This is a genomic window from Sutcliffiella horikoshii, assembly GCF_002157855.1.
GTDB classification, from domain to species: domain Bacteria; phylum Bacillota; class Bacilli; order Bacillales; family Bacillaceae_I; genus Sutcliffiella_A; species Sutcliffiella_A horikoshii_C.
On sequence record NZ_CP020880.1, the window covers coordinates 3510963 to 3568633 of the forward strand.

Here is a 57671-nt window from a genome sequence, read left to right on the forward strand (position 1 = left end):
TTCTTGTGAGCTAAGTCCGGTCTCTTTTACAGAAGGAAAAGCATAAAACGCTCCTCCAGGATTATGACAGTCCAGCCCTATCTCGTTCAGTGAAGCCACAAAATAATTCCGTCTTCTGCGATAGCTTTTTTTCATTGCTTCAATATCTTGACGACCATTCTTTAGCGCTTCAATCGCACCATACTGTGCCATGGTAGAAGCGCACATCATGGCATACTGATGGATTTTGAGCATCGCTTCTATAATGTCCGTCGGGCCGGCTACAAAACCCAAGCGCCACCCCGTCATGGCAAATCCTTTTGAAAAACCAGAAATCAGGATGGTTCTTTCCTTCATTCCAGGAAGAGTCGCAAAGCTTGTAAACTTCTCGTCAAAACTTAGCTCTGCATAAATTTCATCCGACAAAACCAACAAGTCATGTTTTTCTACAAGACGACTCACTTGGATGAGTTCTTCCTTTGAGAGCATGGTACCTGTCGGGTTGTTTGGAAAACACAGAAGTATCGCTTTCGTTCTCTCTGTAATGGCGCTTTCCAATACATCAAAGTCGATGCTGAACCCTCTCTGTGCATCTGCTCCCACTTTAACAGCAGTACCACCAACCAGTTCAATAAGGGGAGCATAGGAAACGAAGCACGGTTCAATCACTATCACTTCATCACCTGGGTCCACAATTGCACGGATGGAGAGATCCAACGCCTGGCTTGCCCCCACTGTGACAATCACGTCGGTTTCCGGTCTATACTCTACTTCAAATTGCTCTACTAAGTAGCGGCTAATTTCTTTTCTTAATTCAAGCAACCCTGCATTTGCTGTATAAGATGTATGACCATTATGTAAAGAAGCAATGCAAGCTTCCCTCACTCCCCATGATGTGACGAAGTCCGGTTCGCCCACCCCTAAGGAAATCACACCTTCCATATTCGCAGCTAAATCAAAGAAACGGCGAATTCCAGAAGGCTGAAGCTGTTGTACATGTTGCGCTACTCTGTTTCTCATGGGGACACCACAATTCGGCGATCATCTTCTCCCTGATCAAAGATGGTTCCATCATGCTTATATTTCTTTAAAATAAAATGGGTGGTCGTAGAGATTACCGAGTCCAGTGTGGAAAGCTTTTCAGATACAAAATTTGCAACCTGAGAGAGAGATTTTCCTTCAATTACGACTGATAAGTCATACGCTCCCGACATTAAATATACAGATTTGACTTCAGGGAACCGATAAATATTTTTAGCTATCTCATCGAAACCTACTTCACGCTTTGGTGTCACCTTCACATCAATCATTGCGGTCACACCTTCAAAATTGTCGACTTTTCGCCAATCAATCACCGCCCCATATTCAACGATGATTCGCTTTTCTTCCAATCTTTGCAGCATATTTTCTGTTTCCACTTCGGTCAGTTCGACCATTTTGGAAAGTACATCTATATTCATTCTTCCGTTTTCTTCAATAATCTGCAGCAAGTCCAGTTCTTTTTCCGTTAATTGCATACGCTCATCCCAACTCCTTCATATAAACATTGACTCATTATAGCAAATATTCCACCTTAATGTATTACGATTATTTTACAGAACACATTCAAAAAAATACACAGGTTTGAAATAGCAAAGAGAGGATAAAATACCTATAACTATTCAAACTCAGGAGGGAAAGAGATGCAAACCAATCAATTTACGACCAGTATTGCAGGAATCAATGTGTTTTATGAATTTCACCATGACTCTAACTCTCCCTTAATTCATAAACCGACACTTGTCCTGATCCATGGGTTTCTTTCTTCCTCGTTCAGTTTTCGTCGCTTGATTCCACTGCTGACAAAAGAATATACCGTACTCGCCATTGACCTGCCGCCATTTGGTAAAAGTGGGAAATCCAAAAATTTTGTTTATTCTTATGAAAATATGGCGAAAGTGGTGATTGCCCTTCTCGAAAAGCTGGGAATAAGCCGAACAGTTTTAATAGGTCATTCAATGGGTGGACAGATTTCCTTAAATATCAGCAAGCAAAAACCCGAACTCGTAGAAAAAGTCGTCCTTTTGTGCAGTTCAGGTTATTTAAAAAGGATGAGCCGTTCCATCATTTACTCATCGCGGATTCCATATTTCTATGTTTGGTTGAAATATTGGCTGGCAAGACAAGGCCCTATCCAGAATTTATTGAACGTGGTATATGATCACTCATTAATTGATGATGAGATGATTGCAGGATACACGGAGCCTTTTTATGATGATCAAATATTCGTTGCCTTGACTAGGATGATCCGAGATCGTGAAGGTGATCTCGCTGCAGAGATTTTAAGGAAGATTGAAACACCGAGTCTTTTGATATGGGGGGAAGAAGATAAAGTTGTTCCTCTAGAGGTCGGAAAGAGACTCCATAGAGATTTGCCAAATTCCAGGTTGATTACCTATAAAAAAACGGGACATCTTCTACCTGAGGAAAAGCCGCAAGATGTGCATGATAACATTCTGGACTTTCTGCAAACTTCACCATAAAAAAAGGAGAAAAGCTCTCAATGGCTTTTCTCCTTTTTATGACGAAGCTACCTTTCAAGACAATTATGATTCCATGGCGTATTATAGAGAACAAGAATCTTCTTCATTTTTTATTACCATTAGTTCTTTTGCTTTGTCCATGCAATTGGATAAAGGAATAAACTGTTCAAAAGAGAATTCATAAATAGCTTGAATTTTCTTTGCTAATTTCTCTATATCATCAAGTTCATGTACAGCTTGAACTACATCCACACATTCCGTATCATAGGCATCAACACCATACCCAAGTGGATCCCATTGCAATAAGTTTTCCATTAACCTAACATTTACACTGGCTTTTATCACGATACTTTCACCTTACTTTCAAGAACATTTACTGCATATTATACCTTGTTTTCACCAAATTGTTTAGCAGACTTGATTCAAACGATTGGAGGCGGCGAACACTTATGAAATCCTATGACTTCAATGAAATTATTAATAGAAAAAATACTTCCAGCGTTAAATGGGATGAAACTGCCCGTGTTTTCGGAAGCAGTGATGTATTGCCGATGTGGGTGGCAGATATGGATTTCAAGGCACCCCAGGAAGTAACCAAAGCAATTATAGAGAAGGCAGAGCATGGAATCTACGGCTACACGGCCATTTCCACCTCCGTCCATGATGCCGTTACAAGCTGGTTTCAAAAACAACACGGCTGGGAGCTAAAACAAGAGTGGCTCACTTATATTTCAGGTGTGGTTCCAGCACTGAGCGCAACCATCCAAACCTTTTCAAATCCAGGTGACAAGATCATTGTTTTTTCCCCTGTCTATTACCCTTTTTATGACATGGTTACATATAATGATCGTAAACTGATTACTAGTCCGATGGAATATAGAAATGGCCGTTATTATATGGATCTTCAGGATTTTGAGGCGAAACTAGATGGCGATGTGAAACTCCTTTTATTATGTAACCCGCATAACCCAGGTGGAACAGTATGGACTCGGGAGGAATTAGAGCAACTTGGTAAAATCTGTGTAAAGCACAATATAATCATAGTCTCTGATGACATACATGCTGATCTTGTATTCAACAATTACACGTATTATCCTCTTGCATCAATTTCTGAGGACATTGCCATGCAGACCGTTACTTGTATTGCTCCGACCAAGACCTTTAACATGGCCGGATTACAGGCTGCCGCAATGATCACTTCCAACCAAGCTCTCCGTGAGAAACTGGAGTTTTTCTTGAAAAAGCAGGGCCATTTTTTATTGAACATGCTGGGTGTTTCAGCAATGGAAGCTGCATACAAGCATGGGGAGCAGTGGCTTGACGAAGTGTTGAGTTATATAGAAGACAACATGGATTACGCAGTGGAATATATTCAGAAAGAGATTCCTGGTGTTGAGGCAAGCAAGCCGGAAGGTACTTACCTGCTCTGGATTGATTGCAGGAAGTTGGGATTAGGAGAAGAAGAATTAAAGCGGCTCCTCCTTCATAAAGGAAAGCTAGCCCTTGAGTCCGGTAGCAAGTTCGGAAAAGAAGGAACCGGCTTCGTTCGGATGAATGTCGCCTGCACAAAAGCCACCCTACAAGAAGGCCTCCAAAGGTTAAAAACCGCTCTAAGGTAAGAGGATATAAAGATGAAGAATACCTAGCTGATGATTGGAGCAAAAGGCGAAGACTTCAGCGGGGAAGTAGCGACATTTGATGAGACCTCGCAACGAAGTGATGAGGCTCAAGGTCGCCCCGCGGAAAGCGAAGCCGTTTGCGGAAATTATCAGCGGTTTCACAGAAAAAATAAGGGTTATGCAGCACTCAGCTTGCATAACCCGATTACATATTGTATAAGTGCTCTGAACAATTCAACGAAACAACAGACAATCCCTCATCATTTTTCCTTATAATATGCATCCCTGTATCTCCTGTCGGAAACCTAATGTTTGTATGAACAGGTAATTGCAATAATGCTTTTAATAAATTGGATATGGTCCCCCCATGCGAAACAATAGCAATCCGCACAACAGCTGAACTTTCTGCTAAGATTTTGGATAAAGCCGTTTCAACTCTCATGCGAAATTCAATTTCAGATTCCCCGTTTTGAATTCTTTCATGAGGTTTTCTTCCACCCGGCGGCAATGGATACTTTGTTGCTGCCACTTCTCTAGGCAAGCCTGCCAAAACGCCATTGTTATATTCCATCAGACTTGGTTCCTTAATTAGCATGCAGCCCACTTCGTCGGCCAATATGGATGCCGTTTCTTGGGCTCTTTTTAATGTACTTGTCCATATGATATCTGGAGGACAATGCTCGTTTAAACGGCAAGCCAACCTTTTTGCCTGCATCCTGCCAAGTTCCGTTAAGGGATAGTCGGCTCTCCCTTCATGAACTTGGAGAATATCTGCTTCTGATTGTCCATGCCTTATTAATAGTATCTCCAAAGATGCAACCCCCTTTATCTATAAATTTAAAATTATCTCAAAACTATGAACTATGTCAATAAGATTACGAATATTTCTTTAACAATACAACGTAAACTTTCAAAGTTAATATGTAAATCATAAAAAAAGACACGCCTTGGTTAGGGTGTCTTTGAGTGAAGTTATTCTTTCTCAGCTTCGTCCACTGGTTCTTCTACCGCTTCATTTTTTTCAGCAACTTCTTTGGTGATGACACCGCATGCTATTCTCTCTCCAGAGTCACCTGCAGGCTGAGTCATGCCGTCATCAATGTTTTCTGTGATAATAATAGCTGTTCCATCCTTGCCAAACAAAGAGGTCTTTCCTTCTTCTAATGTCGCTTGAGGTGCCATTAATTCTGCGATGACCGTTCCGTCATCTTCCACGATGATATTTGGCAAGTCTCCTACATGTGCTCCTTCAGGATGCATTAAGCCATGCTGTTTGTCATCAGGGTTGAAGTGATTGCCTGCCGTTTTAAAATCTGGTGCATCGCATAAACCTGTTTCATGAATATGTACCGCATGCTCTCCGGGAGGAAGCCCCTCGAGATTCAATTCAATCTTCACACCATTTGGATCTTCCGAAACTTTTGCCACTCCAAGAGAGTCACCAGTACCATTAAATATCTCTACATCAAGTGCCGTAATCTTGCTCTCCATACAACCTGTTAGGATAAAGCATATTAGAAAAGTCAGGGGAAATATTTTAGCTCGCATAAACTAGTTGACCTCCAATTTGTCGTTTTCAAGAGTTTCCCCGAAATCGATTGGGAATATGTTTTTCTATAACAAAAAAGGCTCACTCACCAATTTTGGTGAATGAACCTCTACACTTTTTCAATCTTTAATAACTTTTTCCCTTCGTAACTGTTCCTCTAATGCCTCCGCCTTTTGGCTTTCTCTTTTGGATACTTTAATTATATATCGGAAAACGAATATGGCAGCAATAAAGAAAACAACAAAGGTTATCCCTGCAGGAATATATTCTGTTTTATCTTCTGGAAAATATAAGAATAGTTGTAACATAAAGAAATTAAACATCGTTACCACACGACCTTTCGCAGGTTATGAACCTATTCATTATATCAAAAGTTTCGGCAAGGAACCAACCTTGAGACACACTTCCTTATTTTACTACGGTCATCTTCTCAATCACGACATCTTCCACTGGTTTCTCATTTTCAGTTTCCACTGTAGCAATGGCGTCGAGCACTTTCATGCCTTCCACTACTTGTCCGAATACGGTATGTCTAAAGTCCAGTCCAGGTGTTCCGCCATTCTCTTCATATAATTCAATAACTTCTTCAGGATATCCCGCTTTAATCATGGATTCCATTGTTGCCTCATCTACCTCTTTCGCATGAACAATGAAAAATTGACTTCCGTTTGTATTCGCACCAGAGTTTGCCATGGAAAGAGCACCTCTGAAGTGCAGCATTTCTCGACTGAACTCGTCTTCAAACGGTTCACCCCAGATGCTCTCTCCCCCCATACCTGTACCTTCAGGATCTCCGCCTTGGATCATGAAATCTTCAATGACACGGTGAAAAGTCAATCCATCATAATAGCCGTCTTCTGCATGTGTAACAAAGTTCTCTACCGCTTTTGGAGCTGCATCAGGGTAAAGGTTTACCACCATTTTACCTTTTGTTGTTTCTATTTCTACAGTACGGATTGTCTCGCTGGAATTTGTGAACTGTTGGAACTCACCAACTTCCACTTCTTCGCCGGCTCCTTCATCTTCTGTTTCTTGTCCTGCATTTTCTTCAGACTGTTGTTCGTTTGTTGAATTATTGCTAGTTGCATTTTCATCATTTGTACTTGACCCACAACCTGTTACAATAAGAATTAGAGCAAGCAACATTATCATTGTCCATTTTTTCACGTGTTTCACACCCCATATTTTATTTACTTAACAAGATATTACTAAATATAACAAAAAAAATCATCATTTGAATACGAAAGGGGACTTATGATGGAGAAAATAGAGGTTGGCAGCATCGTAACCGGGATTTATAAAACAGGAAAATATATTGGGGAAGTAACAGATATTCGCCCTATGCACTATTTAGTTAAAGTAAAAGCAGTATTAAAACATCCACAACAAGGAGATCTACACGCACCTAAAGAAGCAGACGTTCCACTCTTTCATGAGCGTCGGGCACTGGCCTTCCATGAACAGACCAACATACCCAAAAACATGGTAAAGCCCTATGAAGGGGAAGTCCTTGATTACAAAGAATCTTTGAAAATAGCTCTCCATGCAGCCACTCAAGCACTCGAAAATGACGAGAGCCTTTGGGCGAAAAGAAGCATTGAAAACTTTTCCATCCTAATAAAAGATTATAAAATAACTTAACAAATTTAAAGCCAAATCACCTATATAAGGGATTTGGCTTTTTATAAAGCAAATTTGTTTATTATCTTGGAAAGGTCGATCCGGTCTCCAATCGTAGTAGGCTCCGGTTTTGCAAGATAACTTTTATCTTTTTCAACGAGTCGAAAGATATTAAATGTCGTCAGTGCATCATCAAGGGCCCGATGGTGTTTACCCGTTCCTTCTTTTCCATATTCTTGCACTGCCTTCCATAATCCTGTTTGATTTTGGTCACCAAAAAACTTTTTGTATTCCATGGATAGATCTACATGCTTGCACGTCAATGGAAATGGTACTCCGTGATACTCGCAGTTGTTTCTTAGTACCTTCATGTCCATATTCCCCCATGTTACGACCGTTCCCCTCTCTTGAACGTTATATGTGTTCAGAACATCAATCAGTTCTACAAAACTTGCTCCGTTCTGGACGTCCCTTTGAGAAATATTCAAGAAGGATTTGCATCTGTTTGTTAAGGTTGGAAAGGCGGATGGACGAATATAATTCGAGTATTGCTGGATGATCTTATCTTTTTCCACTGCAACAATTCCAGCTTCAATGATTTCGGGGAAGAATTTTTTTGGATAATTTCTATTTTCCGGCATGGTAAATTCAAAATCGATAAAAAGGTGTATCGGTGTACCTTTCATGATTCCCCTCCTCTTTAATTTTCAGAATTTTATTACTATATTATATCATGATGAATAACATTTTTAGCACGTAATTCACTCATTTTTCCAAAAATAAAGCTTGTTTTGTTGATTTTTCCTGTGAATGCGTTATTATTTAGTTATACGAAATATTTAAAAACCGAAATTTCAGAAGAAGGTGACGATCATTTCCATATCAGGACGAAACTTGTTCATCATGTGGATTGCGAACTTTTTCGTTGCTGCTAGTGCTACTATGATTCTCCCTTTCTTATCCTTATTCATTGAGACGTTCGGGAATTACTCTGATTCCTATGTACAGCGCTGGTCAGGGTTTATTTTTGGCATTACCTTTCTCACCGCGTTTTTCGTTTCACCGATTTGGGGGCGAATTGGGGATAAATATGGCTTTAAGCCGATCTTGTTATTAACAGGTACAGGTATTGCCACAAGTATCCTGTTGATGAGTGTAGTCGATTCCGTACATGGACTTTTCATTCTTCGGATGTTCATGGGATTGGCAACTGGATTCATTCCGACTTCTATGGCTTTAATCTCCTCTCAAGCACCAAAAGAGATTGCAGGGAAAACACTTGGAACCTTGCAGACGGGTACGGTTTCCGGAGGACTCCTCGGTCCATTGATTGGCGGTATGCTTGCGGATTCCTTCGGCTTTGCTTACACGTTTTTCCTTACATCCGCTCTAATCTATTTGGCTGTAATTCTAGTGGCATTTGGCATTAAAGAAAAGAAGAAAAGTTCTGCAAATCAAAAAGAAAAGAAATATTCTCGTAAAGAAGTACTGCAATACATCATACAAAAACCGCTCCTGCTTAAGATTATGTTCTTATCCATGTTCATCCAGGCGGCTAATTTCAGCATCCAGCCCTTACTCGCACTTTATGTGAATGAGTTGACAGGTGGTACCGCAACAAATATCGCCTTGCTTGCAGGGTTCGCATTCTCTGCTACAGGCTTTGGCAATTTGTTAGCGTCAAGGAACTGGGGAAAACTTGGGGATAACATCGGTCATGACAAAGTCATTGTCATCCTTATGCTCGCAAGCTCGATCCTCTTTATTCCTCAAGCACTTGCCACGTCGCTTTGGCAGCTTGTCTTGTTCCGCTTTTTATTTGGAATGGTAGTTGGCGGTTTGATTCCATGTATGACCGCTTATATTCGTAATGTAGCCCCTTTATCCATGCAGGGAGAAGTGCTTGGCTACAACGTCAGTTTCCGTTTCTTAGGGAATGTGATTGGACCGGTAATGGGTGGCATGATCGCCGGTTTTTACGAGATATCTACCGTATTTTATATCACCAGTTTTATCTTTTTATGCTCAGGAGTGATGTTACTCTATAGCATTCTTCATTCGGAAAGTGGGAAGAAAACGGCAGAATCATAATAAGGCTTTGTTTCATTGCCTCCCAATTTCCTGTATTCTACAAGTAGAAGGTAGTCAGGATATGGGAGGTTTTTTTTATGGAAGCCGTTACTTTGGAAAAATACCAAAATGAGCTAATTGATTTGTTTCGGTCAAACGGAAATGTATCGAACAAAAAGCCGATGGAAGATTATATGCGCAACCACTTTTCATTTTTAGGTATAAAATCACCTGAGCGAAAAGAGTTACTAAAAAGATTTTTTGTAGAACACGGAAAACCAGAACGGGAATGGATTAAGCCGCTTGCTACCTTTTTATATGCGCAGCCTGAACGGGAATTCCATTATGCAGCCCTTGCGATGATTGATGTTCATATTAAAAAGCTTGATGCAGAATGGCTCTCTTTTTTGGAAAAATTGATTACTACAAATTCATGGTGGGATACCGTGGATCATATTGCCCCACACCATGCAGGAGCCATTCTGTTGAGGGAGAAGGCAAGTATTAACGAGTATCCAGATAGGTGGATCAAGTCGGATAATTTCTGGCTGCAAAGATCCGCCATTCTATTTCAATTGAAGTATAAGGAAAAGACAGATGCGGAGAAGTTGTTTTCTTATATAGAGGCTGTTAGTGGCTCTAAGGAGTTTTTCGTTCAGAAGTCTATCGGCTGGGCGTTGAGGGAATATTCCAAGACCGCTCCGGATGAGGTATGGACGTTTATTAAGTCCACAGATTTGGCACCCCTTAGCCGGCGTGAGGGCTTGAAACATATGGAGAGGAAGAAGTCGAAAAGCTGAGCAAGAATACATTTTTTCTGACATTTACTTTCCTCCGTTAAGTTTAGATGCCTCTTATGGAATTTGGGGCTATCTGTGTAACCAAAGTGATTTTTGATTACCTCCAGTGTGAAAACTTATCGTGATGGGGTAACCAAAGTGTGCCTTTGATTACCCCTAGTATTATAATTTACCCTGGTGGGGTAACCATAGGGTGCCTTTGATTACCCCTGGTATTAAAAATTTCCCTGGTGGGGGAACCATAGCTTGCCTTTGATTACCCCTAGTGTGAAAATTTCACGTGATAAGGTAACCAAAGTGTGCTTAAAAATTCCTTGGCTTACCTTTTCTTCAAAATGGCCATTGTACAACGGGAAATGCAAATTAACGCGTCACTCTCATCTACAATCTTAATATCCCACACCATCGTGGATTTCCCTCTGTGCAACGGAGTACCTATTGCCGTAACCACCCCATCCTTTTTCCCTTTCAGGTGGTTGGCGTTGATCTCCAGCCCTACACAGATTTCTGTTTCCTGATCGATCAAATTAAAAGTCCCGATGCTTGCAATCGTTTCAGCCAAGGCCACGGAAGCTCCGCCATGCAACAACCCAAATGGTTGATGTGTACGACTGTCTACCGGCATAGTTGCCACTGCTCTTTCTTCCGACAGTTCCACAATCTCGATTCCTAGTAAGTCAATTAGTGTGTTTTCTAGTTCCACTCCTGGTTCCTCCTTTTGTTACTGCTTATCTCTTAATAATACTACTGCAAAAAGAAAATACACAGAGAATAATACAAAAATAGGAATAAGTGCAGACCAATCTAGCATGAATCTCCCCTCCTTTTATGAACCCTTTACTGCAGTTTTGTTGAGTCCTAGCTATCTATCGCATATAATGAATGTAAAATTTGAGAGTACTAGAGGTGAAATTAGTTGAAAAAAGAAATCCCTCTACAAGACGTGTCCCTAGAAAAAATGTTTGAAAAATATGAAGCAAAATACAAAGCGGTAGCAGACAAAAAGCGACTGCACATTATGAACATTTTATGTCGCCATGGAGCTATGTGTGTATGCGATATGGTTCCGCTGATCGGGATGCCCCAATCTAAACTTTCCTATCATTTAAAGATTTTGTTGGATGCGGAAATCATTATCAAAGAAGCACGAGGAACTTGGAGTTATTACTCATTGAACCAAAATGAAGTAGACAACCTACTATCCGAGGAATTATGTTGCATTTTCCGCTAATGTGTTAAAAACAGACCGCCATCTTCCAACCCGGAAGACGAAACGGTCTGTTTTTTTAGTATATATACTCTAGATTAACGGACGCACTAATGGTGATTTCTTGTGGTTCAATAGGTGTGCTCGCTTTTTCCTGAACCGCAAAAGAGGCATAACGCGGGCCTGCAAAGACCGACTGTGTGACTTCTTCCACCTTGATTGGTACCGGAGAAAGGCAAACTTGTAGAGTTACAGCCATTGCATGTGCCTTTTTCGCCCCATCCACAACAGCTAGCTGCAGGACATGACGATATATTTCGTTATAATTAGAGACTTCAAAGGATACACTCTCCGAAATATTCGCTCCATTTTCAAAAGCGACATCCAGGACGGTACCTGTTTTTGTTATATCTTTGACTTTAATTCGGAAAATATGGCGTACTTCATAAGTAGAAAGGACAGACTTACCTGACGAATCAGTTTCATATCGCGGAAAAGAAGTATAAGAGGAAGTTTCAATGTCTTCTTGAGGAATGCCTGCTGCTATTAAGGCTTGAATCATAGAGTTTGCTATCAATCTATTTTCTTCTTGGGCACGTTGTACATTCGGATTGGTGGTTAGCACTCCCAATTGAAGATACGCAATATCCGGTTGCACTTCCTTTTTCGCGTTTCCCTGAACAAGCATCGTTCGTTGCAAAATAACCACCCTCCCCCTCCTCATTTATTTCTATTCTATGAGGGGACTTGCACATATATACATCAACGATATTTCTGGAAAATGAAAGTGGGATCGCTTTGCTTTTTATACAAGTCATAGGCAAAATACAGGGAGATAAAAACAGACGCGGCAGCCATCAGCTCCAATTTATATATAACGAAAAGTTGAGCATGATCCCACACTATCCTTCCCATAAAAAAGAATGTCGTCACCCAAACAATTGCCGAGGTATAGGCTGCTATGGCAAACTGATAGTATGGTAGTTTCATAAATCCCGCCAAAAAAGGAACGACATTTCTCACTCCAGGCAGGAAATAGGAAATGCATAATGCAAAGACATGATATTTATTCAAAAGTTCTTCACCCTTTGCAAAGGAAGCTTCAATTCTATCGTGTTTCTCAAGCTTTGAATATACCCCTTTCCCCAAAAACCGTCCTAGAAAGTAACAAGTAGTAAGACTCGCTATCACGCCTAAGTAAATAGTAAATAATGCAGGTGATGTCTCAAGGATTCCCTTTTGCGCGACAATCCCAACAGAGCTCACAAACACTTCATTAGGTACCGGGATACCGAACATACCTAACCATAGCCATAAAAATAATCCTATATATCCATAGTCCTTAATAATTTCTAAGATAAAGGTCAGATCCATGTGATCCCTTCTCTCTGCACGAAGCAAAAATTTGTTATTGCTTCCATATGCCAAACAAACACGATCATTACCTTCTCGCTGTATAGTATTTATTCCTTTTATACTTATTAAGTAAACTATCAAACTCTTTACCAATTAATGCTAGCGAAGTGGAGGCCATTTCCATGAAAAATAAGACTGTCATCATTACAGGTGCTTCTGGAGGTTTCGGAAGAACCTTTACCAAAACTTTTCTAAATAGGGGATATCATGTTGTTGCCACGATCAGGGATGAAGCAAAAAAGTCCGTGCTATTAGAAGGATTGACTCCCAAGGAAGCGGAAGATATGAGTTTTGCTTTATTGGATGTGGCAGATGAAGAATCCGTGAATAATTTCGGTCGCTTTGTTCAGGGTCTAGAATGTGTGGATGTGCTCATCAATAACGCTGGATTTGCTGTGGCTGGTTTTGCTGAAGAGTTAAGCATGAAGGAGTATCAGTTCCAATTGGAAACCAACCTTTTGGGAGTAATGAGGGTAACGAATCATGTGCTTCCGAAAATGCGAAAGCAAGGCAAGGGCAGAATTATCAATATTAGCTCCATCAGCGGGTTAATCGGTTTCCCCGGCCTTTCCCCTTATGTTTCCTCTAAATATGCCTTAGAAGGGTACAGTGAGAGTCTCAGGCTGGAGTTAAAGGAATTTGGTGTGGATGTGGTCCTTGTTGAACCTGGCTCCTTTCAAACAAATATATGGTCATCCGGCACCCATATGTCCTCCAAAGCTGGAAGCTCCCATTCCCCATACTTTGAGTTGTTTACTGGGATGAATAAAAGGCTTCAAAAAGATCGGGAGACATATGGCGACCCTGTTGAAGTTGCTAAACTGGTGTTGAAGGTAGCTGACAAGAAGAAAACTCCCACCCTCCGCTATACTGTTGGAAAGGGTGTAAGGCTCTCTTTACTTGCCAAGCGGCTTTTGCCTTGGAGAGTATGGGAAAAGATTGTGTTAAGCCAAATCAGGAATAAAGACTAAATAGCAAGGTGACAACTCTCCAATCCCATTTAAATTACATATAGTACTGTACTGATGAAATAATGGAGGGTTTGTCATGCATTACTATCTACGCCCTTTCCACCGGCCTGTCTATTATCCGCGAAATGTTTATTTTCCAGTATATGCGCATTCACTGCCAAGAACATATTTCCGAGTTTACCCTGAAGTGGATCCAACCGTTTTTACTGAATCTGCAGAATCCATGCAGCAATTGATGAAAGAGGCCAGCATCATTTTACAAAAACTTTCTGATTCTAAAGAGTTCGCTTCTGAAGTAATGAAGGCTGCACAGCAAGGAAATAAAGAAAAGGTTTCCCAGCTTTTACTGTCTACAGGGGTGCATTCTGGAGTCAAGGTGGATTTTAATCCCGATGGAATTAATTTAAATATGACGTCGGAAATAGAAGGAAAAGATTGCTGCCATCTAACCATCAGTTTGAGATGGGGATGACAAAAAGGATTACAGGGTGGCCTGTAATCCTTTTTGTTGTTATTGATTATTCAGTTGCGGCATCTGTACCTTCAAGCTGCTCTAGGAATGCTCTAGCGCCTTTTGCTTCAAGCGTTACTTCCCTAAAGTCGATGTGATGTTTTTTCTTAGAAACACCTTCCATGTTACCTAACAAGAACTTAAGGCCAAGTTGCGCATCTTCTGGCTGTTCCCACTCGAATTGATAGTTTTGTGGTTTTGGACCGATCTTCACTATATTCTCAAAAAACCTGTGATAGTATGGTGATCCATTATCCACTACCAGCTCAATATTTCTAGGATGATTTGATCTAGTTTCTACTTGGAGTTCATATGTTCTGCCACCTGAAAGCTCAAGATTCTCTTGGAAAAACATGATATCCCAAGGGTTTGCACCAAGGTTATCTATAGTAACAGTGGCATGTTCATCCTTCGCTTTCACGCTCGCTTTGGATGAATTGTCATCATGATCTCCTTGCACATGCAGATTCCAGTTTTCAATACTATTTGTAAGATCTCCATTTTTAAGGGGGAACAACTTCTCTCTTTCCCCAGCAACTTCCACTTTTACATTATCGATGACTACCTGGTGCTCTTCATCTGGAATTTCGTTACCTGCTACGTTTCCGAGCAGATATTTTAGACCAAGCTGCTTATCCTCATTAAGCTCTACCTCAAAAGTGTGGGTAGTTGGCTCTGGCGTAAGAGAAATCACCTCTGACAAAGAGCGGCTATACGAACTGTCCTCTAATACCACTTCCACATTTCGTTCCAAGCTGGAAGAAGCATCAAAGGAAACAAGATACGTGTTTCCACCCTTCATCTGCAGGCCTTCTTGCATGAAAATGACATCCCATGGATTCCATCCTACATTTTTAATCGTTGTTACCGCTTTTCCATCTTCCACCTCAAAGCTAGCATCAGAAGGTCCATCATAAACTCCTTGGACATGGTTATTCCAATGTACAAGGCCAAAATTGAACTTCCCGTTTTTTAGTGGGAAAATATCTTCAAAAGTTAATGCATCTTGACGCAGTTTCTTCGCAAACATAGATACATTATCCAATGTTATGGATCCTGCATTTCCACCTAATAGAAATACTAGTTTGGCTTCTGAGTCATCTGCATTTTCCGGTTGAAACGTAAACGTTTTGTTCTCTCCCGTTGTAGAAAGGGCAATCGTCTCCCAGCCGGAATAATTAACACTGCCATCTTTACTTACAACAGCAACCTGAATGTCTTTCTCTTCAACAGCACTAGCATCAAAGGAAAGGGTATACTCATTGTTACTCTTTATGGAAATACCTTTTTGAACAAGTTGAACGGAATCTGTTGCTCCATTTTCTTGTACTTCCACCTTCAATGCTCTTGTATCTTCTTCAACAAAAGCTTGTGCATTTGCTCCGTCTGTTATAAAATCCCAATATGTCATCCGATCCATTCGACCCTGGTCAAAGGTCCCATTATAAATATGGTTACCATTACGTAGCGGTGGCTTCGCTGCGTCTTCGTTGTATGGATCGATGGCATCTATTTCTTCCACTTTCACATTTCCAATCCAAACAGAACTATTATTCAATCCCATATTAAATTCCAAACGGGCTTTGGCATCTGACTCCGCTTGCATTTGGTACGTATATTCATAGCTTTGTAGTTCAGGAGTTAAGGCTACCTCATAATTTGGTGAATAGAGGGACCAGCCACGTTCTGCTCCACCGCTTACTTTTAAATTCATATTCCTGTCAGAAGCAGCTTTCGCATCAAAGCTAATTTTGTACGTTCTACCTACTCCTGCTGGTATATTTTGGATCAACTGAATGGAATGCGGCTGTGAACCGGCTTGACTTATATCAACCTTTGCCAACCCCTCTTCCGCTGAAGCGCTTCCATTTCCTCCAAAATCATATAAATGAACAAAGTTCCATCCTTCTTCATCGAAAGCTTCTGTTCCGTCCTTGATTTCGGTAAATCCATTTTCAAAAGTAGTATCATAGATATAGTTACCATTCACAGGTTCTTTTGTTCCTTCCGGTAACTCCTCTTTTTCAAAAACAGGCTCTACAGGTTCACGGTACTGATCTTCGGGCAGTTCATACACTTTTACATAATCCACTTCCATCTGTCCCGGAAACTCGGTGGAATCATCTGGACCTCCACCATACCAGCCTCCAATAGCCAGGTTAAGAATTAAATAAAACTCCTGGTCAAAAGGTGCAGGATAGGCGTATTTTGTGCCATTTTCTGTATTAAAGCTTGTCCAGTTATTCAGCGTTTGAAAAAGTTCTCCATTTACATACCATCTAATTTCTCCAGGTTCCCACTCTACGGAGTAGACATTGTAATCTGTGATGTCCGAACCTTCACCAAAATGATAATCATCTGCGGTATACGTATTGTTTGGCCACTGGCTGCCATAATGAATGGCTCCGCCTACTTTATTCAAGTCGCCTCCAGCTGCCTCCATAATGTCAATCTCACCAGATGCAGCCCAGCCGCCGTACTTGTCTTCTTCTGGCATCATCCAGAAAGCAGGCCAATATCCTTGTCCGGCTGGTAGTTTGATTTTCGCTTCAAACTTTCCATACTTTTGATTGAATTTCCCCTTTGTATGAATTTTTCCGGAAGTGTAGTTGTATGTTCCATGCTCATCCGAAGCCGCTTCTTTTTTCCCAGTAAGGACAAGCTTTCCATCCTCAATTGTCACATTATCTTCCTTATAATACTGAAGCTCTTCATTTCCCCAGCCAGGAACATAGCTGCCATCTGGCTGAACAAAGCCATTTCCAGTATCATAGGACCATTTGGAAGAATCCAAATCGGTACCTTCAAAATTATCTTCCCAAACTAACTGCCAATCTTTTTCTCCATCTGCCATTGTTTGATCTCCCTCTCCTTTCCCTACAGCATCATTGGAATAGACGTGAGAGTACCCCGTTGTCAGTAAGCATGCTGCCAACATGACCGTGAATCCTTTTTTTAACACATTTCTTCCTCCTCATCCTTTTGTTATTTTCTTCCTTAGAGTTAGCCCATCACCTCCTCAAAGTAATTAATTGAATACAACGGTCGTAATAGATCTTGCAGGAATAGCTAAGTCCATTCCTTCCCCTTCAAGCTCTATCGACGTTTCTTTATTTGCTTCTGTTTCATTTAAAAGAACAACTGCAATACTCTCATCTTCATTTCTGAAAGCGACAAGTGAAACATCTGCAAGCTCTGTTTCATGAGCGATTCTCTTCGCACCCGGTTTGATGAACTTACTAAAGTGTCCAATATAATAGTAAGAACTGTTAAAATGGACCTCGTCTTTTTCTGTATCCGCTATGATTGGCGCGTCGCAATAGTTACCTACATGGTTTGGTCCGCCTTGTATATCAAGCACAAGGTTCCAATCAATGAACCCTTCCAGCCAGTTGTTCATATCCCCGATGATGTTTCTTGCATAGCGTTCTCCCGTATGCCATGCACCAAGCTTTACTCCACCTTCAATGCAGCCTTCTGTGAACAATAAATGCTTGTCTGGAAAGGCCTCATGGACTTTGGAGAGATTCTCAAACTCCTCTGAAACATACCAGTGGTTTCCTGTTCCCCATACATATTTAGCTGCTTCCGGATCAGATAACACGATTGTCGCCCTCTCCACGATCACATCACGGTTGTGATCCCAAATGATGATTTTTTTATCGCCAAGACCGTTCTTTTCCATGATTGGACCTAAGAAATTTTTTACAAAATCTCGTTCTTCCTCTGCTGTATAAATGCAAGAATCCCACACCTGTGTCGCTTCCGGTTCGTTTTGTACCGAAATCCCCCAGATCGGAATTCCTTCTGCTTCCATTGCCTTGATATACTTCACATAATAATTGGCCCATGCTTCTCTGTACTTTTCTATTAGTTTGCCACCATGATTCATCTCACCGTTTGTTTTCATCCATGCAGGCGGACTCCAAGGTGATGCAAGAATTGTCAATGTTTCATTCGCTTCTGACTCTGCTGCTTTGATAAATGGAAGAACATATTTTTGCTCTCGTTCGATGTTGAAGGAGTCCAAGTTCACATCCCCATCTTCCACGTATGTATAGTTACCCAGCGCAAAATCACTGCTGTGGATTGCTGTGCGGCCAAGGTTATACCCAAGACCTGTTTTTTTATTAAAATAGGCGCTAATGATGGCATCTTTGTTTGCTTCTGACAGCTGTGACCAGTTAAAAGCAGCCGCTTCTGTAAAAGCTCCGCCAAAACCAAGCCATTCTTGATGTTGTTTTTCTGGAAAAAGCTTTAAAGAGACAACTTTGTCACTTTTACGTTTCCATTCGATGTTGTTTACTCGTTCCCACGGTCTTCCTGTCTCTTTCTTCGTTTGAAATACTGTTATATTTCGCATAAAATGACCTCCATTTTTTGAGTTCGTGCCGAAACGGTGCAAGTTGATGCCTAAATCGCATGAGTTCGTGCCGAAACGGGGCAAGTTGATGCCTAAATCGCATGAGTTCTGGATGTAGTATAAAAAGTGGACACACCTATTGGCGTCATGATTTAATCATAATCAACAATAAAAAGGACGTGTTAATCATGGCAAAATACAAATCCTACTCCCCAGAATTCAAGGAATTTGTAGTGAAACAAATTGAATTAGACGGACATAAAATAGTCGATGTGAGCCAAAACCTAGATATTCCTTATGATACCCTACAAAAATGGTTAAAGAAGTACCGGGATCAGAAGAAAGCAGAAGAAAAAAATGCTCAAAATCAACTACTAACAGCTACAGAATACAGAGAAATGTTTGAAGCAGAAAGAAAAAGTAAACTTGAATTAGAAGAAGAGTTAACGATCTTAAAAAAGGCCATGCACATCTTCACGCAAGAAAAGAAGTAAGGTTTGCGTTTATTCATTCCCATCGGGATGAACACACTGTAGTGATGATGTGCAGAGCCCTTGGTGTGACTACATCTGGATACTATTTGTATGTGAAACGGTTAGAACGAGAAGAAACGGAACGAGAACAGTGGAGAAGGCAACTTGATGACCGTATCCGTTTTCATTTTTATGACAATCTAGAGACGTATGGAAGTGTGAGAATACATCAAAAGTTAGTAGACTATGACGATTTTAATGTATCAGCTAGTACAGTAGCCAAGCGAATGAAGGTACTAGGACTGTATGCCACTCCGCCTAAGAGTTTCATTGCCACTACAGATTCTGATCACTCTAACCGAACGTTTAAAAACAACTTGAAACAAGCGTTTAACCCAGAGGCCCCAAATATGGTTTGGGTCACTGATATCACGTATATTTCTACCATGGAAGGTTTCATCTATTTCAATCCAATTCTAGACTTATTTGGACGAAAAGTTATTAGTTATTCAATGTGCGACCGAATGGATCGTAGTTTACCTCTTCGAGCGTTAAAGGAGGCAATAAAATTAAGGGAACCGAAAAAAGGTTGGATCCACCATTCAGATAGAGGGTCGCAGTACTGTTCCAAAGATTACATCGACGTCCTAGAAGATGCCAAAGCAAAGATCAGTATGAGTAGGAAAGCCACTCCATACGACAATGCTTGTGCGGAATCATTCTTTGCCTCCATGAAAAAAGAATACTTGAATAAATTTCGTTTCACCACAAAAGCAGAGGCTATGGCAGCTGTGCAATTTTATGTGGAGTTTTACAACAGAAAAAGAATCCATTCAACCCTAGAATACGCCACACCAAATGAGTACGAAATGGCGTATGAAATGGCACAACAAAAGGATGCCAATTTGGGTCGTAAAACCTCTGCATAAAGAAACAATGTGAACTTTATTGTTTGTTTATGTAGAGGCGTGCAAGCGTAGTGGAACACGGAGCGCGGAAGGAAAAAAGTACGCCAATTCAAGGCATATAAGTGTCCATTTTCTTGACAGAAGTCCAGTTCGTGCCGAAACGGACCAAGTTGATGCCAAAACGCCCCGAGTTCGTGCCAAAACCAATTTCCCTTTCAAAAAAACCACTCAATCCTGAGTGGCTCTTTTTGTAGATTTAATGATAAAAGATACCTAGTTAATCGCAGTGAAAGGCGCGCAGACGCCCGCGGGAGGGAGGGACAAGTGAGACCCCGCAACGGAGTGAGGAGGCTCCCGGACCGCCCGCAGGCAAGCGAAGCGCCTGGAACGGAGATTAACAGTTAAATGTAACTATATACTTCTTGAACTAATAATCTCCTGGTATCTCTTCGCACTATCTTTCAAGATTCTTTCTTGCGTTTCAAAATCCACATATACCATGCCGAATCGCTTGTCATAACCAAACGCCCATTCGAAGTTATCAAATAAAGACCACAAGAAGTACCCTGCGATATTCATGCCTTCTTCATTCAACTCAGCAACAGCTGTAATATGCTTCTCCACATAATCTTTACGCTCATGGTCATGTACACAACCGTCCACGACTACATCGTCATAAGCCGCACCATTTTCTGTGATGTAGATTGGTAGATCGGTATAGTTCTCACGAAGTCCTCTGATCAATTCCTTGAACTCCTGTGGGGAAATATCCCAACCCATTCCCGTTTTCGGATAATCAGAATATGCACCTTTGTTTAGCATCGGAGAACTTGGATCAAACTCGACCAGTGATCTTGCGTAATAGTTGATTCCAAAGAAATCACATGGAGTTGAAATCGATTCCAAGTCTCCTTCTTGAATGAAATCAAAGTTATGAATCAATTTGGAAAACAGGTTGATCATATCCATTGGATAAGAACCTTTGAAGATTGGATCAAGGAACCATCGGTTAGCATATCCATCAGAATTATTCCTTGCAATTTGGTCATTGATTGAATCTGTTGGAGCATAAGAAGGCGCTAGATTTAGTGTAATTCCGATTGGTGTAGAAGATCCGATTTTATCTTTTAACAATTTAACCGCTTCACCATGTGAAAGTAGAATATGGTGTGCTGCTTTTACGCCTTCTTCAAGGTTTGTATGTCCAGGAGCATGATGTCCAAGGTGGTAGCTCAAGAAGCTTGCACACCATGGTTCATTGTGTGTGATCCAAGAGTAAACTAAGTTATCTAACTCTTCATAACACTTCTCTGCAAACTCAAGGAACCATGAAACGGACTCGCGGTTAACCCATCCGCCTTGCTCATGAGCCCACATTGGAAGATCCCAGTGGTATAACGTAACCATTGGCTTGATGCCTGCATCGAGCAGCCCGTGAATTAACTTTTTATAAAAGTCCATTCCTTCTTGGTTATACACGCCTTGTTGTGGGAAAATTCTCGGCCAAGCGATAGATAGTCGGTAAGAATCCACACCAAGACTTTTGATAATATTGATATCTTCTTCATAACGGTGGTAATGGTCACACGCAACATCTCCTGTGTCTCCGTTCCACACTTTCCCTGGTGTTCTTGAAAAAGTATCCCAGATGGAAGGAGTTCGACCTCCTTCATCGTGTGCACCTTCTATTTGGTAGGAGGATGTTGCTGTTCCAAAAATGAAATCCTTTGAAAAATTTAACATGCCGTTCACCTCTTCTATTAATCTAGTTGCTTATTTTTACCTATTCTTTTACAGAACCTGCTGAAATACTGCTAATGATGTATTTGGATAGGAACAAGAAGATGATCATGATTGGTACAACAGATATCGCGATGCCTAAATACATAGAACCCAGATTTTCTGCTACCTTTGATCCTCTTAAGAACCCCATCATGACTGGTAACGTGTACTTTTCCGGACTGAAAAGCACTACCAATGGAACAATGTAGTTATTCCAAGATCCGATAAAGGTGAAGATACCCATTGTAGCTACTGCCGGCATCATGATAGGTAAGCCTATCGTATGGAAAATTCTTATTTCACTTGCTCCATCCATTCTTGCAGCTTCCAATAGAGTAGGATGCAGGGTGGAGACAAGAAATTGTCGTAGGAAGAAAACAACGAATGGACTTGCTATAGCCGGAATGATTAATGGGATATAACTGTCCAATGTACCTAATGTTTTGTTTAAGTCATAGAATCCGATTAGACCTAGTTGGCCAGGTACCATCATCAAAATTAAAACGGATACGAATAGAAAGTTTTTACCTTTGAAGTTATAGATTGCAAACCCATATGCCGTCAGAGCGGAAAAGTATGAGCTTAATACTGTTACACAAATTGCGATAAATACACTGTTTCCGAATCCTTGCCAAATATTAACGAAACTTATCAATCTTTCATAGTTTTCCATGATTGCGCTACCTGGTAAAAGGGTGAACCCTTTTTGCAGAATTTCCGAATTTGATCTCGTAGCGTTGATAATCATCATATAAAATGGGATAAAGCTAATAATCGCAAGCAATATTAAAAGCCCGTAGAGGATGCTCTTTACAAAAGTCCTTTTATTCACACTAACTCACTCCTAATCCATGCTTTTGCGGTACATAGCTTTAAATGTTGCAAACGAGAAGATTAACGTAATCAAGAATAATCCGTATGCGACCGCTGCGGCGTATCCATAGTTGTTAAATTTAAATGCCTGGTTGTACATATATAAAACCATTGTGTTTAAAGATCCTTGCGGTGCACCCATACCGTCTGTTAATAACATCGGCAATTCGAAAATCTGCAATCCGCCAATTAAAGAAGTGATCATGATATATAACATAATTGGTTTTAACAATGGCAATGTAATATGGAACAATGTTTTCCAACGGTTCGCTCCATCAATAAGTGCCGCTTCATAGTAATCCTTTGAAATACCTGAAATACCTGCCATTAAAACGATAAATGTATGTCCAAACCACATCCAAGCTCCGATAAGAGCAACAGACCATTTCGCTGTAGTAGGATCGTTAAGCCAGTTGATTGGCTGAGATATGATTCCTAAATCCATTAATAAATGATTCAATGTTCCATGATGCCAACCTAGTAAAATACCAAACAATAAAGCTACAGATGCGATAGTTATTAAGTTTGGAAGATACAGTACTGCTCGGAAAAAGCCTAGTCCTTTCATTTTCATGCGAATATCTGAGAACAAAATGGCAAGCCCCAATGCTATAAGCATTTGAAAGAAGAAGTTTACTCCCCAAATGTACCAAGTGTTAAAGAATGCTTGTAAAAAGTAGCTGTCAGTAAGTAGTCTTGTATAGTTAGCCAATCCAATAACTTCAGGAACACCCATACCGGAATAGTTTGTGAAACTATAATAGAAGGTTAATAGTATTGGATAGATGCTAAATATCCCAAAGACGATGAAAAATGGTAGGATGAACAGATAGCCATAATGATCTTTTTTCTTCAAATCAATCGCCTTCTTTCTTATAACTCTGTTAATAAAAGAGATGATGTGTTATATAAATAACCTAGCTGTGGATTGGAGCACATGGCGTAGACTCCGGCGGGAGATAGCGGTAGGTTGAGACCCCGCAACGAAGTGAGGAGGCTCAAGCACACGCCCCGTGGAAAGCGAAGCCAAGTGCGCAAATCCACAGCGGCAGTTAACAGAGCTTACTTTAAATGATGGGTGGGAGCTAAGTTTTCAGCTCCCACCACATCCTTTGTTGCATTATTCAGGTGTCTTAATATCCGGATATGCATTTTTCACTAAACGATAGAACTCTTCAATTGCCTCTTCTTTCGTCTTCGTTCCTTCTACATACTCCCCAACCATAGATCCAAAGAATCCGTCGATCTGTTGGTCATATCTTGTTACAGTACCTGGGTTGATGTTTGCAGCTTCTTCTAAGAAGAACGTATAGTTATTTTGTCCGCCTAAGAATGGCTCTTCGAATTCACCCTTGATTTTTTCTGTAACAGGTAAGTAGGAAAGCACATCTCCTGTTTCTGTTGCCCAATCAGTTAAGAACTCTTCATCATGAGTCATCATTTGAACGAACTTCCACGCTAGGTCTTTATTTTCAGAACCTTTATAGATTCCTAACCAAGTTCCGCCCCAGAAGTATGGGTTCGGACCGTTTGTTACTGCCCAGTCTCCAACAGTTTCTTCTGTATTTGTTTTTAGAACACTGTGAAGACCCCAAGTTGGTAGTGCATAAGCAAACACTTCTGTTTGATCAGAACTTTCCTCGTCTACTTCTTCCCAACCTGCATTGTAGTTGATTGGCTCATCCATTGCAGCAAACCACGCTGGAGACCATTCTGGTGCAAATGCAGTTAAATCTTTATCACGTAATTCTTTCGCATAGTCGAAGTAGTTAATTCTTCCTTCTGTAAGAACAAGCTCGTTATTTTCGTTTACCCATGGTTGTGGATCTTGACCTTGTGCAAACCAACGTACAGCTCCTTCATCAGGGAATAGACGATATCCAGCGGATTTCAATTCTTCTCCGACTTCAAACAAACCGTCCATTGAACTCATTCTTTCGCCGATCTCAGCAGGATCATCAGTACCTAACACTTCTTTAGCAATACTTCTTCTATAGAAGATACCGCCTGGTGTTGTTTGCCAAGATACAGCCTTAATTTTTCCTTCAGAGTCTTTCCCAAGGTCGAATACATATGGAACATAGTCATCTTCCCACTCTTGTACGTTGTATGGCTCTTGAGAAAGATCTTCCCAATAATCTTGCTCTACCCAGTCTTTAATGAATGCAAGTTCCCCAGTAAATACGTCAGGAGCTCCCTGGCCACTTTCTAATACCGGACGTAAGCGCGTTGGATAATCTTCAATTGGAATAATTGTCAGATCAACCGTTACACCATTTTCTTCTTTAAATACATTAATTGGTTCTTGTAGCTCGTCCGTAAAGGACCATACAGTTAAATCAGCTTTCTTTGAAGAAGAACTGTTGCTGCAGGCAGCCAAAAGGCTGAATGTCATTACAGCAGTAATAAGAATTAAAAGCTTCTTTTTCACAAAAATACCCCCCTGTTTTTGTTGTAAAGATTTACTAAAGCGCTTTCGATTTTGCGAATATAATACTAAAGCGCTTTCGTATTATGGATAAAAAGAAGACTTCTTTAGTCCCCTCTTCACTCATCAGTTTTAAGTGCCTTACACGATTCCCTTATGATAAGCTCTACTGGGATCGTTACGGCTTTGTTGAGCTTTGTTTTGTCATTGATCTGATCTAGTAACAGATCGGCTGCAGTGGAACCAAGTTGATCCATATTCTGTTTGACTGTGGTTAATGGCGGTGCTATATGTTGGGCAATATCAATATCATCATACCCGATGACTGAAATATCATCTGGTACAGATAATCCCTTTGCTTTAATTGCTCTAATTGCACCAAATGCCATATTATCTCCTGCAGCATATACTGCCGTTGGAGGATCATCTAGTGATAACAATTCTTGCATCGCTTGCTCTCCACTTTCCATGGAGAAGAATCCACCATTCACAATGTAAGATTTGGGAATATCTAAGTTATGCTTTTTAAGCGCTTTTATAAAACCTTTTAATCTTTCCGTACCTGCGTACGTTTCTTGATGTCCATAAATATGTGCAATCTTTCTGTGGCCAAGCGAATATAGGTGGTCAACAGCCAACACACTTCCATAGCTATTATCACTATATACAACACTTGACTTGGAGCTATGCATATCAATGATTACGGTAGGTAATGGAGACTCCATCAGTTTCTTCACTTCCGGATCATCGGATATGGAACAAACCACCACTACTCCGTCCACTCCTCTATGTCGGAAATGGTCCAGATAGCTTTTTTTCTCATTGATGATGTTTCTTGAAACAAAAAGCATGTCATAGCCAAACTGCTCTGCTCTTTGCTTAAAACTTTCAATCACGGCATTGAAAAAGGGATGTTTAATACCAACACCTAAGTTTTCCATGAAAACCACACCGATCGTCCAAGATTTTTTGGTCATCAAGGAGCGGGCATGGGAATTGGGGTAATACCCCATTTCATCTACAGCTTCTAGTATCTTCTTTTTGGTTTTCTCACTTACATCTGTATAATTGTTTAATACTTTAGATACAGTTGTAATGGAAAAGCCAGTCTTTTTCGCAATATCATAAATAGTTGTCATTGTTTTCCCTCTCTCGAACCGAAAGCGCTTTCGAAAGTAATTATAAAATAGAATGTAAACGCCGTCAATGACTTTTTACAAAGAAATTTCAGAAATATTGCAGAATGTTGCAGGTAAATATCCCCTTCTCCAAATTTCCTCCCAGACTTTAAACCTTTTCCCATCTATTTCGTTATAATTAGTGAAGAGTTAAGTTAAATAGAAAGTAGGATTCACCATGATCGAAATTCGCAATCTATCAAAAACATATAAACAACAAAAAGTTCTATCTTCCATTAACATGCGAATCTCTACAGGAATATTCGGTTTGTTAGGTCCTAACGGCGCAGGAAAGTCAACACTGATGCGAATCATGGCCACCTTAATGAAACCAACTGGTGGTGACATTCACATCGACTCGCTTTCCATCCTTTCACATCCCGAAAAAGTCCGGAGATTGATAGGATACCTGCCACAGCACTTCCATGTCTATCCACAAATGTCCCCAAAGGAAATATTGGATTTTGTTGGAGTGATGAAAGGCGTCACTAACAAGAAAGAACGCAGGGAGCAGATAGAACACTGGTTACACGAGGTGAACCTCACTTCCAAAGCCAATGAAAAGATTAAAAATTTTTCCCATGGAATGAAGCAACGTGTCGGCATTGCCCAAGCGTTTATGGGAAACCCGAAATTAGTTATTTTAGATGAGCCTACTGTAGGATTAGATCCAGAAGAGAAGCTGCGATTTAGAAATCTTTTATCCAAAGAAGGCCTTAACAAAAGTATCCTTCTCTCTACACACGTTGTCACAGATATTGAAAGCAGTTGCTATGAGATAGCGGTATTGAAGAAAGGCGAGCTTCTATTAGATGCTACGGTTGAAGAGTTGAAAGAGTTAGCTTGCGGCAAAGTGTGGGAAGGAACGGTTCCATCAGGTTATTTAGACAATATGGCAGAAGATACCATTCTATGTTCAGAACATCGAGGCAACACTGTTCATGCACGGGTCCTGGCAGATGAAAAGCCTTTTACCGGAGCAACGATGCTAGAGCCGAGTTTAGAGGATGGTTATCTCGCCTTGTTAGGAGGGCCTTCCTCATGAGATTTTTAAAACAATTGCAACTAGAGAACCGTTTTCTACTTAAGAATTGGTTCTTCCTTTTGGCTCCACTTGTGTATGGAGTTAGTATGAGCTTATGGATGTCCAATCAAACCCAAGACGCTGCAAGCATTATCGGTCAATATACATCCGGCTTCTTTAAAGCTAATAATGAGTTTCTTGCTATCGGCCATACCCTTTCCCTTGGAGTATTATTTTTAGCAAGTGTCCTTTCGATTCGGAGAGAAAAGCAGACAGTCTTATTAGATTGGACGAATTCCCTACCGAATTCCTTTTTATCCATTATTCTAGCAAAATTTCTATCCCTTTTTATTTATAGCAGTCTCTTTACTTTAGTTTATTTCATGATCTTTGTGTGGCAAGGTTCTTTCTTTGGCAAGAATATCTCTTATTTGCTAGAACATGGCTTGTCATTCTCTATTCAAAGCCAATTGTCTTACGTCGTCACTATTTCGTTAGGGATGGTATTAGCGGTTTTGATCACCAACCGGATTGTTTATATCATTGTATTTTGCGCATGGATGTTTGGCACTTTCTTTATGGAAGGATTTATTATTCAACGATATCAATTGTATTTTTTAAAGACGTTTCATCTAAACCAGTTTTTCATGGACGTCTCTCATTCTGAAGATTGGGGATATCGTATTTCTAGAAAAGAAACCTTGTATTCCCAGCTATTTGTGATGTTCTTCAGCCTTTTTCTATTGGCAATTACGATCATGAAGTCATCCACCAATCGAATCTCATCTTTTGAAAAAAGAAAATGGACTTTCTTTGGGATAGTAACCGCTCTTACGATTGCTTCGTTTTTTCCTTACAGCTATTTATGGGCAAACCGCTTAGAGCATTATAGCTATTTAAAAGCAGGAACGGTGAAGCAGTTTGATTCTGAGAATGAAACTCTCATGGATACAGTAGGAGATTTTTATAACGTTGATCGTTATTCCATTAAGTTGGAGCGGACCGAAAAAAATGCATTTCACGTTAAGGCAGAATTGATTATTCCTAATCTAAAAGAAGACACTCCATTAAATTTTAGTCTGTATCCCTCTTTTGAAGTGGAATCGGTATCTTGGAACGGGGTGAAAACTGACTTTAAAAAGGAGCATCACCTCATCACGATCCCCAATTTAGGTCAACAAGGATCAAATCGGTTGGAAGTAGAATATACCGGCAGCCTAAATGAATGGGGACATGTTTACGGAAGGGAAAGGAATTTCGCCTTTTTTATAAAGGAAGATATGTACATCCCCTCCTATATAGGTTGGTACCCTTTACCGGGGGATTATCCTATTTATACTATTACTGATATAGATATGGAGAATTATATTCATACGATCGGATTTAACCGGCATATGGAACTGCATCAAGAACTTCCCACTTCTGATTTTCAGGTGGAATTGACTAACTTTGATCAACACGTGTTCAGTACTGCCCATTCTAGTAAAAAAACTGCTGACGGGGTGCAAATTTTCACCAGCGAGAATGCTAAAGGTCTAACACTTTTATCAAATAAAGGACTTGTAGAAAACACGGGAAATCTCCCTTTTTCCGTTATTGCTCATAAGGAAAACAATGAGATACTTCAACAAAAGCTTGGCGATATGGCAGAAATAAAAGATTATTATCAAAGCTGGTTAGGTGAGGAATTTCAAACAGACATGAAGCTTGTCTATATCCCTTCACTTGACTATGTAGGGACAGAAACATATTACAGCAACCATTTTGACGAAGCCCTCTTCTTTGATGATAGTGTTCAAACTTACGTACAGATTGATGATGGTGAAGTTATTAATAACACGATGATTGATTTGAAAACCAGGTTAACCTCCTTTTGGCTGTTCGGCCACGAATCTCTAATGCATTATTACGAGATTTCGCAAGACTCCGCGATAGAGGGGCTTATAGAGACATACCTACTTGTTTTATATAAAGATTATTATGACTTCCAATGGAATGATTTCGAGCAATTCAATGGCACAAATTTCCATTATCTTTCCACTGTTTCTCATATTAACTGGATGAGCTCATCCGCTGATATGACTACCATAGAAAAATTTGATGAACTAATGAAATCATACAAGCTTCAATACAATAATCAGATTGTTTTGATGGTCGCAAAGGAATGGGAGAAGGGGAATGAAGAAAAAATCAAAAAAATACTTAAAGAAATTTATCTAGATATAAAGACCAATAATAAAGATTCCTTCACCTATGAAGAGTGGATGACCTATTGGAATCGTACGTTTGAAAGCGGGGGAATGCGGTGATAAGCGATGAAAGGCTCCTTGAACAGATGGCTGAGGGTGACCAGGCGGCATTCGAAGCATTTGTTCACAGGTATCATGTACCGATACATCAATATACAGAAAGACTGTTGAAGGATTCAAAAAAAGCAGAGGATGTTGTTCAAGAAACATTCATCCGCCTACTAAAACAATTAAAGTCAAAACAAATACCAACATATCCGAAGGCCTGGCTCTACCGAGTCGCATCTAACATTTGCAAGGACTACTGGAGAAGTGCTCAATATCGTTCAGAAGATACGGCAAAAGAAGAAATGCCGGTCACGGTGGATCAACAAGCTTCTGTCATTGAAATTTACGAACGACAGGAAACCAGAAAAGAAATGTTAGCTTCCTTAAAAAATTTGTCAGAGTCACAACAACAAATCGTTACATTAAGATTTTATCAGGATATGAAATTAAAGGAAATTGCAGACATTCTAGATCTACCTTTAGGAACAGTTAAATCCAATTTGTTTCATGCTTTAAAGAAACTTAAAGGGGTATTATCAAAAGAAGTGGAAAAGGAGGCGGCGAATAATGAAGGAACAACACAATCAAGACCAAGAGCTGTATCAACTAGAAGATGAAATGAAAGATATGTTTTCTTCCTATGTTGTTAAATCGCCATCCAGTCAGGATACAAAAGCACTTCTGGCAGCCTTGCAACCTACATTCAATGAAATTGCCAGTTCGCCTGAAGAAGAATTTAGACAAGAATCTATTCAACCACCAAGCTTTCTTTCTCAGTTAAAAGCACAAATCTCATTTTATCAGTGGCACTTTTGGGTAACCAGTACGCTCATTTTTGTCATGCTGACGTTATTTTCATCCAATGTTTATGTAACAGAAGCAACACAGTTTTATCAGTTTGCCATTCCTTTATCGATGTTAGTAGGTGTATTCTATACGTACCAAACATGGAATAAACAAATGCGTATAATTGAGAGCATTACACCTTTTCCCCCTGCATTATTATTGTTAAGTCGGATGGTAATCATATTAGCTATGAATATTCTTATGGGGATTATAGGCTCCTTTTACCTGAGCTTTAAGGTTCAACACTTTGAGTTGCTTCCCTTTTTGTTAGATTGGATTGCGCCCGCCATGTTGATTTATGGAATGATCGCATATGTAATGATGCGAAAAGGAGTAAAATTCGGTCTTGGGTTTGGTATAGCAGCATGGATCGTTCTTATGGTTGCTGGCGCTATCTATCAGACACATGGCTATGCACTAATCCAGTTTTCACACAGCCAAGTCGCAGGTATACAGACTTTCTTGGTTACGCTAGGCCTGTTCCTTCTATTTTTAGCTTACAAAAAAAGCCTGAAACTGCAAACCATGTTTCGTTAATTGAGGCGATGATAAATGATAAGATTAAATAATCTTTACTGGAAATATAAACACTTTACCTTAGAAATCGATGAATTAACCCTTCAACCTGGAATAACGATTCTTGTAGGTAACAACGGGTCTGGAAAGTCTACCCTTCTGCATCTCCTGGCAACCGCAACTAGAGCGCCGCGGGGGACAATTTATTATCATGATGATACCATGGATACAGACCTTCCTTTAGTTAGAAGTAAAATTGGGTTTGTGCCGACAGGAGTGGAACTCTATCCTGATTTCACTCCTGTGAAATTATTGATGTATATGGCACAACTTAAAGGTTTGGGCAAAGATTTTTCTATACGCCAAATCGAGGAACTGTTGCGTGTTTTTCATCTCGAAGATGTTAAAAAGGAAAAAATCAAAAAACTATCCCAAGGAATGCAACAACGACTGGCCCTTGCACAGGCTTTTCTAGGGAAACCTAGCTACATTTTTTTAGATGAACCTCTTAATTTTCTCGATATCCATGAGAGGAAAAGTTTATTAAATTATGTGGCAAAACTTGCCCCCCACTGTGTCATAATTGTAGCCACACATGAATTAAATGAATGGGGGCCTGTGTGCAATAGAGTCCTATGGATGTATCAAGGAAGAGTAATCTATTCTGGGAGCAAACTAATGTGGAAACAGCATCTCCCCTTAAAAGTTTGGACGGGTGAGCTACAGGATCACTTATACGAAAACTTTTCATCCCAGCACCTTATTGTTTATGCAGGACGAGTTAAAGATAAACTGTCCATCAGATGTGCAAGCAACATAAAACCTGTATTTGGTTTTGTAGAAGCACAACCAACCATGGAAGATGCTTTCTTTATTAGAAAATACACAAAAGAAGCTAAAGAAAGATAGCTTCTTTTTTTCTTTACATTCTGTTAAATGCCGCTGTTACACAAGTTTCACATATTCCCAATATCTTTGTAACAGTGTGGTATTGTATAATAATATTGGGGAAATATTTTCTTTGTGAAACCAGCCTTTTTAAAGGAGTATTAGAGAATGATAAATTTTTTCAAAAAACTTGATTGGTTACTGTTAACAGCTATCGTGTTGTTATGTATATACGGTTTAATTATGATTTACAGTGCCGGGATGTTGCTGGGCTATGAACTTCATGAGGACTACGCTTATTTCTTTGATCGCCAGAAAACTTGGCTTTATTTAGGAATACCCGTTTTTATAGCTGCTATCATCACTCCTTATAAGCTATACGACAGATTGACTCCTCTATTAGTCGCATTATCAATTCTCTCATTATTACTTGTATTAGTACCGTTTATCGGAAATGAAGTGAATGGCGCTAGAAGTTGGTTTCAATTAGGCAGTATCAGTGTGCAACCCGCTGAAATTGCAAAATTGGTCATGATCATCTATTTCGCAAGGGTCTATGCTAGAAAACAGCCTTACATCCATCAATTTGGAAAAGGAGTTGCCCCTCCTCTGGCTGTTCTTATATTGATATTATTTTTAATCATACTTCAGCCAGATGTTGGGACCGGCTCTATGATTACCATCGCCTGCGGAGCTATCCTTATTTGTTCAGGAGCTAGATGGAAGCATATTCTATTACTTGGCTCTGTTGCAGCTTTAGCGATTTTTATTCTTGCAAAGACTGCCAGCTACCGTTGGGCAAGGATTACATCGTTTGTTGATCCTTTCGGAGATGCCTCAGATACAGGCTTTCAGCTCGTAGAATCGTTCATTGCCATTGGAAATGGCGGACTTTTGGGAAGAGGATTGGCGCAAGGAGTACATAAACTTGGCTATCTGCCAGAAGCACACACAGATTTTATCCTTGCCGTTATTTCGGAGGAACTTGGGATTTTCGGGATTCTGACACTGTTCTTACTTTACGGAATTGTACTAGTAAGAGGCGTTAGAGTCGGGGTTTCCCTAAAAGATCCATTTGGCAAATTACTTGCTTTCGGAATCACTTTCCAAATCAGCAGTCAGGTGTTCATTAATGCTGGAGCAGTAAGTGGATTAGTTCCGATTACCGGTATCACACTTCCTTTCATCAGTTATGGAGGGTCTTCCCTGCTTATCACTATTTTTGCAGCAGGCATTCTAGTTCACCTATCGAAACATGCAACCATTGCGAGAGAAGCTAGAGAGGAGACAGAAACTACATGGGGACAGAAAGTAACAAGCTAGAGTATAGTCGGATCGATTATACTTTGTTATTTCTGCTGTTTTTACTATTTATTATCAGTTTAGTAGCTGTTTATAGTGCATCGGGTCAGTACTTCGTCAATGACCCGTATTATTTCGTGAAACGGCAGATTATTTGGTACATAATCGGGGTAGGAATTATGTTTTCCATCATGTTCTTTGACTACGAACTATTGGAAAACCTAGCCTTACCCTTTTATTTTTTAGGTCTTAGTCTTTTAGTTGCCGTTCATTTATTTGGGACTGTAAGAAATGGATCACAACGTTGGATCAACCTCGGGGGTTTTATGTTACAACCTTCAGAGTTCATGAAGATATTCCTGCTAATTGTGCTTGCAGGAGTCATCTACAAATGGGCCAAAGAGAAACATGAATTGGATACGAAGACCCCTATCAGTGTCGTAGTGAAAATTATGATTTATTCTCTTCCACCTTTTGGTTTGATTCTTCTACAGCCTGACTTAGGAACAGCCCTAGTAATTGGAGCGATCATGGTAACCATGATATTCATAAGCGGGACTTCTTGGAGAATTCTTACGTTACTGGCAGGAACCATCATCGCTGGGTTGGCGACACTGGTTTATTTGCATAACAATCATATTGAATTATTTTCAAAGTTTATCAAACCTCACCAGCTTGAACGGATTTACGGTTGGCTGAGTCGGGAGGAATATGCCTCCTCCTATGGTTTTCAGCTAACGGAAGCTTTGAAAGGAATAGGTTCCGGCCAAGTGTCCGGACGAGGTTTATTAGAGGGCGTTCAGTCACAGAGTGGCCGGATACCAGAGGTTCAGACAGACTTCATATTCGCCCTTATTGGAGAGGAATTCGGGTTTATTGGAGCAACTCTTGTAATTTCTATTTATTTCATCATGAGCTACCGTTTGATTATCATCGCCATAAGCTGTGATAACCCTTATGGCACCTACTTGGTGACAGGGGTCATCGGCCTGCTGGCATTTCAAATTTTCCAAAACATTGCCATGACCATCGGATTAATGCCAATTACCGGCCTTGCCCTACCGTTTATGAGTTACGGCGGAAGTGCCTTGTTAACAAATATGATAGCCATGGGAATAGTCATGAGTGTCAAATACAGAACAAAAAGGTTTATGTTTAACTAATAAAAAACATCTCATCTTTCATTAGATGAGGTGTTTTTACATTTCCCTGACCCATTGAACAAGCTTTAAAGATAAATGCGTTGCATCCTCTGAACTATTAAATGCAGACTGAAACTCCATCTCCAGCCTCCTCGTCAAACTCGTATTATTTTCCTCATAAGGAATAATAGTGGACCATTTAATAGAGGGAATAGCGACCAATGTCTGCTCCTCTTTTTTATTCTCATGTATATACACACTAACAGTATCCATTTCTAAGTTTGCTTTTCTTATCTTCATAGGTAAACCTCCTCCTAATCTTATAGTTCATATTCTAACGAGACTTACATAAATAATCAATTAACCGCTTCATTTGTTAACTTGAAAAAGAATGATGTTGACAACTATTAAACTTTTAGATTATTATTTTATTGTCAACTACATACAACAAAGGGGTTTACATTATGAAACGTTCACTTTCAACATTGGATATTACCTATGCTGCCATGTTTGTTGCCTTGATGGCAATTGGCGCCAACATCGTATCTTGGATGCCATTTCTTCAAGTTGGTGGTGTTCCACTATCCATGCAGCCATTTTTCTGTGTTTTAGCTGGAATTTTATTAGGCTCAAGACTTGGAGCCCTTTCCATGATCGTGTATCTACTAGTAGGTATTGCAGGCGCACCGGTTTTTGCTCAGTTTAGTTCAGGGTTTGCAACAATTATTGGTCCGACCGGAGGATTTCTATTATCCTATGTGGTTGCCGCTTTTGCAGCTGGACTGATTGTAGAAAAGAAAGCTCAGCCGAAGCTTGGCACATTTATGTTTGCCTCTTTCATTGGCATCATTCTTATCTATTTCATCGGAACCAATTATATGTTTGTAATTCTTAACTATGTTTTAGAAATAAGCACACCTTATATTGCGGCATGGACAACAATGGCTCTTTTCGCTTTAAAAGACGTTGTGTTTACAATTCTTTGCGCATTGCTTGCTGCTAGATTATACTTTGTCGTAAACAAAACAACCAAAGCACCTTACACACGTAAAGTCGCTTAATAAGACAAACCGGGCAAAGCCGCCCGGTTTTATTTATAGTAAAAACTTTAGTGATTAGTTATTCTCCGCTGTTACTTTCCGCAAATAGCTTCGCTTTCCGCGGGACGGCGCTTGAGCCTCCTCACTTCGTTGCGGGGTCTCAACCTACCGTTACTCCCCCGCTGGAGTCTTCGCTATTTGCTCCAATCCACAGCTAGAAATTACGTTGAAATTTTCTGTTTTCAGACAACTTGAAAAGGTGATTTTTCATTACCTTAGTTAATTGAAGTAACCCAGTTGATTGCAGTGAAAGGCGCGCAGACGCCCGCGGGAGGAAGGGACAGGTGAGACCCCGGAAGGCGCAGCCTGAGGAGGCTCACGGACCGCCCGCAGGCAAGCGAAGCGCCTGGAACGGAAATCAACCGTACTATATACTTTCTTATTCTTTGACAAAAAGCCAGGCTGCAAAACGCGCAGCCTGGCTTTTTTGTGTGGTTTATAAGATTACCGCAGCAATACAGCCGAAAATAATTAGTGGGATATTGTAGTGTAGGAAAGTAGGTACACATGTATCCCAAATGTGATTATGCTGACCATCTGCATTCAAACCTGAAGTCGGTCCAAGCGTACTGTCAGAAGCAGGTGACCCAGCATCCCCTAGAGCAGCCGCCGTACCAACAATAGCGATGGTCGCCATCGCACTGAACCCAAGCTCCGCACATAACGGTACAAATATCGCCGCAATAATAGGAATGGTGGAAAAAGAAGACCCGATTCCCATTGTGATGAGTAGTCCGACTATCAACATGGCGAATGCTGCAAGCAACTGATTAGATCCAATCCACTCTGCAGAAGAAGCAACCAATGTTTCAATATGACCAGTCTCTCTTAAGACGCTAGCAAACCCAGACGCTGCAATCATAACAAATCCGATAAATGCCATCATACGCATACCTGAAGTAAGGATAACATCAGTTTCATTGGATTTCATTACTCCGCCTGCATACAGGATGATAATACCTACAAGTGAACCATAAATCATTCCTTGTACATTCAACACCTCGCTTAGGTAGACTTGCGTGGCAAGCGAGATAACCACAGCCACTAGAGCAATGATGATAGATTTCTTTGTATATGTCTCTGTTTCTTGGTCTCCTATAGTTTTTTGTTCGTACGTTCTCGGCATTCTATAGCTGAAGAAAACCGCAATTAGTAGTCCCACTATCATTCCAGAAACCGGAATTACCATTGCAGTTGGGATAGAGGATAAGCTGATATCCAAACCGCTTTCTTTCATATTCGTTCTTAAAATGTCATGAAAAATCCCACCAAATCCTACAGGTAACAGAATGTATGGCGCCGTTAGACCGAATGTGATGATGGTCGCTGTCAGCCTTCTGTCAATATTCAGTTCATTAAGTATCTTAAGTAATGGCGGAATTAAGATCGGAATGAACGCAATGTGAACAGGAACCACATTTTGTGACATGATTGAAACTGTTAAAAGGATAAGTAAAATAAGTACTTTGGACAATGCTTTTTTGCGTGTATCTTCTTTTGTTCCAACTAGCTTAATAGCACTTTCTACAAGTGCATCGGGAAGTCCTGTTTTGGAAAGTGCCACTGCAAAAGCACCCAAGAGGGCATAACTTAAGGCGACCGCCGCATTTCCTCCCAGACCTTCTGTAAAAGTATTGATCGTGGTTTCAACGCCTAAACCTCCAACCATTCCACCGATAAAAGCACCTGAAACCAGCGCAAGTACAACATTTATTCTAAGTAAACTTAAGGTAAGCATAACCAGTACGGCTATGAGAACTGCATTCATAATAAAGACTTCCTTTCTTTCTGTATATCATGTTGTTTTACTTTAGTTAATTAAATCATTAGAGAATTAGAGTAAAAAAGCATAAAGATAAATTAACATAGATTTAGAACGACTGTCAACGGAAAAGTAAGGAAGAAGTTGCTTGGTTATGCTCCGCTGTTGATTTCCGCAAATGGCTTCGCTTTCCTAGGGGCTGACGAGAGCCTCCTCGGCAAGCCTGCGGGGTCTCCACCTAGCGCTATCTCCCTCAGGAGTCTTCGCCTTTTGCTCCAATCAACAGCTAGAGATTACGAGAACGAAACGTTAGTGCTTATTCAGTTAACTCAGGTAAAATACCTCTTCATAAACCCTTAGGTATATGATGTCATCATGTTGATTGCAGTGGAAGGCGCGCAGACGCCCGCGGGAGGAAGGGACAGGTGAGACCCCGCAACGGAGGAGGCCACTGAAAAACTATAATTATTTTTGAATGAAAAACATTCAGAAATGAGATTCACAAAAAAAGGGGCAACTTTTTCTCCGAAAAGGATAAAAAGTTGCCCTATAAACGTTGTACTTTACTATTTTTCATTTATTAGTTTTAGTATTCTCTTTAGGTTGACAGCGAATATCGCTGTGGCACCTTGTACCTCCATACCTAATAGACCCGCGGAGGAGGCTGTATCATACCCGTGTCTATGCTTTAGTTCACTGTTTTTCGCTTCAATCTTATATCTGGATTTCGCCTTTTCTTTAAAACCTTCGGTATTTTGAAATTCCTCCTGCTCTTTATGTTCTGTTGATTTTATAGTAATAGAGTATGTTCTACTTTTTGCACCTTCTGTATAACAACCTTCTTTGAAAGGACAGACCTTACACTTTTCGATATCAAAGTAATAGGTTTCACGTCGGTTTTTCGCCACATTTTTCTTGCCTTGTCGTCTTAACTTAAATGCCAGGTGTCCCGCCCTACATACATACATGCCTGCATCCTTATTAAACTCAAATTCATCCTCTTTTGTACGAGTCCCTTGAATAACAGGATTTAATTTAGAGATGAGTGCTATATTATTCTCTTTTGTGTAGGAGATATTATTTTTTTCTGAGTAAGCGGTATCTCCAATGGCTGTATCAACTTCCATCCCAGCTTTTACGGTTTTCTCAATTAATTCAGGAAGGTATTTCCCATCACTTTTTTCACCTGTTGTAATAACTGCAGCTGTAATAATACGTTCTTCACTTATTGCGATATGAGTTTTAAATCCGAAAAAAGAGGAGTCAGCAGTTTTATGTCCCTTGCGAGCATCTGGATCATTGGAATAACTTATTTGTTCTGTGTAATCTTCCACAACTTCTTTCAGTATATTTAACTTCTCCCTAACTGCTGGTATAGAAGCAACTTGCGGGATTTCATCTACCGTATCAATCACTTTACGGCAATAAGCTAATTCCTCTTCGACATCATTAGATGTCGTCTTCTGTGGTAACTTTGATTTTAACGATTCGTCTATCTGGTAAATAGCTCTTCTCACATTTTTTGATTTTTCTTGTAGAAATTCAGTCGCGGACTTTTGATTGTATCGAGCTTTTGAATGGGTGGCATCTATTATTATGGTATTGGTTTTTATGATTCCTTTTTCTAATGCAATCTCAACTGTCTTCTCTATAAGCATATCTAATAATCCCACGTCTTTAAGACGGAGCTTTCGAAATTTCGTTAATGAACTTGAATCAATGACACGATCTTCTGGAGCCATCTCGAGAAAATACTTAAATGACATATCGTATTGGGATCGATCAACAACATCAACATCTGACAAATCATAAATAGATTTTAACAACAAGTATTTGAACATACGAATAGGCGGGATAGCGTTACGACCATTATCCAAACAGTATTTTGTTTTTAGTTCATCAAGAATAAAAGAGAAATCTACTAGTTCATTTATTTGACGAAGCATATTATTTTTGGGGACTACGATATCATATATCGCTGAGAATGGGCTAAGGTTAAAGGACTCTTGATTAGAAATCATTTGGATACCACCTAAAACTTTTTATAAAAATATTATAAAACAAAAAAGCAGAAGAAAGTTGTAATTTAAACATTCTTCTGCTTAATTAAGTACGAATTGTACATTCAATTTTTATCTTTTGAATGGAGCAAATGGCGTAGACTCCAGCGGGGGAAGAAGCGACATTGTTGAGACCCCGCAACGAAGTGAGAAGGCTCAAGGTCGCCCCGCGGAAAGCGAAGCCATTTGCGGAAATCAAAAGCGGTGTCTTAACAATATCTAAAATTAAGAACTTTTTCAGTGGCCTCCAACGGAGTGAGGAGGCTCACGGACCGCCCGCAGGCAAGCGAAGCGCCTGGAACGGAAATCAACTGGATTTTATACTTTTAATCCATAAAAAAATACGCATCCTAAAGTAGGATGCGCATTAAATATACTCTGTATAAACGATTAATTTTCTTCTGTTTGTCCAAAACGTTCTACTAATGTTACGAGGGTTCGAACCATCGCTCCGGTTCCACCGCTTGGTCCCAGATCATGAGCAGACTTGGAAGTGGCTGTACCAGCAATATCCAAGTGTACCCATGGTGTACCCTCTGCAAATTCTCCGATGAACGCTCCTGCAAAAATGGCGTGGCCGTCACGACCAGGCGAGTTGTTCAAATCGGCTACTTTGCTGCTGCGAACTCTTTCTTTCGCATGATCAAAAATCGGAAGGCGCCACATTTCTTCTCCCGCTTCATGCGATGCTTCAAGTACTTGTTCAAACCATGCTTCGTCATTTGTCATCGCGCCTGTGGTGTGATGACCTAATGCAATAATGACTCCTCCTGTAAGAGTTGCCACGTCAACAAGATAGTTAGCTCCATGCTGTTTTGCATAGGTAACCGCATCCGCTAAAACAAGACGCCCTTCCGCATCTGTGTTTAATATCTCGATCGTTTTTCCGCTCATGGATGTAATCACATCATCCGGTTTAAAGGCTTCTCCGCTAATCATATTGTCTGTAGAAGCAATAACTGCAAGAACATTCTGCTCCGGCTTCAGCTCACCAATCGCTTCCATCGCTCCAAGCACAGTTGCCGCTCCACCCATATCTGTTTTCATGCCGACAATGCCGTCTTTCGGTTTGATGGAGTACCCCCCAGTATCAAACGTGATTCCTTTTCCAACTAAACCAATAACATCTGTCCACTCTTCTTTTCCTTGATACTTCAACACGATCATCTTCGGAGGTTCCACGGACCCTTTGTTAACAGCTAACAAAGCACCCATACCAAGCTTCTCCATCTCTTCTTTTTCAAGAATTTCAAGTTCAAAGCCATACTTTTCTGCTAGTCCTGCAGCATGGTTTGCTAGATCTGTGGCGGTCAGCATATTCCCTGGCAGGTTAACAAGAGTACGAGCAGTATTTGTACCTTTTGCAAACACAAACCCTACATGTGCACTTGCTCCCACTTCTTCTTTATCATAATCTGTCAGTAGAACAACCTGCTCCACGTTCACTTCAGGTTCATTTGATTTTTGCTTAAATCCATCGTACTTATAAGTGGATAAAGGAAGGGACTCACCTAAAGCATGAGCAGCGTCCAGCACATCCACATCCTCCGTTACAAAAGTATCCAGCGCTACTACAACACTGTTAAGCTTAGATTCTTGTAGAGTTTTACCCACTTTACCAAACACTTTGCGTAATTCAACGAAAGTAAGTTTCTCTTCACGGCCTGTCCCCACTACAAAGATTCTTTTGTAGGAAGTTTTGCCAAATGTATGTATTCTTGCTAACTTTCCTTTTTTTGCAGATATGTCTCCGTCTTTTAATAATTGCGTCAGATGTCCTTCCAATTGGGAGTCTAGTTCTCCCAACAATCCATCCAATTTGCTATGTTTCTCAGAAAGGCCTACTACCAACGCCTCCTGTTGATTTGGAAAATCAGCTTCATTATGTACGACAAACATATTCGAACACCTCCATATTATTGTAAGTTTATTATACCGAACTTAAGGAAATAAGGGTATAGTAATAGTAACAACTGTAGAGAAAGGGCGATACTATCAAATGGAGTTATTTTCTAATTTTCCTCTATGGGCTGCACTTGCAGCAATCGGATTTGCACAATTTGTAAAGGTTCCTATTCAATACATTGCTTCAAGAAGGATTGATTGGACCTTGATCACAAGTACAGGTGGTATGCCAAGCTCACACTCTGCTGCGGTTACGGCATTAGCTACAGGCGTGGCCTTTGAAACTGGCTTGGATTCTCCTATATTTGCCGTTGCTGCCGTCTTTGCCATCATCGTGATGTTTGATGCAACCGGGGTGAGAAGACACGCGGGCGAGCAAGCAATTGTGTTAAACAAACTAGTGGGTGATTTCAACCGTTTTGTGGAAGAGACCAAGAAATGGCCGAAAATGAATGAGCAAGAAAAAGTGAAAGATTTGAAAGAACTACTTGGCCATAAACCGATCGAAGTGTTTTTTGGGGCAATTACAGGGATTTTGCTGACCATCGTTTTGCATTACATTATACACGGCTTGTAAAGGAGGGGATGTGGATGAGACTGGTATCCATCTGTCCGAGCAATACGGAGTTGCTTCACTATCTTGGATTGACAAGCAAACTAGTGGGAGTGGACGATTTCTCCGATTGGCCAAAAGAAGTTCTAGACCTTCCAAAGCTTGGACCAGATTTGACTATCAATATGGACAAACTTGAAGCGTTAGAACCTGACTTGGTTTTAGCCAGCCTAAGTGTCCCTGGAATGGAGAAGAACATTGAAGAGTTGGAAAAGCGCTCCATTCCTCATGTTGTACTAAATCCGCAATCACTCGAGGATATCGCAGGTGACTTGTTGACGGTAGGAGAATATACAAATCTTTCATCCAAGGCAAATGAGGTTGCTTCCTCTATGATGGAAATAATCCATACTTACAGACAGTGCGCAACAACATGTGAAAATAAACCCTCTTTGTATTGGGAATGGTGGCCAAAACCCATTTTCACTCCCGGCAAGATCAATTGGCTGACGGAAATAAGTGATTTGGCAGGGGCAGTCAATATCTTTTCCGATAAAGAGGTGGCAAGTTACCAGACGGAATGGGCAGAAGTGGTGGAAAAGAACCCTGATGCTATTTGTATGATTTGGGTTGGGGTAAAGGAGTCAAAAATGAACCCTAAGCATGTGATGAAACGGGAAAACGCCGAGAACGTCCACGCTGTTCGAAACTCCGAAATACATGTATTAGAGGAGAGTCTCTATTGCAGGCCTTCTCCGAGGCTTATCTTAGGATTACAAAAACTTGCAGCCCTTCTCCACCCTTCTAGCTACCCTGCATACAAGGGAGAAGACCCTTTACTGAAATAACAAAAAGCCGTATCTTCAGAAAACATTCTGAAGGTACGGCTTTTATGCTATTGTCCGCTGCCTCTATATTGCTGACGGAACACCTGCATGCTTTCTTCTTCGTTTAATTGTATTAATTCTTCCTCGGTCAATGTGCCATCGCCTTTTTTGATTATGTAAACATCGATGGTCTGCTTGCCCCAATCATTAAACACTTCATCCACTGTATCGTAGTAGAGATCAATTTTATTTCCTTTAATCGCACCGCCGATATCAGCCACCACTCCATAACCATAACCAGGTATAAATAGAATTGTCCCTATTGGAAAGACATTGATATCTGCTGCAATCGTCGAGTATAGATCCCTTTTAACTTTAAGACCTGAGTATGTAATCCCATAGCTTGGATCTCCTGGATTTTTACCTGTTGATTCATAGCCTGCTGTATATCCCGTAGCGTGGACCGTATGTGTCTCGTACTGTTCCCAGTTTAGATCCTCTAGCGTCTTTGGCTTATCTATCGCCTCTTCTGCTGAAACTAAGGTAGGTGTCGCAGAAAGGAAGTTCAATTGTTTGATGTCTAGTCCAATTTTTTTAAAGAAGCCTTCTTTTTCTTCTTCTTGATTACCTTGTCCATTAGTGGCATATATTTTATTTTCTTTTAGCCAGTTGTGAATGGTTGATGCCTCAACACCTGATATGGATTGGAAGGTTACAGACAAAGCAAGTACAAATAATAACCCAATAACCGCCCTCCGACAAATTGTTTTCGCTAATTTCATGTGATTCACTCACACTCCTCTCACAAGATATTCCTTCCCTGTTTTTAAGAAAAGTATTCCTTTTTTGTGAGAAAAGCTAGTAATCACCTATTTTTACCAAAAATAAATACTAGATTAGTGGAGTGTTTAGAGGCATTAAGTATTTAAATAAAAACGGACTAAAAGCGCCCGTTCCTTCTTTTGCATAAAACATTAGTTAGTGGTTAGTAACCGCTGTTCCTTTCCGCAAATGGCTTCGCTTTCCTATGGGCGGTGCTTGAGCCTCCTCACAACGCTTCAGGGTCTCAAGCTACCGCTATCTCCCTCAGGAGTCTTCGCCTTTTACTCCAATCCACAGCTAGAAGTTACTTGAACGAAGGGTTACTTCATTTTCAGTTAACTCGGTTAGGTCCTTTCATAAACCCTTAGGTAAATGAAGTTATCTCGTTGATTGTAGTGGAAGGCGCGCAGACGCCCGCGGGAGGAAGGGACAGGTGAGACCCCACAGGCTGCAAGCCGAGGAGGCTCACGGACCGCCCGCAGGCAAGCGAAGTGCCTGTAACGGAAATCAACCGCATTAGATATTTTCATATTCAAAAAATAAGAACCGGCTGAAAGTGCCGATTCTTAAGGTGATGTTAAAACATTTGATATCCATTTTTTCGAAGCATTTTAATAACGATACCAGAAGTTATTGCTCCAGCTAAACCACTCACCAAAATAGTGATATCTGCAACCTGCAAGGAAGCAACCTCTGAGCCGAGTTTTGAAAAAGCACTGGCAGGCTCCCTGAAATAATCGATCAATCTCATATCATCCTGAGCGATGATCCAAACACATACGATTGGATAAATGATGGCCATTATCCAAGACATGCGCAATAACATATTTAAAAGGAATCCAATTCCAAAGAAAAGCACAAAAAATAAGACGACAGATATAAGTAAAATTGGTATATTCAATACCAAGCACCTCCATTACACATCTTTCCTTAGTGTACTGAAAGCGTTGATACGAGTCAATTATTTTTGGCAATCAAACAAAAACACAATCGCAATTGTCCTAAATACGCCATAAATGGCCTATCGTAGAACTAGCGCGATTGTGTGGAAAACACCTTAAGCCTTAAGCTATTTATTTTCTTCCGCTTCCTCCACAGCAGGAACAAGTTTCTGATCCGCCTAGCAGTAGTTGAAAATACCCTTTACCTGAGCAATACGGGCAATCCTTCTTCTCTGTTTGCAGTTGATTTTTCATTCCCTATCCCTCCAGATGATTTTTCTAAAAACAGAATTTAATTTAATTTTCTGATAATATACCATCTCTTTAAGGAAAAAGGAAAGGGACAAAAACGACCGAAAAATACGATGTAAGCGAATACATCTTATCCAATCTTTCTGTTTCTTACTTTATCTTAAATTTACAGAATTATTAGAAAAATAACTTGTACGCACTATAGTTGAAAACGTGTCCGGGATTCATGGCATTCGTTTCTTTTAACATAGAAAGGTTTGTAAGCTTGGAGCAATAGTGTATAAGTAACGAAGAATCTGGATCACTCTCCAATTCCTCAAGCGATTTAAACGCTGCGTCAGATAGTTCGCTTTCTTGATAGACAACTTCGCTATTTAAGGGCGTACATAAAAACAGGAGCATATTATCGCTAATCGTTTCCTTAATCACTCCAGATCTGACTCCAACCAGACCTTCTACTTTTACGCTGATGCCTGTTTCCTCTAATATTTCTCGAGCAACCGCCTCATCTACGGTTTCGTTTGCTTCCACAAATCCTGCAGGAAAGGACCACTTTCCCTTCAGTCCTCCATAGCGTTTTTTCACGACAAGCCATTTTCCGTCATCCGCTACCACAATCCCAGCAACCGCGAGCCAGACATTCTCTCTTTTCCCCATCTTATCGTCCCCCTGTTTCTATCCAATACTGTAATGGTATCAGGAAAAAAGGCAAAAAGAAAAGCTGCACGTTATAAAAATGTGCAGCTCTCAAGATATAGCTTATAATACGTTGAATTTACCTTTTTTCATTACTAGTCCAGCTCCACCAATCATGTAAAGAGCACGGTTATCAACCATTTTCTTCATGAAGGAAGCTTTGGAACCCCAGATTTTGCGACCAAATACTACACCGATTGCATCGTCTTCGCCTAAAGAACAAACTGTTCCTTTTAGGTCTGGAGTGAAAGTTTGTAATTCGCCTTGGCCACGAACCAATACTGCCAAGTTTTTCGCACATACTTCCCCTTGCTGCATCGCGATTTGAGCAGTTGGAGGGTATGGGCGGTTGATTTCTTCGTTGATGATAAGAGAGCAATCCCCAACGATGAATACATCTTCATGTCCAGGAGCGCGCAAGTAAGGATCTACTTTCACACGGCCACGCATGTTTTCGAAACCGGAATCTTCCACCAAGTGGTTTCCACGTACACCAGCAGCCCAAACAACTGTACCAGCTTTGATTTCTTCCACTTCTTCGTCTTTAGCAACGATGATTCCTTCTTCAGTAGCTTCTTTGATCGCTGTGCCAATTTTGAACTCAACGCCTTTACGCTCAAGCGTGTTTACAGCGTATTCTACTAGTTCTGGATCAAATCCAGGAAGTACAGTCGGTGCTGCTTCTACACACACGATGCGTACTTTTTCTTTAGGAATATCAAACTCTTGGCAAAGTTCAGGAACACGGTTAACTAATTCTCCAAGGAACTCGATACCAGTGAATCCAGCTCCACCAACTACGATTGTTAAACGATCGTCGCGACGGTGTGCTTCTGTGTTGTAAGTAGCAAATTGATATTCGATATGCTCACGGATTTTACGAGCAACATTTAAGTTTGCGATCGTGAACGCATGCTCTTTTAACCCTTTGATTCCAAAAGTCTCTGCTTCATAACCAAGACCAACAACAAGGTAGTCATACGCAATTTCTCCGCCTTTAGTCAATGCAACAGTTTTCGCTTCACGGTTGATGCCTGTTACTGTATCGTGTAAGAAATGAATCTTGCTGCGATCAATAACATCAGAAATTTTGTAACGAGTGCGATCAGCTGGCAATGTTCCTGCTGATGCTTCGTGTAACCATGTTGACTCGTAATGGTAATCGTTTTTGTTTACCAACGTAATATCGGCTTCATTGACACCGATCATTTTTTGAAGACGAACAGCCGTTACAAGTCCACCGTAACCTGCACCTAGAATAACTATACTTGGCTTTTTCAAATGAATCACACCTTTTATATTGAAATTTTTTATAAAATAAATATGAAGACATGGAACAAATCCCACTGTACCTATTCTTACTATCCACTATTAAGATAAAATTTATTAGAAATAAATGATTGTGAAATACTTCACGAATATGGACGGCAAAAAAGTGCGAAATTTGTCACAAAGAAACTTAACCTACCTAACATCATATTCTTTTTCCGTCATTTTTTCAAGACAAAATCGTAGTTTAAAAAGCTTTAAAATATTCGGAAAAAACAAGTAATTTCGTACATAAATACCTGAATTTCTATCTATTTTCAGTATATGTTCCCCTTTTTCCTAGGTTGAAAACAGAAATTGTGAGAAAATTATGCTATGATAAAGAAAGAAAGTTAACAATTGTTTAGGGGGATAGATTAAGATGAGCGAAGAACAAAAAGTATTTGACATCACCATCATCGGTGGAGGGCCAACTGGCTTATTCACTGCTTTCTACGGAGGTATGAGGCAGGCTAGCGTCAAAATCATTGAAAGTCTTCCACAATTGGGTGGACAGTTATCCGCGTTATACCCCGAAAAGTACATATATGATATTGCCGGGTTCCCAAAAATCCGTGCACAAGAATTGATCAACAACCTAAAAGAACAGATGGCCAAGTTTGAGCCAACGGTTGCACTTGAGCAATCCGTACAAACCCTTGAAAAAATGGGAGACGGCACGTTCAAGATTGTGACAGATAAAGAAACACACTATTCCAAAGCAGTTATCATCACAGCCGGGAATGGAGCATTCCAACCACGCCGCCTTGAGCTTGAGAATGCTAAGGAATATGAGAACAAGAACATCCACTATTTTGTGGACGATATGAATAAATTTGCTGGCAAAAAAGTCGTTGTATTTGGCGGCGGGGATTCCGCTGTTGACTGGGCATTAATGCTTGAACCAATAGCTGAGAAAGTAACACTTGTTCACCGTCGTGATAAATTCCGTGCACACGAGCACAGTGTAGAAACATTAATGAATTCTAAAGTGGAAATTAATACGCCATACGTGCCGGCAGAACTGATCGGTGACGAGAATGCAATCAATCAGGTTGTCCTCGAAAAAGTGAAATCCGAAGACCGTGAAGTGTTGGATGTTGATGATGTAATTGTAAACTATGGATTTGTTTCCTCCCTTGGTCCTATCAAGGATTGGGGACTTGAAATCGAAAAGAATTCCATCGTGGTCAATTCCAAAATGGAAACGAACATCTCCGGAATTTATGCTGCCGGTGATATTTGCACCTACGAAGGAAAAGTGAAACTAATCGCTTGCGGCTTTGGCGAGGCACCAACTGCTGTAAACAACGCCAAATCCTATATCGATCCAAAAGCAAAAGTACAACCGCTTCATAGTACTAGTTTATTCTAAGCTGGCTATGAAGGTGCAGCCAACCCTTGTGGAAACTGGGGTTGGTTTTTTGTGTTTAGGAGACATTTACCCTGTAACCTTCCTCTATTACTCGCCGTCTAACTTATAATGCAAAGCCATTCGCTAAATTCTCCGCACAAAATGCAGTTATCGGAACCCTGGGAGTGGCACTAGTGATTGGCGCATGCTTCTTCTATCGCTGGAAAAGCACAAAATATTTGAGCATGGAAAAAGCACCTCTCTATGGGTAAAGGTGCTTTTCTTGTTTTATACGTCTACCAAAAGACAACAATCTTGCCATTATCGATGCTGATGAAATATCCTACATAATTCCCAAGGTCTACATTAACCTCTTCCCCAGTTTCCAGGACGTGTTGAATGCCCTCAACGATCCCGGTATACTCCGTCCAAGTGTCTGCGGAAAAATAGTCGATCAACACTTCTGCATGTGTAGGGTCTGCCACAGCTGCCCCTGTGCTCATGGAAAGTAAAATGCCTTCTGTCTCATGGTAGATCATAAATCCGTCTGATTCTGGAATGCCATACAGATTGGCGCCATGCTTTTCTGCGATGGCTATATGGCTTTTAAATTTTTCGTCATATATTTTGTGATAGGTATAGTCTCCTAAAGTGACTGTTTCAGGTTGCTCTTCCACGTCATTATTCTTGTGGTCAATTGTTTCAGGGGTAGAAGGTTCATCTCGTGGAGCTTCTGTTGGATTTTCTACCGGCTCAGTACTTACTTCTGTAACTTCTACTACTTCATTGGTATCTGCTTCATTGCTATCTATGGAAAATGTATTAGATGGTATCGCCATGCGTACATATTGATTGGAAGGTTTTTTTGAATGAAATTGATATGATTCACTTGCCTGTGTGTCAACTCCCTGACAGGAAGCTCCGATACTTGCAAACCCTAGTGCCGACAAAAGAATAATTGCCATGCTCTTTTTACCTTTCAATGCGACCACTCCTTCTCTTTCACCTAACTATATAGACGGTTTAGAGTGGCAGTTGGTTTCATAATTATGGAAAATAAACAAAATAAAAAACTCGGATAACCTGACAGGCTACCCAAGCTTTTGACTATTATTTAGCATTCTTCCGGCTTTCCAGCTTCCGTCGCTGTACGGAAGGATGAACCACAGCCGCAATTTGCAATTGCGTTCGGATTGTCGATGGTGAATCCGCCGCCCATCATGGATTGTTTGAAATCGATTTTTACATCTTGAAGAATTGGCTTGCTTTCGGCATCGATTAAGATCTTAATCCCATGCTGTTCCAATTCGATGTCCTTTTCGCCTTTTTCTTCTTCAAAACCCATACCGTAAGAAAGACCGCTACATCCTCCACCTTTCACGCCTACACGTAAAAAGACCGATTCATCGCCGTGTTCTTTCATCATATCTTTTATTTGAAAAGCTGCTGCTTCTGTAATTGTAATAACATCACTCATATGTTACACCTCCCAATGTATTTCCATTTCCATTAGCTTCATTATATCGTGAAATGGAAGTCTGCTCAAACTTACTGCTTTGATAGTATATGCAAAAGGAACAAGCCATTGTGATTAATAATAGAAAGATCCTGTACAGATTACTTCTGCTGGCCCGCGCATTTTAACGGAACCTTCCTTTGTCCATGTAATAAAGAGGTCTCCCCCTGCGAGGTGAACAACCGTTTCTTTGTCACGGGCCGTTTTGTTGTTCAGGACAGACGCCACTACTGCAGCACATGCCCCGGTACCGCATGCCTGGGTGATGCCAGATCCTCTCTCCCAAACACGGAAGTGCAGCTCATCTTCTTCGACAACCTCGACAAACTCTACATTTACGCCTTCAGGAAAACGAGGATCCTTTTCTACTACAGGCCCAAGGGTCGTTAAAGGTGCATCATTAATGTCATCCAGATAAAAAATGACATGTGGGTTCCCCATAGACACTGTGGTTATATCGTAAGTTTCTCCGTCCACTGTAAATGGTTCAGCAACTAAGGCTTCCTTTTCCTCAACAAGTATCGGGATTTCCTTTGTAGAGAGTCTTGGTTCACCCATGTCGACCGTTACAGAGGTGACCTTACCTTCTGACACTTCAACTTCCGCTTCCACTAGTCCGGAGAGTGTTTCAATTTTAAAAGTTTCTGTCTGAACGATTCCGTGCTCGTAAGCATATTTTGCTACACAGCGAAGACCATTCCCACAATTCTTCCCTTCAGATCCGTCGTTATTGAAGATTCGCATTTTCACTGGAGCTACCTCAGACGGGCAGATTAAAATCATCCCATCGGAACCTATGCCTGTATGGATGTTGGCAACCTTGACGGCAAGGTTTGATAGCTCTTCTTCTTTTAACTTTTCCTCAAATATATTTACATATATATAGTTGTTTCCGAGTCCGTGCATCTTGGTGAATTGAAAGGAGCGCATTTTTTACTATTCCTCCAAAAAAATAATTATTTCTTCAAGTATAAATACATAAAAGTCTGAACACAATAGAAATATCCCCCGTTTTATATGAAAAACCCATGTATCGCTTGCTTCTGCGGAAGCCCGATAACATGGGTTTTTCTGGTTTTGGATGCAGTGTTGTTGATGTGAGAACATGTTTGGGGGTTAGAGTGCTCTCGGAGGGCTTCATCTTGCTTATGAGGACATCTCTCGTTCGGAAATCTTCTCTATCAGGTCTTCATCCGGCTTATGAAGACACCTCTCCACCGAAATTCTTCTCTCACAGGTCTTCATCCGGCTTATGAGGACATCTCTCCACCGAAATTCTTCTCTATCAGGTCTTCATCCGGCTTATGAGGACATCTCTCCACCGGAAATCTTCTCCCACAGGTCTTCATCCGGCTTATGAGGACATCTCTACACCTGAAATCTTCTCTCACGGGTCTTCATCCGGCTTATGAGGACATCTCTCCACCGGAAATCTTCTCTCACAGGTCTTCATCCGGCTTATGATGACATCTCTCCACCGAAATTCTTCTCTCACAGGTCTTCATCCGGCTTATGAAGACACCTCTCCACCGAAATTCTTCTCTCACAGGTCTTCATCCGGCTTATGAGGACATCTCTCCACCTGAAATCTCCTCTATCAGGTCTTCATACAGCTTATGAGGACATCTCTCCACCGAAATTCTTCTCTCACGGGTCTTCATCCGCCTTATGAGGACATCTCTCCACCGAAAAACCGTTCTCTGAAGTCTTCATCCACTATTCTATACATAAAAAATCCACCCGCCAACTAACACCGGCGAGTGGATCTATCGTTTTAGAACAAGAACATACCTGCAATTGCAGCACTTAACAAGTTTGAAAGGGTACCGGCAATGATTGCGCGGAAACCTAAACGTGCGATATCAGGACGACGGCTTGGAGCTAAGTTTCCAAGTCCACCTAATAGGATTGCCAAGGAAGAAAGGTTAGCAAATCCACAAAGTGCGAATGCGATAACAGCAACGGATTTTTCACTGAACATATCAAGTTGTGCAGAGAAAGTAGAATATGCTACGAATTCATTTAAAACAAGCTTTTGACCAATCAAGTTACCTGCAGCAACGGCTTCACTCCAAGGAATACCGATGACAAACGCAAGTGGTGCGAATAGATAACCAAGAATGTAATCAAGTGAGAAGTTTTCAGCGCCGAACCAGCCACCGATTCCACCTAAGATTCCATTGATCAATGCAATCAATGCGATGAATGCTAATAGCATCGCACCAACGTTAAGAGCAAGTTTTAAACCGTCAGATGCACCGCGAGCAGCTGCATCAATTACGTTCGTTGCTTTATCTTCTTCCGATTCACCAATTTGAGCATTGGTATCTGTTTTTGGCTCTTCTGTTTCAGGAATAAGCATTTTTGCCATGATTAATCCACCAGGCGCTGCCATGAAACTTGCTGCCAATAGGTACTCAAGAGGAATTCCAAGTGCTGCATAACCGAACAATACAGAACCAGCAACAGATGCAAGTCCACCTGTCATAACTGCGAACAACTCAGATTTAGTCATTCCTGCGATATAAGGACGAATAACTAGAGGTGCTTCTGTTTGTCCAACAAAGATGTTGGCGGAAGCAGATAACGATTCTGTTCTGCTTGTCCCTAAAAGCTTCGCAAGCCCGCCACCTAAGAAACGAATAACAATTTGCATAATACCAAGATAATAAAGAACCGAAATTAATGCAGAGAAGAAAATGATAATCGTTAATACATGGAATGCGAATACAAATCCTGTAGCTTCAGCCCCAGGGTTACCAAGTACCGGTCCGAAAAGGAAACCTATCCCCTCATTCGCGTAATTAATAATATTTTGTACCAGTTCAGTAAGCTTAAGGAACATGCTTCTTCCGAACTCCCATTTCAAAACGATAAATGCGAATAGCAATTGGATCGCTAAACCGCCTAAAATAGTACGAATCTTGATTTTTCGTTTGTTTTCCGATAGTAGGAATGCTATTGCAAAGATAACTGCGATTCCCATTAAACCCCATAGGATATTATTCATAATATTCACCTCTATTAGAAATTTCTGCAAGTTGTTTGTCGTCAGACATCTAACTATCACAGTACCACTTTACTACGAAATGAAAGCGTTTGAAAGAACTTTTTTTTGTCAATATGTTACATCCATAAAGAAATCGTTCTCATAACTGCGTGTTCTTAAATAAATTACCCAACAATTACAAAATAATGTATACACAAAGAAAAAAACACAGCCATTTTCATGGGTATTTAGTATCTATTTAGTTGTGAGTTTTTCACCATTATGGTACTTTTGTATTACATCGTTGAGAAAGGGTGATATTGTTGGATCCATACTATAGCAGAAATATTTCATGCGAAAATTGCCAACATGAATATAGCACATTAAAAATTAAATCTCGTTTTATTCGCCCTTTGACACATGACTCGGATTTTTGCTCTACCTACCAATCGATAGAAATGAACCCGCTCCTTTATTACGTTTCGGTTTGTCCGCATTGTGGATATGCTGTGACGGAGGAATTTAGTACCAAGCTTAATGAAGAAGCACAGCTAGCCATCCAAACAAAAATACAAAAGCATTGGAACTATAAAAATTACGGTCAGATAAGGTCTGTCGACACCGCCATAAACGCTTATAAACTAGGAATCTATTCCGGTATTATCAAAAAAGAAACCCCCATTGTCATGGCAGGATTATACCTTCGTCTCGCCTGGATATACCGCACTATTGAAAAAAGCACAACACAAGAACAACGATTCTTAAAACTTGCTGCCGAGCAGTTTGAACTTTCCTATACACTAGGAGATTATGAAGGCAAAGGAATGTCTGAAATAAAATTGCTTTACTTAATTGGGGACCTTAATTGCCGTTTGAACTTGGAGCGGCAAGCCATTCGATATTTTCAGATGGTCATCAGCCACAAGAAAAAGGATACGGAACAACGCCTTGTCACAAAAGCACGGGACCGTTGGTATGACATCCGCACATCCTCTAAAATGAGAATAAGTAGTTAGGTATATATAAAGCAGGGGGAAAACCCTACCTGTCTTTTTATCATACAACGTTAGTTATTGGTTAATCCCCGCTGTTACTTTCCGCAAATGGCTTCGCTTTCTGCGGGACGGTGCTTGAGCCTCCTCACAACACCTCAGGGGTCACAACCTACCGTTACTACCCCGCTGGAGTCTTTGCCATTTGCTCTAATCTACAGCTAGGATATATTGAGAACGAATTGTTAGTGCTTTTTCAGTTATCTCAGTTAGATTAACTCTCACAAACCTTAAGTAAATGAAGTCACATTCGTTGATTGGAGTGAAAGGCGCGGAGACGCCCGCGGGAGGAAGGGACAGGTGAGACCCCGGAAGGCGTAGCCTGAGGAGGCTCACGGACCGCCCGCAGGCAAGCGAAGAGCCTGGAACGGAAATCAACCGGATTTTATGCTTTCTAATTTAATCTTTTAAAATCAAAAGAGCATGGTTCCCTGAAGTGGGTTCCATGCTCTTTTTTGGTTAAAACATCGGGTTTTCTTCCAAATAAATATATATGTTGTCTACCAGTTGTTCGGGTGACTCTCCCGCCACAACATCTCCGTTGACGAGGGCGAAAAGTGTGTCAAAGCATTTGCCACAATAACCTAGGCAACCGTACTCTACAATATCCAGATTTGGATCCTTTTCCAACACTTCTCTCGCCTTTTGCGAACCACTGGCTAAATTGCTAATACAAAATTCGATGATTGGCTTCACTTATTTCACCCCTCTATTGCCCTTCCATGCTACCTTTTTTTCCTTAAAACGTCAATTATCAAGTTTCCTTGTATAGTGTTGAAATAACCATGCTGATTATTCGACTACACTCAACATTTTTCCGAAAGAATGTTGTTATTTAGTCGTAATTTCGATATACTTTTAATGTTATTTTATTTAAACGTGTTATACATTTTCAAAATGAAAGCGCAATTGTCGTACAATATGTGTTTTCTTTCACATAAAAGTTTTCCTAGAATACTAGTTTTATCCATCTTCTTACAATTACCTGTAAAAGGTCTTCATTTATTATACTTTTGATTTTATTAGCTTAAAAAGGGGTTTAGCTGCTATGAAAAAACTTGTTGTGCTTGGCGCAGGCTACGGCGGAATGCGTATTTTACACCGACTTCTTCCTAATCAATTACCATCTGACACTGAAATTGTATTGGTAGACAGAGCTCCATATCATAGTTTGAAAACGGAATTCTATGCGTTGGCTGCGGGAACGATTTCAGACCATCATGTGCGTGTCACATTCCCAGAACACGAAAGACTATCTGTAAAATACGGCGAAGTTGCCAAAGTTGATATGGACGGCAAAGTGGTACACTTTGAAGATCAGAGTACTCTTACCTTTGATGATTTAATTATCGGTCTTGGCTGTGAGGACAAATACCATGATATTCCTGGTGCAGAGGAATACACGTATAGCATTCAGACAATTAATAAGTCCAGAAAGGCTTACCAAGCTTTAAACGACCTACCTGCTAATAAGGTGGTTGCTATTGTCGGTGGTGGTTTAAGCGGGGTTGAGATTGCAAGTGAACTTCGTGAAAGCCGACCGGACTTGACCATTAAACTATTCGACCGCGGTAGCATCATTCTTTCTAGCTTCCCTGAAAGACTTAGTAAATACGTACAAAACTGGTTTGAAACACATGGGGTGGAAGTAGTGAACGGCTCTAACATCACTCGTGTAGAGGAAAATACTCTTTACAATCACGACGAACCGGTACATTGTGATGTGATCGTTTGGACTGCCGGAATTCAGCCAAACAAAGTAGTACGTGAATTAGATGTAGAAAAAGATGGACAAGGCCGTGTGGTCCTGACAAAACAGCACAACATACCTGGACATGAAAATGTTTATGTGGTTGGGGATTGTGCAAGCCTCCCTCACGCACCTAGTGCACAATTGGCAGAAGGACAAGCAGAACAGATTGTCCAAGTATTATTGAAACGATGGAACGGTGAAACCCCACCTGAAGAATTCCCGGCAATTAAGCTAAAAGGAGTCTTGGGCTCACTTGGCAAAAAGCATGGATTTGGATTGGTAAATGAAAGACCGTTAACTGGCCGCGTGGCACGATTATTGAAATCCGGTATTCTTTGGATGTATAAATACCATAATGGATAAAAGATATCCCCAAAAGTCACAATGACTCTTGGGGATTTTTTTATAATGCGGCGTATCCATACTTTTCCATGGCGGAATAAATAGTTTTCAATTTCGGATTGCCTTCTCCCACAATCTCCCCTTCAATGACCACAACCGGATAAAACATATCTTCCTCTACTACTCTGGCAGCAAAATCTTTCTTCTCCCGGTCACACTCTTCTGTTTTGAAAATATCTATATAAGAGATGGCGAATTCCTGATTGGGATATTTTCTTGCTACCGCTGCCTCTAACCATTCGTATGTTTCTTTTGACGACGGAAGGTTTACACAGCTAGGGCATAGCACCTCTGCACCATATACACAAATTTCTACCTTTTTCTTCATAAGCCGACATCCCCCTACATTCTCAGCATTTTCTTCATTTTAACGTAAAACGCTTACTTTTTCATAATATTTATTTCGATTTCCTAAAAAGATCCAGTGCAGAGCAATAGATTTTTTATGCAGTTTTCTTTATAATAGAATTATGTAAGGAAAGGAGCGATAACTATGTCTAACCCGGAAATCAATGCGCAAGTTCAGGAAGTACTAGATAAATTACGTCCATTTCTTCTTCGTGACGGAGGGGACTGTGAATTAGTAGATGTGGAAGACGGCATCGTAAAGTTGCGTCTATTAGGTGCATGCGGTTCTTGCCCAAGTTCCACTATCACGTTGAAAGCTGGTATTGAGCGTGCATTACTGGAAGAAGTACCAGGCATCATCGAAGTAGAGCAAGTATTCTAAGATTATTTTTAAAAATAAAACCGGCAAGCGGACATTTCCAGTCAGCTTGCCGGTTTTTTATAGGACTCTTTTCTCAAAGATTGTTGCTATTAACTTGTAAAAAGTCGGCAATTGGATTTTTTACTGCTTACATATTTTAAAAATTACAAATAGTCTCCTAAGTACAACAGCGATAAGAGCGCGAAAGTAAGTAATATTACGGTTGATTTGAGTATACGAAACAGCGACAAAGTTTACGAAAACAGGATTTTATATCGATGACACTTTGCATAAATGATTAGAATGCACCTCGCTGCCTGCTTTACTTACTTGCAAAAGCTCCACTTTATGTTGTGGAAACTCCGAAGAAAGCGTGTTTACGACATTTCTACCTTTTCCTTTTTCACAAAAACAGATGACAGTCGGGCCGGCCCCGCTGATTGTTACACCAAAAGCTCCCGCTTTCCCTGCACACTCTTTTAATTCCACAAAATCCGGAAACAATTTTTGGCGATATGGCTCGTGGAAAATATCACTTTCCATCATTTTGCCGACGAGATCCCATTTTTTCAGCAAAAATGCTCCGATCATGACATTTGCATGGCTACTACCTGTTACCGCGTCACCAAATGAAAGTCTGTCTGGCAATAAACCTCTTGATTCCTTCGTTTTTGCTTCAAATTCCGGAATGACTGCCACCATTTCCAGCTCTTCCACCGGAAGTTTGACATACTCCCATTTTTTATTTTGATAGGTAGAGACGACAAGCCCTCCATATAGGGAGGCCGCGACGTTGTCAGCATGCCCCTCAAATCTTGCTGCAAGTTGCAGTTTTTCATCAGGGCTAAGATTTTTTTCACATAGTACATTCATGATTTCAATTGCTCCGACAATAGCGGCTGCACTGCTCCCAAGGCCTCTTGCAAGCGGAATATCACTCATGGTCAGAACATGTGCTGGAGGAGCTTTTACATTCCATAATTTCTGCAATTCCTGACAGACGGTGTAAAGGATGTTTTCCTCCTTTTTTATAGAGAGAGGCGGGACACTTGTAAATTTCCATTCGTCTGCATGATTGACAAAAAGGGTGACGTATTTGTTTACCGCCATTCCGATGGAGTCAAATCCTGGTCCGAGATTGGCAGAGCTGCCTGGTACTTTTATAACGAATCCATCTCTGTACTCATTCATACTGTTACTCCTTCAAAAGATTTTAAGAGCAGTGAATAGTCATTTGGGATCTTTTGTACGTTTACATTTGCATTAGTAGTAGCAGTCACTGGATCTTTCAAGCCGTTGCCTGTTAGGACTGCAACCACTTGTTTACCTTTTGCCAAGTCGCCTGAATTCAGTTGCTTGATAACGCCGGCAACAGATGCGCTGGAT

At 40.6% G+C, this 57671-nt stretch carries 58 protein-coding genes and 1 pseudogene (2 of these 59 cut by a window edge); 24 read left to right on the forward strand and 35 right to left on the reverse strand.

What is annotated here, in order from left to right:
• Both B4U37_RS18070 and B4U37_RS18075 read right to left on the reverse strand, forming a co-directional pair.
• Window positions 1–999, reverse strand: the 5' portion of a protein-coding gene (locus B4U37_RS18070; protein WP_088019352.1) for an aminotransferase. Its footprint begins 162 nt before the window's first position; 999 of the gene's 1161 nt are visible here — the first part of the coding sequence; it begins with the start codon at window positions 997–999; the stop codon falls past the left edge of the window.
• Complete coding sequence (locus B4U37_RS18075) at window positions 996–1496, reverse strand: Lrp/AsnC family transcriptional regulator (protein ID WP_010196429.1); 501 nt, start codon at window positions 1494–1496, stop codon at window positions 996–998. Before B4U37_RS18075 ends, B4U37_RS18070 begins: the two co-directional genes overlap by 4 nt.
• A 165-nt stretch (window positions 1497–1661) precedes the next feature.
• On the opposite strand from B4U37_RS18075, the gene B4U37_RS18080 reads away from it, so the two are divergent.
• The gene (locus tag B4U37_RS18080) at window positions 1662–2501 is read left to right on the forward strand and encodes an alpha/beta fold hydrolase (protein WP_088019353.1); all 840 of its coding nucleotides are present in this window, start codon (window positions 1662–1664) and stop codon (window positions 2499–2501) included.
• An 81-nt stretch (window positions 2502–2582) separates the two neighbouring features.
• Here B4U37_RS18080 and B4U37_RS18085 read toward each other — a convergent pair whose 3' ends face one another.
• A complete protein-coding gene (locus B4U37_RS18085) occupies window positions 2583–2846 on the reverse strand; it encodes a DUF1871 family protein (RefSeq protein WP_244951508.1) in 264 nt (87 codons plus the stop codon).
• Between the two features lie 104 nt (window positions 2847–2950).
• Here B4U37_RS18085 and B4U37_RS18090 point away from each other — a divergent pair, with 104 nt between their 5' ends.
• A complete protein-coding gene (locus B4U37_RS18090) occupies window positions 2951–4120 on the forward strand; it encodes a MalY/PatB family protein (RefSeq protein ID WP_088019354.1) in 1170 nt (389 codons plus the stop codon).
• Between the two features lie 205 nt (window positions 4121–4325).
• Here B4U37_RS18090 and B4U37_RS18095 read toward each other — a convergent pair whose 3' ends face one another.
• The 4 genes from B4U37_RS18095 to B4U37_RS18110 all read right to left on the reverse strand — a co-directional run bounded on the left by B4U37_RS18095 (window position 4326) and on the right by B4U37_RS18110 (window position 6836).
• Entirely contained in the window at window positions 4326–4931 is a 606-nt protein-coding gene (locus tag B4U37_RS18095; protein WP_088019355.1) for a histidine phosphatase family protein, read from the reverse strand.
• A 161-nt stretch (window positions 4932–5092) separates the two neighbouring features.
• Entirely contained in the window at window positions 5093–5668 is a 576-nt protein-coding gene (locus B4U37_RS18100) for a superoxide dismutase family protein (protein WP_088019356.1), read from the reverse strand.
• Between the two features lie 120 nt (window positions 5669–5788).
• Window positions 5789–5977, reverse strand: coding sequence for a hypothetical protein (locus B4U37_RS18105; protein ID WP_425444091.1), 189 nt, complete (start codon window positions 5975–5977; stop codon window positions 5789–5791).
• Between the two features lie 100 nt (window positions 5978–6077).
• The gene (locus B4U37_RS18110; protein WP_088019358.1) at window positions 6078–6836 is read right to left on the reverse strand and encodes a peptidylprolyl isomerase; all 759 of its coding nucleotides are present in this window, start codon (window positions 6834–6836) and stop codon (window positions 6078–6080) included.
• Between the two features lie 87 nt (window positions 6837–6923).
• On the opposite strand from B4U37_RS18110, the gene kapB reads away from it, so the two are divergent.
• A complete protein-coding gene (gene kapB, locus B4U37_RS18115) occupies window positions 6924–7310 on the forward strand; it encodes a kinase-associated lipoprotein KapB (protein WP_281252745.1) in 387 nt (128 codons plus the stop codon).
• Between the two features lie 41 nt (window positions 7311–7351).
• On the opposite strand, the gene kapD is transcribed toward kapB, so the two are convergent.
• Complete coding sequence (gene kapD / locus B4U37_RS18120) at window positions 7352–7975, reverse strand: 3'-5' exonuclease KapD (RefSeq protein WP_088019360.1); 624 nt, start codon at window positions 7973–7975, stop codon at window positions 7352–7354.
• A gap of 217 nt (window positions 7976–8192) precedes the next feature.
• Here kapD and B4U37_RS18125 point away from each other — a divergent pair, with 217 nt between their 5' ends.
• Both B4U37_RS18125 and B4U37_RS18130 read left to right on the forward strand, forming a co-directional pair.
• Window positions 8193–9380 carry an MFS transporter gene (locus B4U37_RS18125; protein ID WP_281252786.1) on the forward strand — a complete coding sequence of 396 codons (1188 nt, stop codon included), beginning with the start codon at window positions 8193–8195 and terminating at the stop codon, window positions 9378–9380.
• Between the two features lie 77 nt (window positions 9381–9457).
• Window positions 9458–10159 (forward strand): DNA alkylation repair protein, encoded by a 702-nt coding sequence (locus B4U37_RS18130; RefSeq protein ID WP_088019362.1) that lies wholly within the window; start codon window positions 9458–9460, stop codon window positions 10157–10159.
• 319 nt (window positions 10160–10478) lie between these two features.
• On the opposite strand, the gene B4U37_RS18135 is transcribed toward B4U37_RS18130, so the two are convergent.
• A complete protein-coding gene (locus B4U37_RS18135; RefSeq protein WP_088019363.1) occupies window positions 10479–10862 on the reverse strand; it encodes a hotdog fold thioesterase in 384 nt (127 codons plus the stop codon).
• A gap of 213 nt (window positions 10863–11075) precedes the next feature.
• Between B4U37_RS18135 and B4U37_RS18140 the strand changes: the two genes are divergently transcribed.
• Window positions 11076–11390 (forward strand): ArsR/SmtB family transcription factor, encoded by a 315-nt coding sequence (locus tag B4U37_RS18140; RefSeq protein WP_088019364.1) that lies wholly within the window; start codon window positions 11076–11078, stop codon window positions 11388–11390.
• A gap of 55 nt (window positions 11391–11445) precedes the next feature.
• Here the strand turns inward: B4U37_RS18140 and B4U37_RS18145 are convergent, their stop codons facing one another.
• Both B4U37_RS18145 and B4U37_RS18150 read right to left on the reverse strand, forming a co-directional pair.
• The gene (locus tag B4U37_RS18145; RefSeq protein ID WP_157663824.1) at window positions 11446–12066 is read right to left on the reverse strand and encodes an SIMPL domain-containing protein; all 621 of its coding nucleotides are present in this window, start codon (window positions 12064–12066) and stop codon (window positions 11446–11448) included.
• Between the two features lie 62 nt (window positions 12067–12128).
• Window positions 12129–12740: a DedA family protein gene (locus B4U37_RS18150; protein WP_088019366.1), complete on the reverse strand. Its 612-nt coding sequence runs from the start codon at window positions 12738–12740 to the stop codon at window positions 12129–12131.
• Between the two features lie 164 nt (window positions 12741–12904).
• On the opposite strand from B4U37_RS18150, the gene B4U37_RS18155 reads away from it, so the two are divergent.
• A complete protein-coding gene (locus B4U37_RS18155; protein ID WP_088019367.1) occupies window positions 12905–13753 on the forward strand; it encodes an SDR family oxidoreductase in 849 nt (282 codons plus the stop codon).
• A gap of 76 nt (window positions 13754–13829) precedes the next feature.
• Window positions 13830–14225, forward strand: a complete 396-nt coding sequence (locus tag B4U37_RS18160) for a YuzC family spore coat inner layer protein (RefSeq protein ID WP_088019368.1) — start codon at window positions 13830–13832, stop codon at window positions 14223–14225.
• A 46-nt stretch (window positions 14226–14271) separates the two neighbouring features.
• Here the strand turns inward: B4U37_RS18160 and B4U37_RS18165 are convergent, their stop codons facing one another.
• Both B4U37_RS18165 and B4U37_RS18170 read right to left on the reverse strand, forming a co-directional pair.
• On the reverse strand, window positions 14272–17226 hold the full coding sequence (locus B4U37_RS18165) for a carbohydrate binding domain-containing protein (RefSeq protein ID WP_088019369.1): 2955 nt from the start codon (window positions 17224–17226) through the stop codon (window positions 14272–14274).
• Between the two features lie 66 nt (window positions 17227–17292).
• Window positions 17293–18627 (reverse strand): glycoside hydrolase family 30 protein, encoded by a 1335-nt coding sequence (locus B4U37_RS18170; RefSeq protein WP_088019370.1) that lies wholly within the window; start codon window positions 18625–18627, stop codon window positions 17293–17295.
• Window positions 18628–18815: 188 nt separating this feature from the next.
• Here B4U37_RS18170 and B4U37_RS18175 point away from each other — a divergent pair, with 188 nt between their 5' ends.
• Entirely contained in the window at window positions 18816–19121 is a 306-nt protein-coding gene (locus tag B4U37_RS18175; protein ID WP_088016917.1) for a transposase, read from the forward strand.
• Between the two features lie 11 nt (window positions 19122–19132).
• Window positions 19133–20029 carry an IS3 family transposase gene (locus B4U37_RS18180; protein ID WP_245840079.1) on the forward strand — a complete coding sequence of 299 codons (897 nt, stop codon included), beginning with the start codon at window positions 19133–19135 and terminating at the stop codon, window positions 20027–20029.
• 390 nt (window positions 20030–20419) lie between these two features.
• Here B4U37_RS18180 and B4U37_RS18185 read toward each other — a convergent pair whose 3' ends face one another.
• The 5 genes from B4U37_RS18185 to B4U37_RS18205 form a co-directional block, all read right to left on the reverse strand.
• A complete protein-coding gene (locus B4U37_RS18185) occupies window positions 20420–21751 on the reverse strand; it encodes a GH1 family beta-glucosidase (protein WP_088019372.1) in 1332 nt (443 codons plus the stop codon).
• 40 nt (window positions 21752–21791) lie between these two features.
• The gene (locus B4U37_RS18190; protein WP_010196480.1) at window positions 21792–22622 is read right to left on the reverse strand and encodes a carbohydrate ABC transporter permease; all 831 of its coding nucleotides are present in this window, start codon (window positions 22620–22622) and stop codon (window positions 21792–21794) included.
• A gap of 12 nt (window positions 22623–22634) precedes the next feature.
• Window positions 22635–23519: a carbohydrate ABC transporter permease gene (locus tag B4U37_RS18195; protein WP_088019373.1), complete on the reverse strand. Its 885-nt coding sequence runs from the start codon at window positions 23517–23519 to the stop codon at window positions 22635–22637.
• 264 nt (window positions 23520–23783) lie between these two features.
• The gene (locus B4U37_RS18200; protein ID WP_088019374.1) at window positions 23784–25094 is read right to left on the reverse strand and encodes an ABC transporter substrate-binding protein; all 1311 of its coding nucleotides are present in this window, start codon (window positions 25092–25094) and stop codon (window positions 23784–23786) included.
• A gap of 116 nt (window positions 25095–25210) precedes the next feature.
• Entirely contained in the window at window positions 25211–26230 is a 1020-nt protein-coding gene (locus tag B4U37_RS18205) for a LacI family DNA-binding transcriptional regulator (RefSeq protein WP_088019375.1), read from the reverse strand.
• 217 nt (window positions 26231–26447) lie between these two features.
• On the opposite strand from B4U37_RS18205, the gene B4U37_RS18210 reads away from it, so the two are divergent.
• From B4U37_RS18210 to rodA, 7 genes are all read left to right on the forward strand, one after another.
• Entirely contained in the window at window positions 26448–27314 is an 867-nt protein-coding gene (locus B4U37_RS18210; protein WP_088019376.1) for an ABC transporter ATP-binding protein, read from the forward strand.
• Window positions 27311–29602 (forward strand): ABC transporter permease, encoded by a 2292-nt coding sequence (locus tag B4U37_RS18215; RefSeq protein ID WP_088019377.1) that lies wholly within the window; start codon window positions 27311–27313, stop codon window positions 29600–29602. Before B4U37_RS18210 ends, B4U37_RS18215 begins: the two co-directional genes overlap by 4 nt.
• On the forward strand, window positions 29599–30207 hold the full coding sequence (locus tag B4U37_RS18220) for an RNA polymerase sigma factor (protein WP_088019378.1): 609 nt from the start codon (window positions 29599–29601) through the stop codon (window positions 30205–30207). The genes B4U37_RS18215 and B4U37_RS18220 overlap by 4 nt, the downstream gene beginning before the upstream one ends.
• On the forward strand, window positions 30158–30973 hold the full coding sequence (locus tag B4U37_RS18225) for a hypothetical protein (RefSeq protein WP_088019379.1): 816 nt from the start codon (window positions 30158–30160) through the stop codon (window positions 30971–30973). Before B4U37_RS18220 ends, B4U37_RS18225 begins: the two co-directional genes overlap by 50 nt.
• A 15-nt stretch (window positions 30974–30988) precedes the next feature.
• On the forward strand, window positions 30989–31861 hold the full coding sequence (locus B4U37_RS18230; protein WP_088019380.1) for an ABC transporter ATP-binding protein: 873 nt from the start codon (window positions 30989–30991) through the stop codon (window positions 31859–31861).
• A gap of 147 nt (window positions 31862–32008) precedes the next feature.
• Window positions 32009–33163, forward strand: a complete 1155-nt coding sequence (gene ftsW / locus B4U37_RS18235) for a putative lipid II flippase FtsW (protein ID WP_088019381.1) — start codon at window positions 32009–32011, stop codon at window positions 33161–33163.
• A complete protein-coding gene (gene rodA, locus B4U37_RS18240; protein ID WP_088019382.1) occupies window positions 33139–34305 on the forward strand; it encodes a rod shape-determining protein RodA in 1167 nt (388 codons plus the stop codon). The genes ftsW and rodA overlap by 25 nt, the downstream gene beginning before the upstream one ends.
• Before the next feature lie 36 nt (window positions 34306–34341).
• Here rodA and B4U37_RS18245 read toward each other — a convergent pair whose 3' ends face one another.
• Window positions 34342–34584, reverse strand: coding sequence for a YueH family protein (locus B4U37_RS18245; protein ID WP_088019383.1), 243 nt, complete (start codon window positions 34582–34584; stop codon window positions 34342–34344).
• 164 nt (window positions 34585–34748) lie between these two features.
• Here B4U37_RS18245 and B4U37_RS18250 point away from each other — a divergent pair, with 164 nt between their 5' ends.
• Window positions 34749–35345, forward strand: a complete 597-nt coding sequence (locus B4U37_RS18250) for a biotin transporter BioY (RefSeq protein WP_088019384.1) — start codon at window positions 34749–34751, stop codon at window positions 35343–35345.
• A gap of 475 nt (window positions 35346–35820) precedes the next feature.
• Here the strand turns inward: B4U37_RS18250 and B4U37_RS18260 are convergent, their stop codons facing one another.
• The 3 genes from B4U37_RS18260 to B4U37_RS18275 all read right to left on the reverse strand — a co-directional run bounded on the left by B4U37_RS18260 (window position 35821) and on the right by B4U37_RS18275 (window position 41105).
• Window positions 35821–37152, reverse strand: coding sequence for a Na+/H+ antiporter family protein (locus B4U37_RS18260; RefSeq protein ID WP_088019386.1), 1332 nt, complete (start codon window positions 37150–37152; stop codon window positions 35821–35823).
• Window positions 37153–37712: 560 nt separating this feature from the next.
• Entirely contained in the window at window positions 37713–39167 is a 1455-nt protein-coding gene (locus B4U37_RS18265; protein ID WP_088018488.1) for an IS1182 family transposase, read from the reverse strand.
• A gap of 429 nt (window positions 39168–39596) precedes the next feature.
• On the reverse strand, window positions 39597–41105 hold the full coding sequence (locus tag B4U37_RS18275) for a leucyl aminopeptidase (RefSeq protein WP_088019388.1): 1509 nt from the start codon (window positions 41103–41105) through the stop codon (window positions 39597–39599).
• Window positions 41106–41205: 100 nt separating this feature from the next.
• Between B4U37_RS18275 and B4U37_RS18280 the strand changes: the two genes are divergently transcribed.
• Together B4U37_RS18280 and B4U37_RS18285 are read left to right on the forward strand one after the other, a co-directional pair.
• Entirely contained in the window at window positions 41206–41688 is a 483-nt protein-coding gene (locus B4U37_RS18280) for a divergent PAP2 family protein (protein WP_088019389.1), read from the forward strand.
• A 14-nt stretch (window positions 41689–41702) separates the two neighbouring features.
• Entirely contained in the window at window positions 41703–42512 is an 810-nt protein-coding gene (locus B4U37_RS18285; RefSeq protein WP_088019390.1) for a cobalamin-binding protein, read from the forward strand.
• A 47-nt stretch (window positions 42513–42559) separates the two neighbouring features.
• Here the strand turns inward: B4U37_RS18285 and B4U37_RS18290 are convergent, their stop codons facing one another.
• From B4U37_RS18290 to B4U37_RS18305, 5 genes are all read right to left on the reverse strand, one after another.
• A complete protein-coding gene (locus B4U37_RS18290) occupies window positions 42560–43273 on the reverse strand; it encodes a 3D domain-containing protein (protein WP_088019391.1) in 714 nt (237 codons plus the stop codon).
• Window positions 43274–43890: 617 nt separating this feature from the next.
• Window positions 43891–44220 (reverse strand): YuiB family protein, encoded by a 330-nt coding sequence (locus B4U37_RS18295; protein WP_198317044.1) that lies wholly within the window; start codon window positions 44218–44220, stop codon window positions 43891–43893.
• 166 nt (window positions 44221–44386) lie between these two features.
• Complete coding sequence (locus tag B4U37_RS22285) at window positions 44387–44509, reverse strand: YuiA family protein (protein WP_157860702.1); 123 nt, start codon at window positions 44507–44509, stop codon at window positions 44387–44389.
• A 174-nt stretch (window positions 44510–44683) separates the two neighbouring features.
• Window positions 44684–45163, reverse strand: coding sequence for an NUDIX domain-containing protein (locus tag B4U37_RS18300; protein WP_088019393.1), 480 nt, complete (start codon window positions 45161–45163; stop codon window positions 44684–44686).
• Between the two features lie 102 nt (window positions 45164–45265).
• Window positions 45266–46492 carry an NAD(P)/FAD-dependent oxidoreductase gene (locus tag B4U37_RS18305; RefSeq protein ID WP_029326523.1) on the reverse strand — a complete coding sequence of 409 codons (1227 nt, stop codon included), beginning with the start codon at window positions 46490–46492 and terminating at the stop codon, window positions 45266–45268.
• Between the two features lie 400 nt (window positions 46493–46892).
• On the opposite strand from B4U37_RS18305, the gene B4U37_RS18310 reads away from it, so the two are divergent.
• Complete coding sequence (locus B4U37_RS18310) at window positions 46893–47885, forward strand: NAD(P)/FAD-dependent oxidoreductase (RefSeq protein WP_157663825.1); 993 nt, start codon at window positions 46893–46895, stop codon at window positions 47883–47885.
• 275 nt (window positions 47886–48160) lie between these two features.
• Here B4U37_RS18310 and B4U37_RS18315 read toward each other — a convergent pair whose 3' ends face one another.
• From B4U37_RS18315 to B4U37_RS18330, 4 genes are all read right to left on the reverse strand, one after another.
• Window positions 48161–48829, reverse strand: coding sequence for a hypothetical protein (locus B4U37_RS18315; protein WP_157663826.1), 669 nt, complete (start codon window positions 48827–48829; stop codon window positions 48161–48163).
• Window positions 48830–48978: 149 nt separating this feature from the next.
• Window positions 48979–49341, reverse strand: a complete 363-nt coding sequence (locus tag B4U37_RS18320) for a HesB/IscA family protein (RefSeq protein WP_010196553.1) — start codon at window positions 49339–49341, stop codon at window positions 48979–48981.
• A gap of 114 nt (window positions 49342–49455) precedes the next feature.
• Complete coding sequence (gene dapF / locus B4U37_RS18325; RefSeq protein WP_088019396.1) at window positions 49456–50310, reverse strand: diaminopimelate epimerase; 855 nt, start codon at window positions 50308–50310, stop codon at window positions 49456–49458.
• Window positions 50311–51154: 844 nt separating this feature from the next.
• Entirely contained in the window at window positions 51155–52390 is a 1236-nt protein-coding gene (locus tag B4U37_RS18330) for a NupC/NupG family nucleoside CNT transporter (RefSeq protein WP_088019397.1), read from the reverse strand.
• Window positions 52391–52683: 293 nt separating this feature from the next.
• Between B4U37_RS18330 and B4U37_RS18335 the strand changes: the two genes are divergently transcribed.
• Complete coding sequence (locus tag B4U37_RS18335; protein ID WP_245840011.1) at window positions 52684–53385, forward strand: DUF2225 domain-containing protein; 702 nt, start codon at window positions 52684–52686, stop codon at window positions 53383–53385.
• A 495-nt stretch (window positions 53386–53880) separates the two neighbouring features.
• Here the strand turns inward: B4U37_RS18335 and B4U37_RS18340 are convergent, their stop codons facing one another.
• On the reverse strand, window positions 53881–54117 hold the full coding sequence (locus B4U37_RS18340; RefSeq protein ID WP_010196565.1) for a YuzB family protein: 237 nt from the start codon (window positions 54115–54117) through the stop codon (window positions 53881–53883).
• 352 nt (window positions 54118–54469) lie between these two features.
• Between B4U37_RS18340 and B4U37_RS18345 the strand changes: the two genes are divergently transcribed.
• Entirely contained in the window at window positions 54470–55537 is a 1068-nt protein-coding gene (locus tag B4U37_RS18345) for an NAD(P)/FAD-dependent oxidoreductase (RefSeq protein WP_088019399.1), read from the forward strand.
• A 40-nt stretch (window positions 55538–55577) separates the two neighbouring features.
• Here B4U37_RS18345 and B4U37_RS18350 read toward each other — a convergent pair whose 3' ends face one another.
• Window positions 55578–55904: a YuzD family protein gene (locus B4U37_RS18350; protein ID WP_088019400.1), complete on the reverse strand. Its 327-nt coding sequence runs from the start codon at window positions 55902–55904 to the stop codon at window positions 55578–55580.
• 91 nt (window positions 55905–55995) lie between these two features.
• On the opposite strand from B4U37_RS18350, the pseudogene B4U37_RS18355 reads away from it, so the two are divergent.
• Window positions 55996–56306 (forward strand): annotated as a pseudogene (locus B4U37_RS18355) (NifU family protein).
• A gap of 249 nt (window positions 56307–56555) precedes the next feature.
• Here the strand turns inward: B4U37_RS18355 and thrB are convergent.
• Window positions 56556–57476, reverse strand: coding sequence for a homoserine kinase (gene thrB / locus B4U37_RS18360; RefSeq protein WP_088019401.1), 921 nt, complete (start codon window positions 57474–57476; stop codon window positions 56556–56558).
• Window positions 57473–57671, reverse strand: partial view of a threonine synthase gene (thrC, locus tag B4U37_RS18365; protein ID WP_088020361.1) — the 3' portion only. Its footprint extends 857 nt past the window's final position; only the last 199 of its 1056 coding nucleotides appear in the window; its start codon lies off the right edge, out of view; its stop codon occupies window positions 57473–57475. Before thrC ends, thrB begins: the two co-directional genes overlap by 4 nt.

Coding starts and splice junctions, on each gene's coding strand:
- ftsW (WP_088019381.1), top strand. CDS start 32,009: ATGATAAATTTTTTCAAAAAACTTGATTGGTTACTGTTAACAGCTATC.
- B4U37_RS18275 (WP_088019388.1), bottom strand. CDS start 41,105: ATGTTTGTCGTACATAATGAAGCTGATTTTCCAAATCAACAGGAGGCG.
- B4U37_RS18280 (WP_088019389.1), top strand. CDS start 41,206: ATGGAGTTATTTTCTAATTTTCCTCTATGGGCTGCACTTGCAGCAATC.
- B4U37_RS18105 (WP_425444091.1), bottom strand. CDS start 5,977: ATGTTACAACTATTCTTATATTTTCCAGAAGATAAAACAGAATATATT.
- B4U37_RS18125 (WP_281252786.1), top strand. CDS start 8,193: ATGTGGATTGCGAACTTTTTCGTTGCTGCTAGTGCTACTATGATTCTC.
- rodA (WP_088019382.1), top strand. CDS start 33,139: ATGGGGACAGAAAGTAACAAGCTAGAGTATAGTCGGATCGATTATACT.
- B4U37_RS18160 (WP_088019368.1), top strand. CDS start 13,830: ATGCATTACTATCTACGCCCTTTCCACCGGCCTGTCTATTATCCGCGA.
- thrB (WP_088019401.1), bottom strand. CDS start 57,476: ATGAATGAGTACAGAGATGGATTCGTTATAAAAGTACCAGGCAGCTCT.
- B4U37_RS18210 (WP_088019376.1), top strand. CDS start 26,448: ATGATCGAAATTCGCAATCTATCAAAAACATATAAACAACAAAAAGTT.
- B4U37_RS18285 (WP_088019390.1), top strand. CDS start 41,703: ATGAGACTGGTATCCATCTGTCCGAGCAATACGGAGTTGCTTCACTAT.
- kapD (WP_088019360.1), bottom strand. CDS start 7,975: ATGAAAGGTACACCGATACACCTTTTTATCGATTTTGAATTTACCATG.
- B4U37_RS18345 (WP_088019399.1), top strand. CDS start 54,470: ATGAAAAAACTTGTTGTGCTTGGCGCAGGCTACGGCGGAATGCGTATT.
- B4U37_RS18175 (WP_088016917.1), top strand. CDS start 18,816: ATGGCAAAATACAAATCCTACTCCCCAGAATTCAAGGAATTTGTAGTG.
- B4U37_RS18130 (WP_088019362.1), top strand. CDS start 9,458: ATGGAAGCCGTTACTTTGGAAAAATACCAAAATGAGCTAATTGATTTG.
- B4U37_RS18170 (WP_088019370.1), bottom strand. CDS start 18,627: ATGCGAAATATAACAGTATTTCAAACGAAGAAAGAGACAGGAAGACCG.
- B4U37_RS18185 (WP_088019372.1), bottom strand. CDS start 21,751: ATGTTAAATTTTTCAAAGGATTTCATTTTTGGAACAGCAACATCCTCC.
- B4U37_RS18265 (WP_088018488.1), bottom strand. CDS start 39,167: ATGATTTCTAATCAAGAGTCCTTTAACCTTAGCCCATTCTCAGCGATA.
- B4U37_RS18260 (WP_088019386.1), bottom strand. CDS start 37,152: ATGAATGCAGTTCTCATAGCCGTACTGGTTATGCTTACCTTAAGTTTA.
- B4U37_RS18100 (WP_088019356.1), bottom strand. CDS start 5,668: ATGCGAGCTAAAATATTTCCCCTGACTTTTCTAATATGCTTTATCCTA.
- B4U37_RS18090 (WP_088019354.1), top strand. CDS start 2,951: ATGAAATCCTATGACTTCAATGAAATTATTAATAGAAAAAATACTTCC.
- B4U37_RS18320 (WP_010196553.1), bottom strand. CDS start 49,341: ATGAGTGATGTTATTACAATTACAGAAGCAGCAGCTTTTCAAATAAAA.
- B4U37_RS22285 (WP_157860702.1), bottom strand. CDS start 44,509: ATGAAAAATCAACTGCAAACAGAGAAGAAGGATTGCCCGTATTGCTCA.
- B4U37_RS18080 (WP_088019353.1), top strand. CDS start 1,662: ATGCAAACCAATCAATTTACGACCAGTATTGCAGGAATCAATGTGTTT.
- B4U37_RS18225 (WP_088019379.1), top strand. CDS start 30,158: ATGAAGGAACAACACAATCAAGACCAAGAGCTGTATCAACTAGAAGAT.
- B4U37_RS18250 (WP_088019384.1), top strand. CDS start 34,749: ATGAAACGTTCACTTTCAACATTGGATATTACCTATGCTGCCATGTTT.
- B4U37_RS18330 (WP_088019397.1), bottom strand. CDS start 52,390: ATGAATAATATCCTATGGGGTTTAATGGGAATCGCAGTTATCTTTGCA.
- B4U37_RS18315 (WP_157663826.1), bottom strand. CDS start 48,829: ATGGCAATTATTCTTTTGTCGGCACTAGGGTTTGCAAGTATCGGAGCT.
- B4U37_RS18300 (WP_088019393.1), bottom strand. CDS start 45,163: ATGGGGAAAAGAGAGAATGTCTGGCTCGCGGTTGCTGGGATTGTGGTA.
- kapB (WP_281252745.1), top strand. CDS start 6,924: ATGATGGAGAAAATAGAGGTTGGCAGCATCGTAACCGGGATTTATAAA.
- B4U37_RS18290 (WP_088019391.1), bottom strand. CDS start 43,273: ATGAAATTAGCGAAAACAATTTGTCGGAGGGCGGTTATTGGGTTATTA.
- dapF (WP_088019396.1), bottom strand. CDS start 50,310: ATGCGCTCCTTTCAATTCACCAAGATGCACGGACTCGGAAACAACTAT.
- B4U37_RS18230 (WP_088019380.1), top strand. CDS start 30,989: ATGATAAGATTAAATAATCTTTACTGGAAATATAAACACTTTACCTTA.
- B4U37_RS18205 (WP_088019375.1), bottom strand. CDS start 26,230: ATGACAACTATTTATGATATTGCGAAAAAGACTGGCTTTTCCATTACA.
- B4U37_RS18215 (WP_088019377.1), top strand. CDS start 27,311: ATGAGATTTTTAAAACAATTGCAACTAGAGAACCGTTTTCTACTTAAG.
- B4U37_RS18245 (WP_088019383.1), bottom strand. CDS start 34,584: ATGAAGATAAGAAAAGCAAACTTAGAAATGGATACTGTTAGTGTGTAT.
- B4U37_RS18150 (WP_088019366.1), bottom strand. CDS start 12,740: ATGGATCTGACCTTTATCTTAGAAATTATTAAGGACTATGGATATATA.
- B4U37_RS18155 (WP_088019367.1), top strand. CDS start 12,905: ATGAAAAATAAGACTGTCATCATTACAGGTGCTTCTGGAGGTTTCGGA.
- B4U37_RS18310 (WP_157663825.1), top strand. CDS start 46,893: ATGAGCGAAGAACAAAAAGTATTTGACATCACCATCATCGGTGGAGGG.
- B4U37_RS18075 (WP_010196429.1), bottom strand. CDS start 1,496: ATGCAATTAACGGAAAAAGAACTGGACTTGCTGCAGATTATTGAAGAA.
- B4U37_RS18350 (WP_088019400.1), bottom strand. CDS start 55,904: ATGAAGAAAAAGGTAGAAATTTGTGTATATGGTGCAGAGGTGCTATGC.